The 43,306-nt window shown below is 56.8% G+C and carries 37 protein-coding genes and 2 pseudogenes; 20 read left to right on the top strand and 19 right to left on the bottom strand.

Going from position 1 to position 43,306, the window contains the following annotated elements; translation table 11 throughout:
- Positions 1-104 precede the first annotated feature (104 nt).
- The 5 genes and pseudogenes from FHC52_RS19495 to FHC52_RS19475 all read left to right on the top strand — a co-directional run.
- A pseudogene (locus tag FHC52_RS19495) lies at positions 105-659 on the top strand (glycosyl hydrolase family 8); the annotation flags it as partial.
- Positions 641-4,123, top strand: a complete 3,483-nt coding sequence (gene bcsC, locus FHC52_RS19490; RefSeq protein ID WP_044597502.1) for a cellulose synthase complex outer membrane protein BcsC — start codon at positions 641-643, stop codon at positions 4,121-4,123. The pseudogene FHC52_RS19495 and the gene bcsC, both read left to right, overlap by 19 nt.
- 119 nt (positions 4,124-4,242) lie before the next feature.
- Positions 4,243-6,249, top strand: a complete 2,007-nt coding sequence (gene hmsP / locus FHC52_RS19485) for a biofilm formation regulator HmsP (protein ID WP_023345069.1) — start codon at positions 4,243-4,245, stop codon at positions 6,247-6,249.
- A 159-nt stretch (positions 6,250-6,408) separates the two neighbouring features.
- Positions 6,409-7,695 (top strand): dicarboxylate/amino acid:cation symporter, encoded by a 1,287-nt coding sequence (locus FHC52_RS19480; RefSeq protein ID WP_021242141.1) that lies wholly within the window; start codon positions 6,409-6,411, stop codon positions 7,693-7,695.
- A gap of 227 nt (positions 7,696-7,922) precedes the next feature.
- On the top strand, positions 7,923-9,416 hold the full coding sequence (locus FHC52_RS19475; RefSeq protein WP_008503229.1) for a pitrilysin family protein: 1,494 nt from the start codon (positions 7,923-7,925) through the stop codon (positions 9,414-9,416).
- 63 nt (positions 9,417-9,479) lie between these two features.
- On the opposite strand, the gene FHC52_RS19470 is transcribed toward FHC52_RS19475, so the two are convergent.
- The gene (locus FHC52_RS19470) at positions 9,480-10,409 is read right to left on the bottom strand and encodes a sugar kinase (protein ID WP_049120453.1); all 930 of its coding nucleotides are present in this window, start codon (positions 10,407-10,409) and stop codon (positions 9,480-9,482) included.
- Positions 10,410-10,638: 229 nt separating this feature from the next.
- Between FHC52_RS19470 and pdeH the strand changes: the two genes are divergently transcribed.
- Together pdeH and FHC52_RS19460 are read left to right on the top strand one after the other, a co-directional pair.
- Positions 10,639-11,412 (top strand): cyclic-guanylate-specific phosphodiesterase, encoded by a 774-nt coding sequence (gene pdeH / locus FHC52_RS19465; RefSeq protein WP_021242143.1) that lies wholly within the window; start codon positions 10,639-10,641, stop codon positions 11,410-11,412.
- A gap of 65 nt (positions 11,413-11,477) precedes the next feature.
- Complete coding sequence (locus FHC52_RS19460) at positions 11,478-13,520, top strand: AsmA family protein (protein ID WP_008503226.1); 2,043 nt, start codon at positions 11,478-11,480, stop codon at positions 13,518-13,520.
- Between the two features lie 93 nt (positions 13,521-13,613).
- Here the strand turns inward: FHC52_RS19460 and FHC52_RS19455 are convergent, their stop codons facing one another.
- The 3 genes from FHC52_RS19455 to FHC52_RS19445 all read right to left on the bottom strand — a co-directional run bounded on the left by FHC52_RS19455 (position 13,614) and on the right by FHC52_RS19445 (position 17,172).
- Positions 13,614-14,936, bottom strand: coding sequence for an MFS transporter (locus tag FHC52_RS19455; RefSeq protein ID WP_008503129.1), 1,323 nt, complete (start codon positions 14,934-14,936; stop codon positions 13,614-13,616).
- Between the two features lie 260 nt (positions 14,937-15,196).
- Positions 15,197-16,222 carry an inner membrane protein YhjD gene (gene yhjD / locus FHC52_RS19450; RefSeq protein WP_046092609.1) on the bottom strand — a complete coding sequence of 342 codons (1,026 nt, stop codon included), beginning with the start codon at positions 16,220-16,222 and terminating at the stop codon, positions 15,197-15,199.
- A gap of 50 nt (positions 16,223-16,272) precedes the next feature.
- Positions 16,273-17,172, bottom strand: a complete 900-nt coding sequence (locus FHC52_RS19445; protein ID WP_008503127.1) for a LysR family transcriptional regulator — start codon at positions 17,170-17,172, stop codon at positions 16,273-16,275.
- Positions 17,173-17,291: 119 nt separating this feature from the next.
- Here FHC52_RS19445 and FHC52_RS19440 point away from each other — a divergent pair, with 119 nt between their 5' ends.
- Together FHC52_RS19440 and FHC52_RS19435 are read left to right on the top strand one after the other, a co-directional pair.
- Positions 17,292-18,050 carry an SDR family NAD(P)-dependent oxidoreductase gene (locus tag FHC52_RS19440; RefSeq protein ID WP_046092610.1) on the top strand — a complete coding sequence of 253 codons (759 nt, stop codon included), beginning with the start codon at positions 17,292-17,294 and terminating at the stop codon, positions 18,048-18,050.
- Positions 18,051-18,204: 154 nt separating this feature from the next.
- Complete coding sequence (locus tag FHC52_RS19435) at positions 18,205-18,807, top strand: helix-turn-helix transcriptional regulator (protein ID WP_126288600.1); 603 nt, start codon at positions 18,205-18,207, stop codon at positions 18,805-18,807.
- Here FHC52_RS19435 and FHC52_RS19430 read toward each other — a convergent pair.
- Positions 18,786-19,124 (bottom strand): lysozyme, encoded by a 339-nt coding sequence (locus FHC52_RS19430; RefSeq protein ID WP_008503124.1) that lies wholly within the window; start codon positions 19,122-19,124, stop codon positions 18,786-18,788. The two genes, FHC52_RS19435 and FHC52_RS19430, sit on opposite strands and share 22 nt — an antisense overlap.
- Before the next feature lie 71 nt (positions 19,125-19,195).
- A complete protein-coding gene (locus FHC52_RS19425; RefSeq protein ID WP_070531739.1) occupies positions 19,196-19,735 on the bottom strand; it encodes a GNAT family N-acetyltransferase in 540 nt (179 codons plus the stop codon).
- Between the two features lie 147 nt (positions 19,736-19,882).
- Here FHC52_RS19425 and FHC52_RS19420 point away from each other — a divergent pair, with 147 nt between their 5' ends.
- Entirely contained in the window at positions 19,883-21,472 is a 1,590-nt protein-coding gene (locus FHC52_RS19420) for an STY4199 family HEPN domain-containing protein (RefSeq protein ID WP_008503122.1), read from the top strand.
- A 59-nt stretch (positions 21,473-21,531) separates the two neighbouring features.
- On the opposite strand, the gene FHC52_RS19415 is transcribed toward FHC52_RS19420, so the two are convergent.
- From FHC52_RS19415 to FHC52_RS19405, 3 genes are all read right to left on the bottom strand, one after another.
- Positions 21,532-23,181, bottom strand: a complete 1,650-nt coding sequence (locus tag FHC52_RS19415) for an alpha,alpha-trehalase (protein WP_021242149.1) — start codon at positions 23,179-23,181, stop codon at positions 21,532-21,534.
- A gap of 183 nt (positions 23,182-23,364) precedes the next feature.
- On the bottom strand, positions 23,365-24,717 hold the full coding sequence (gene gorA, locus FHC52_RS19410; protein ID WP_023345065.1) for a glutathione-disulfide reductase: 1,353 nt from the start codon (positions 24,715-24,717) through the stop codon (positions 23,365-23,367).
- A gap of 71 nt (positions 24,718-24,788) precedes the next feature.
- Entirely contained in the window at positions 24,789-25,631 is an 843-nt protein-coding gene (locus FHC52_RS19405) for a 23S rRNA (adenine(2030)-N(6))-methyltransferase RlmJ (protein ID WP_008503119.1), read from the bottom strand.
- A gap of 207 nt (positions 25,632-25,838) precedes the next feature.
- Here FHC52_RS19405 and prlC point away from each other — a divergent pair, with 207 nt between their 5' ends.
- Both prlC and rsmJ read left to right on the top strand, forming a co-directional pair.
- The gene (prlC, locus tag FHC52_RS19400) at positions 25,839-27,881 is read left to right on the top strand and encodes an oligopeptidase A (RefSeq protein WP_126288606.1); all 2,043 of its coding nucleotides are present in this window, start codon (positions 25,839-25,841) and stop codon (positions 27,879-27,881) included.
- Between the two features lie 7 nt (positions 27,882-27,888).
- Positions 27,889-28,641, top strand: coding sequence for a 16S rRNA (guanine(1516)-N(2))-methyltransferase RsmJ (gene rsmJ / locus FHC52_RS19395; RefSeq protein ID WP_021242153.1), 753 nt, complete (start codon positions 27,889-27,891; stop codon positions 28,639-28,641).
- A 91-nt stretch (positions 28,642-28,732) separates the two neighbouring features.
- Here rsmJ and uspA read toward each other — a convergent pair whose 3' ends face one another.
- Positions 28,733-29,170: a universal stress protein UspA gene (gene uspA, locus FHC52_RS19390; RefSeq protein ID WP_003861223.1), complete on the bottom strand. Its 438-nt coding sequence runs from the start codon at positions 29,168-29,170 to the stop codon at positions 28,733-28,735.
- A 283-nt stretch (positions 29,171-29,453) separates the two neighbouring features.
- Here uspA and uspB point away from each other — a divergent pair, with 283 nt between their 5' ends.
- Positions 29,454-29,789 (top strand): universal stress protein UspB, encoded by a 336-nt coding sequence (gene uspB / locus FHC52_RS19385; protein ID WP_003861224.1) that lies wholly within the window; start codon positions 29,454-29,456, stop codon positions 29,787-29,789.
- 43 nt (positions 29,790-29,832) lie between these two features.
- Here uspB and FHC52_RS19380 read toward each other — a convergent pair whose 3' ends face one another.
- The 3 genes from FHC52_RS19380 to pitA all read right to left on the bottom strand — a co-directional run bounded on the left by FHC52_RS19380 (position 29,833) and on the right by pitA (position 32,281).
- Positions 29,833-30,240 (bottom strand): hypothetical protein, encoded by a 408-nt coding sequence (locus tag FHC52_RS19380; protein ID WP_126288608.1) that lies wholly within the window; start codon positions 30,238-30,240, stop codon positions 29,833-29,835.
- Positions 30,218-30,607 (bottom strand): polymorphic toxin type 44 domain-containing protein, encoded by a 390-nt coding sequence (locus FHC52_RS19375; RefSeq protein WP_206513386.1) that lies wholly within the window; start codon positions 30,605-30,607, stop codon positions 30,218-30,220. The genes FHC52_RS19380 and FHC52_RS19375 overlap by 23 nt, the downstream gene beginning before the upstream one ends.
- A gap of 174 nt (positions 30,608-30,781) precedes the next feature.
- Positions 30,782-32,281 carry an inorganic phosphate transporter PitA gene (pitA, locus tag FHC52_RS19370; protein WP_008503116.1) on the bottom strand — a complete coding sequence of 500 codons (1,500 nt, stop codon included), beginning with the start codon at positions 32,279-32,281 and terminating at the stop codon, positions 30,782-30,784.
- A gap of 228 nt (positions 32,282-32,509) precedes the next feature.
- Between pitA and FHC52_RS19365 the strand changes: the two genes are divergently transcribed.
- Positions 32,510-33,706 carry an NAD(P)/FAD-dependent oxidoreductase gene (locus FHC52_RS19365; protein WP_196353044.1) on the top strand — a complete coding sequence of 399 codons (1,197 nt, stop codon included), beginning with the start codon at positions 32,510-32,512 and terminating at the stop codon, positions 33,704-33,706.
- 32 nt (positions 33,707-33,738) lie between these two features.
- Here the strand turns inward: FHC52_RS19365 and FHC52_RS19360 are convergent, their stop codons facing one another.
- Both FHC52_RS19360 and FHC52_RS19355 read right to left on the bottom strand, forming a co-directional pair.
- A complete protein-coding gene (locus tag FHC52_RS19360) occupies positions 33,739-34,677 on the bottom strand; it encodes an NAD(P)-dependent oxidoreductase (protein ID WP_126288653.1) in 939 nt (312 codons plus the stop codon).
- Positions 34,677-35,369, bottom strand: a complete 693-nt coding sequence (locus tag FHC52_RS19355) for an RraA family protein (protein ID WP_023345059.1) — start codon at positions 35,367-35,369, stop codon at positions 34,677-34,679. Before FHC52_RS19355 ends, FHC52_RS19360 begins: the two co-directional genes overlap by 1 nt.
- A 169-nt stretch (positions 35,370-35,538) precedes the next feature.
- On the opposite strand from FHC52_RS19355, the gene FHC52_RS19350 reads away from it, so the two are divergent.
- The gene (locus tag FHC52_RS19350) at positions 35,539-36,276 is read left to right on the top strand and encodes an IclR family transcriptional regulator (RefSeq protein WP_126288655.1); all 738 of its coding nucleotides are present in this window, start codon (positions 35,539-35,541) and stop codon (positions 36,274-36,276) included.
- 34 nt (positions 36,277-36,310) lie between these two features.
- On the opposite strand, the gene FHC52_RS19345 is transcribed toward FHC52_RS19350, so the two are convergent.
- Positions 36,311-37,648 carry an MFS transporter gene (locus FHC52_RS19345; RefSeq protein ID WP_032653809.1) on the bottom strand — a complete coding sequence of 446 codons (1,338 nt, stop codon included), beginning with the start codon at positions 37,646-37,648 and terminating at the stop codon, positions 36,311-36,313.
- Positions 37,649-37,963: 315 nt separating this feature from the next.
- Here FHC52_RS19345 and FHC52_RS19340 point away from each other — a divergent pair, with 315 nt between their 5' ends.
- Entirely contained in the window at positions 37,964-38,362 is a 399-nt protein-coding gene (locus FHC52_RS19340) for a potassium channel family protein (protein ID WP_008503110.1), read from the top strand.
- 163 nt (positions 38,363-38,525) lie between these two features.
- Entirely contained in the window at positions 38,526-39,551 is a 1,026-nt protein-coding gene (locus tag FHC52_RS19335; protein ID WP_008503109.1) for a TerC/Alx family metal homeostasis membrane protein, read from the top strand.
- A gap of 84 nt (positions 39,552-39,635) precedes the next feature.
- On the opposite strand, the gene FHC52_RS19330 is transcribed toward FHC52_RS19335, so the two are convergent.
- Positions 39,636-40,295: an HAD family hydrolase gene (locus FHC52_RS19330; RefSeq protein ID WP_008503107.1), complete on the bottom strand. Its 660-nt coding sequence runs from the start codon at positions 40,293-40,295 to the stop codon at positions 39,636-39,638.
- Positions 40,296-40,615: 320 nt separating this feature from the next.
- Here FHC52_RS19330 and FHC52_RS19325 point away from each other — a divergent pair, with 320 nt between their 5' ends.
- Positions 40,616-41,062, top strand: a complete 447-nt coding sequence (locus FHC52_RS19325) for an NlpC/P60 family protein (protein WP_008503106.1) — start codon at positions 40,616-40,618, stop codon at positions 41,060-41,062.
- A gap of 5 nt (positions 41,063-41,067) precedes the next feature.
- Here FHC52_RS19325 and FHC52_RS19320 read toward each other — a convergent pair whose 3' ends face one another.
- Complete coding sequence (locus FHC52_RS19320) at positions 41,068-41,862, bottom strand: SDR family NAD(P)-dependent oxidoreductase (RefSeq protein WP_021242161.1); 795 nt, start codon at positions 41,860-41,862, stop codon at positions 41,068-41,070.
- Between the two features lie 32 nt (positions 41,863-41,894).
- Entirely contained in the window at positions 41,895-42,776 is an 882-nt protein-coding gene (locus FHC52_RS19315) for a LysR family transcriptional regulator (protein ID WP_063616688.1), read from the bottom strand.
- A gap of 99 nt (positions 42,777-42,875) precedes the next feature.
- Between FHC52_RS19315 and FHC52_RS19310 the strand changes: the two are divergent.
- Both FHC52_RS19310 and FHC52_RS23075 read left to right on the top strand, forming a co-directional pair.
- Positions 42,876-43,196, top strand: a pseudogene (locus tag FHC52_RS19310) (phenolic acid decarboxylase); the annotation flags it as partial.
- Positions 43,197-43,247: 51 nt separating this feature from the next.
- Positions 43,248-43,306 (top strand): IS1 family transposase (locus tag FHC52_RS23075; protein ID WP_136697432.1); only part of this gene is annotated, 59 nt, incomplete at its 3' end.

The following is a 43,306-nucleotide window of genomic DNA, read 5'->3' as shown; positions in this document are numbered from 1 at the left end:
ACTGCTGAATTCACTGTCGGCGAAGGTAAGTTGATGACTCATGATGAACCCTGTTCCATGGCTCCAGATGACAAACATGATCTCATATCAGGGACTTGTTCGCACCTTCCCTAGCGGCTTATTTCACGCGCTTTGGTTCCCCGTGGACTCAGCTTCGTGAAACTAACCTGCGCCTGCTGCTTGAGAGTGCGCCGAAAGGTTTTTCGCCGGACTGGGTGCAGTATCAGAAAAACAAAGGCTGGCGGTTACAGCAGGAGAAAGCGCTGGTGGGCGGCTACGACGCCATCCGCGTGTATCTCTGGGTGGGCATGATGAGTGATAAAGATCCTCAGAAAGCCCGGCTCCTGACGCGCTTCCAGCCGATGGCGGCAAAGACCATAAAACGGGGTGTGCCGCCGGAGAAAGTGGATGTGGCGACGGGGAAACGTACCGGTGACGGCCCGGTCGGGTTCTCTGCCGCTATGCTGCCTTTTTTACAACAACGTGATGCCCAGGCGGTTCAGCGCCAGCGCGTTGCAGACCATTTTCCCGATAACAATGCCTATTACAGCTATGTGCTGACGCTTTTTGGGCAAGGATGGGATCAGCATCGTTTTCGCTTCACCGCAAAAGGTGAATTAATACCGGATTGGGGCCAGGAATGCGCAAGTTCACAATAAATCTACTCAGTTTATCGCTTGGCCTGGCGCTTATGCCGTGGGCCCAGGCCGCTAACTCTCCGCAGCAAAAACAGCTGCTGGAGCAGGTGAGGCTGGGCGAATCGACACAGCGTGAGGATTTGGTTCGTCAGTCGCTCTATCGCCTTGAGCTGATTGACCCCAACAACCCTGACGTCATTGCCGCGCGCTTTCGCTACCTGCTGCGTCAGGGCGATAACGCCGGCGCGCAAAAAGAGCTGGATCGTCTGAAAGGGATCGCCCCGGGTTCGAGCGCTTACCAGTCCTCACGCAACACCATGCTGCTTTCTACTCCGGATGGCCGACAGCAGCTCCAGCAGGCGCGACTGCTCGCCACTACGGGGCACACGCAGGAAGCGATTGCCGCCTATGACAAGCTGTTTGACGGCAACCCGCCGGGTGGCGACGTGGCGACGGAATACTGGAACGTCGTGGCGAAAGATCCAGCTCGCCGCGGTGCGGCCATTAACCAGCTGAAAAAAATTAACAGCAGCAGCCCCGGGAATACGCAGCTGCAGACAACGCTGGCCCAGCTTCTGTTCCAGAGCGGACGACGTGATGAAGGCTTTGCGGTACTGCAGGAGATGGCTAAATCCACCAATGGCCGCAGCCAGGCGTCTGATATGTGGTATGACCAAATCAAAGACCAGCCTGCCAGCAGCGCCAGCGTCAGCGCGCTGCAAAAATATCTGAGCGTATTCAGCGACGGGGATAGCGTCGCTGCGGCGCGTGCCCAGCTTGAAGCGCAGCAAAAACAGCTCGCCGATCCGGCGTTCCGCGCGAAAGCGGAAGGGCTCGCGGCGGTGGATGCCGGGCAGGGCAGTAAGGCGGTGGCCGAGCTGCAAAAAGCCGTCAGCGCCAACCATGCCGACAGTGAAGCGGTGGGTGCCCTGGGGCAGGCGTATTCCCAGAAGGGCGACCGTGCCCGCGCGGTAGCGCAGTTTGAAAAGGCGATTGCCCTCGATCCGCAGAGCGATAACCGGGGTAAATGGGACAGTCTTCTGAAGGTTAACCGCTACTGGCTGCTGATCCAGCAGGGCGATGCGGCGCTGAAGGCGAATAACCCGGCGCAGGCAGAGCGTTACTATCAGCAGGCGCGTAACATCGACAATACCGACAGCTACGCGGTGCTGGGGCTGGGCGACGCCGCCGCGGCGCGTAAAGATAACGACGCGGCGGAGCGTTATTACCGTCAGGCGCTGCGAATGGACAGCGGCAACAGCAACGCGGTTCGCGGCCTGGCCAATATTTACCGCGCGCAGTCCCCGGAGAAAGCCTCGCAGTTTATCCAGTCGCTTTCCGCCAGCCAGCGTCGGAGCATTGATGATATCGAGCGTAGTCTGACCAACGAGCAGCTCTCCGCCCAGGCCGAACAGCTGGAAAATCAGGGGAAATACGCCCAGGCAGCAGAAATCCAGCGTCGTCGTCTGGCGCTCTCTCCTGGCGACGTGTGGATAACCTATCGTCTGTCGCGCGATCTCTACAGCGCGGGTCAGCGCAGCCAGGCGGACACCCTGATGCGTCAGCTTGCCCGCCAGAAACCGTCCGACCCGGATCAGGTCTATGCCAGCGGGCTCTATCTTTCCGGAAACGATCAGGACCGTGCCGCGCTGGCGCATCTGGACACGCTGCCGCGCAGCCAGTGGAACAGCAATATTCAGGAACTTGCCGACCGCCTGCAAAGCAATCAGGTGCTGGAAACCGCCAACCGCCTGCGGGACAGCGGTAAAGAGCAGGAGGCAGAGAATCTTCTTCGCCAGCAGCCAACCTCCACCCGCATCGACCTGACGCTGGCGGACTGGGCACAGCAGCGTGGCGATCTGAACTCCGCGAAAACGACGTACAACGCCGTCCTGCAGCGTGAGCCGCAGAACGAAGACGCGATCCTCGGCCTGACCGAGATTTACAGCGCCCAGGGTAACAAAGATGCCGCGCGCGCGGAGCTGGCGAAGCTGCCCGCCGCGCAGAACGGCCAGCCGCTGTCGCTCAATATGCAGCGCCGCATCGCGATGGCGCAGGCGGGGCTGGGTGATTCCGCCGCGGCAGAACAGACCTTCAGTAAAATCATTCCGCAGGCTAAATCGCAGCCCGGATCAATGGAAAACGCGCTGGTGCTGCGTGATGCCGCGCGTTTCCAGGCGCAGAACGGGCAGCCTCAGCAGGCGCTGGAAACCTATAAAGATGCGATGGTATCGACGGGTATCACCACGACGCGTCCGGCTGATAACGACAGTTTCACCCGTCTGACGCGTAACGATGAAAAAGACGACTGGCTGAAGCGCGGCGTGCGCAGTGATGCCGGTGAGTTGTACCGCCAGCAGGATGTTAACGTCACGCTGCAGCACGATTACTGGGGCTCCAGCGGCACGGGTGGCTATTCCGATCTGAAAGCGCATACCACCATGCTGCAGGTGGATGCGCCGCTCTCTGACGGGCGCATGTTCTTCAGAAGCGATCTGGTCAATATGGACGTCGGATCATTCGATACCAGGAACGGGACTTACGACCCTAAATGGGGAACCTGCTACGAAACGCCGTGTAGCGGTAACACCCATCAGTCAGACAATGGCGCAAGCGTCGCTGTCGGCTGGCAGAATAAAACCTGGGCGATGGATATTGGCACCACGCCGATGGGCTTTGACGTCGTCGACGTGGTGGGCGGCATCAGCTACAGCAGCGATCTGGGCCCTATCGGCTATACCGTTAACGCCCATCGTCGGCCAATCTCCAGCTCTCTGCTGGCCTTCGGCGGGCAAAAAGACACCAACACCGGCACCACCTGGGGCGGCGTACGCGCGACCGGTGGCGGCGTGAGCATCAGCTATGACAAAGGGGAAGCGAACGGCGTCTGGTCAAGCCTGAACGCGGAAACGCTGACGGGTAAAAATGTGGAGGATAACTGGCGCGTCCGCTGGATGACGGGTTACTACTACAAGCTCATTAATAAAAACAATGAGCGCCTGACGGTCGGCGTCTCCAACATGCTCTGGCACTACGACAAAGACCTGAGCGGTTATACCCTGGGTCAGGGCGGCTATTACAGCCCGCAGGAGTATGTCTCCTTCGCCTTGCCGGTGACCTGGCGTAAGCGCACGGAAAACTGGTCCTGGGAGCTGGGGGGCTCGGTCTCCTGGTCTCACTCCAAAACCAAAGACGAACTGCGCTACCCGATCCAGAATCTGATCCCGACCGATGAGCCAGACCGCTATACCGATCGGGGCGCGATGGAAACCGGCAGCAGCTCCTCAGGCACGGGTTATACCGCGCGGGCCATTATTGAGCGCCGGGTTACGTCCAACTGGTTTGTTGGCATGGGCGTGGACATTCAGGAAGCGAAAGACTATACCCCAAGCCATGCGCTGATCTATGTGCGCTACTCTGCTGCAGGCTGGCAGGGCGATATGGACTTACCGCCGCAACCGCTCATCCCTTACGCGGACTGGTAATCGGATTTTCCTTAATCCATTTGTAAGTCTCTCTTAACAGCGCAGCAATCGGGTATACTCAGGCGCGCCAGGTTTATACCCTGGCGCGCCCTGCGCTTCGAGTTTTGTGGAGAGTCATTTTGCGTGTCAGCCGTTCCTTAACAATCAAACAGATGGCGATGGTCTCTGCCGTCACCATGCTGTTTGTCCTGCTCTTCTGCGTAATTTTGCTGTTTCATTCCGTACAGCAGAATCGCTATAACACGGCTTCGCAATTAGAAAGTATCGCCCGCTCGGTACGCGGCCCGCTGTCTGCCTCTATCCTGAAAGGGGATATCCCCGAAGCGGAAACCATTCTAAAACGTATTCAGCCAGCCGGTGTTGTGAGCCGGGCGGACGTCGTGCTACCCAATCAGTTTCAGGCGCTGCGGATGAGCTTTATCCCGGAGCGTCCCGTCCCGATGATGGTGATGCGCCTGTTTGAGCTGCCGGTGCAAATTTCGCTTCCCGTTTATTCGCTTGAGCGCCCTGCGAATCCACAGCCTCTGGCCTACCTGGTGTTACAGGCAGACTCCTACCGCATGTATAAATTCGTCATGAGTTGGGTGGTTACGTTAGTGACCACTTGCTTACTTATGACGCTTATTCTCAGCGTGGCGCTGACCTGGTGCATTAACCGGCTGATTGTCCATCCCCTGCGCCGTATCGCCCGCGAGCTGAACACGCTTGCGCCGCAGGATCAGATGGGACACCAGCTTGAGCTGCCGCGTCTGCATCATGACGATGAGATCGGCATGCTGGTGCGCAGCTACAACCTCAACCAGCAGCGCATCCAGCGTCAGCAGGATGAGATGAACAGTAGCGCCACCCGTTTTCCGGTATCGGAGCTTCCCAATAAAGCGTTCCTGATGGCGATGCTGGAGCAAACCGTTGAGCGCCAGCAAACCACCGCGCTGATGGTCATTGCCTGTGAAACTCTGCAGGACACGGCTGGCGTGCTTCAGGAGAGCCAGCGCGAAATGCTGCTGCTCACCCTGGTGGAAAAGATCAAATCTGTCCTTGCCCCGCGCATGGTGCTGACCCAGGTCAGCGGTTACGACCTGGTGGTGATTGCCAACGGCGTAAAAGAACCCTGGCATGCGATCACGTTAGGTCAGCAAGTACTCACTGTCATTAATGAGCGGCTGCCGATTCAGGGTATCCAGCTTCGCCCGAGTGCCAGTATCGGGATTGCCATGTTCTATGGCGACCTGACCGCGGAACAGCTTTATCGCCGAGCCTTCTCGGCGGCCTTTACCGCCCGGCGCAAAGGGAAAAACCAAATCCAGTTCTTCGACCCGGCGCAGATGGAAAAGGCGCAGCAGCGCCTGACGGAAGAGAGCGACATCCTGACCGCGCTGGATAACCGCCAGTTTGCTCTCTGGCTGCAGCCGCAGGTGGATCTGCGGACGGGAGAGGTAAAAAGCGCCGAGGCCCTGCTGCGTCTGCAGCAGCCGGATGGCACATGGGAGCTGCCGGAAGGGCTGATTGAGCGCATCGAGTCCTGCGGCCTGATGGTCACCGTCGGCTACTGGGTGCTCGAAGAGTCCTGTCGTCAGCTTGCCGCCTGGCAGGAGCGCGGCATAACGCTGCCGCTGTCGGTCAATTTGTCTGCCATGCAGCTTATGCACCCGACCATGGTTTCTGAGATGCTGGAGCTGATCCATCGTTACCGCATCAAACCGGATACCTTGACCCTGGAAGTGACGGAGAGTCGACGCATTGACGACCCCAATGAGGCGGTCGCGATTCTTAAGCCGCTGCGTAATGCCGGCATTCGCATTGCCCTGGACGATTTTGGCATGGGGTACGCCGGGCTGCGCCAGCTTCAGCACATGAAGACGCTTCCGGTGGATGTACTAAAAATTGACAAAGCGTTTGTCGACGGTCTGCCGGACGACAGCAGCATGGTGCAGGCGATTATCCAGATGGCGCGCAGCCTCAACCTGCACCTTATTGCCGAGGGAATTGAAACCGACGCGCAACGCGCCTGGCTGGCAGAGGCGGGCGTGGAGAGCGGGCAGGGTTTCCTGTTTGCCCCCGCAGTGCCTTCGGATGTCTTTGAAGAACGATACCTTTCTGGTGCTGACAATAACGCAAAAGTGTAATTTTGTTGCTGGCTTGTGCGAGCCAGCTCAAATTTCTTAACATTTGTGTTTCAAATTTGAACTGAGTTTATTTCTGTCCTGTTATGCGGGTGTTATTTTAAAGCCGCAGGTTAACCATAACCTTACAAAGCCTGTGGTTTTTCTTCCCAAGGACACCCTATGAAAACCTCACTCTTCAAAAGTCTTTATTTCCAGGTCCTGACAGCCATCGCCATCGGTATTCTGCTGGGTCACTATTACCCTGAACTGGGCGCGCAAATGAAACCGCTTGGCGACGCGTTCGTTAAGCTCATCAAAATGGTCATCGCTCCGGTGATCTTCTGTACGGTCGTCACGGGCATCGCTGGCATGGAAAGCATGAAGGCGGTTGGCCGTACCGGTGCAGTGGCGCTTCTCTATTTTGAAGTGGTCAGTACCCTTGCGCTGATTATTGGTCTGGTCATCGTTAACGTGGTGCAGCCAGGTGCGGGGATGAACGTCGATCCCTCGACGCTGGATGCCAAAGCGGTTGCGGTCTATGCCGAACAGGCGAAGGATCAGGGCGTGGTGGCCTTCCTGCTGGACGTCATTCCTGGCAGCGTCATTGGCGCATTCGCCAGCGGAAACATCCTCCAGGTGCTGCTGTTCGCCGTGATGTTTGGCTTCGCCCTGCACCGTCTGGGCAGCAAAGGCCAGCTGATCTTTAACGTGATCGAAAGCTTCTCGCAGGTCATCTTCGGCATCATCAATATGATCATGCGCCTGGCGCCCATCGGTGCCTTCGGTGCGATGGCCTTCACTATCGGTAAGTATGGCGTCGGTACGCTGGTCCAGTTGGGTCAGCTGATTATCTGTTTCTATATCACCTGTATTCTTTTCGTGGTGGTGGTGCTGGGCTCCATCGCCCGCGCGACCGGTTTCAGCATCTTCAAATTTATCCGTTACATCCGCGAAGAGCTGCTGATTGTTCTGGGAACCTCCTCGTCAGAATCGGCGCTGCCGCGCATGCTCGATAAGATGGAGAAACTCGGGTGTCGTAAATCGGTGGTGGGGCTGGTGATCCCGACGGGCTACTCCTTCAACCTGGACGGCACCTCGATATACCTGACGATGGCGGCCGTGTTTATTGCACAGGCGACCAACAGCCATATGGATATTTTCCATCAGATCACCCTGTTGGTGGTGCTCCTGCTCTCCTCTAAAGGCGCGGCGGGCGTAACGGGCAGCGGCTTTATCGTGCTGGCTGCCACTATCTCTGCAGTGGGGCACCTGCCGGTGGCGGGCCTGGCGTTGATTCTCGGTATTGACCGCTTTATGTCAGAGGCGCGTGCGTTAACCAACCTGGTGGGTAACGGCGTGGCAACGGTAGTGGTCGCGAAATGGGTGAAAGAGTTGGATCATAAAAAGCTCGACGATACTCTGAATAATCGTTCAACTGACAGCAAAAATCCTGGCTTATCCTCTTAATCTTGTCACAAATGCCCGTATTCCCTTGTGGGGATGCGGGCTCCTGCGCATAATAACTGTTCATACCTGTCATAATTCGACAAGATTTTTTTTGGGTATATTTCACTTCGGACCGTGACGTTTTGCCGAACGCGCGGTCTAATCGACGTGTTTTCATCGTCATCTTTAAGAGTGAAGCGCGTCGCGAGGCACTCTTTTTTAACCAGGAATGTTGATCAGGGGTTCACATGCAGGGCACAAAAATTCGACTCTTAACCGGCGGTTTGCTGATGATGGCAGCAGCCAGTTATGTGCAGGCAGATGCGCTCCAGCCAGACCCGGCCTGGCAACAAGGGACACTAGCGAACGGTTTTCAGTGGCAGGTGTTAGCCACGCCGCAACGTCCCAGTGACCGTATTGAAATCCGTCTGTCTGTTAATACCGGTTCCCTCACGGAAAGCACCCAGCAAACCGGTTTCAGCCACTTTATTCCCCGGCTGGCGCTCACGCAGAGCGGCAGCCTGCAAGCGGTTCAGGTGCGTTCGCTCTGGCAACAGGCCATCGATCCGAAGCGCCCGCTTCCTCCGGCTGTGGTCTCGTATGACTACACCATGTTTAACCTGAGCCTGCCTAATAACCGCAACGATCTGCTTAAAGAAGCCCTGACGTATCTCTCCGATGCCTCCGGCAATCTGGCGATTACGCCGGACACCGTCAACTATGCGTTGAGCAACAGCGACATGGTGGCGACCTGGCCTGGTGATACCAAAGAGGGCTGGTGGCGTTACCGCCTGAAAGGCTCGACGTTGCTGGGACATGACCCTGCCGAGCCGCTAAAACAGCCGGTGGACGCCGAACAGGTGAAATCGTTCTACCAGAAGTGGTACACCCCGGACGCGATGACGCTGATCGTGGTGGGTAATGTGGACAGCCGCGCGGTGGTGGAGCAGATCAACAAAGCGTTTGGCGATCTGAAAGGCAAGCGTGAATCGCCTGCCCCTGTTCCGACACTCTCCCCGCTGCGTGCAGAGCCTGTCAGCATTATGACGGACACCGTGCGTCAGGACCGACTCTCCGTGATGTGGGATAACGCCTGGCAGCCCATCCGTGAGTCCGCGGCGCTGTTGCGCTACTGGCGTGCCGACCTGGCGCGTGAAGCGCTGTTCTGGCACGTTCAGCAGACGCTCAGTAAGAATAACGTGAAGAATATCGGTCTTGGCTTTGACTGCCGCGTGCTGTTCCAGCGTGCGCAATGCGCCATTAACGTTGAATCACCGGGCGATAAGCTGAATGCCAATCTGGGTGTCGTCGCGAAAGAGTTGGCAAAAGTGCGTAAAGAGGGGCTTTCCGAAGAGGAATTCAACGCGCTTGTGGCGCAGAAAAAACTCGAGCTGCAGAAGCTGTTTGCGACCTACGCGCGCGCCGATACCGATATTCTGATCAGCCAGCGTATTCGCTCTTTGCAGAATCAGGTGGTGGACATTGCGCCGGAACAGTACCAGAAGCTTCGTCAGGATTTCCTGAACGGTCTGACCGTCGAAATGCTCAACCAGGATCTCCGTCAGCAGCTGTCGCAGGAGATGGCGTTGATCCTTCTGCAGCCGAAGGGCGAACCGGAATATGACATGAAGGAACTTCAGAAGACCTGGGATTCCATCATGGCGACCGCGCCGCAGCCGACGCAGGCCGCGACGGCTGATGATTTACACCCGGACGCGACGGATATCCCGCAAGGGCAGTAAGACGTAGACATTCCCTCTCCCTGTGGGAGAGGGTTAGGGTGCGGGCATCAGCCCGCACCCTACTTAAACAGGCATTGCCTCACGCGGAATAATCGCCCCGCGATACTGAATCACCGTGCTGGCCGTCAGATGTCCACGCTGTGCCGCCGCTTCCGGCGTTCCGCCCGTCAGGCGTACTGCCAGATAGCCCGCGCTGAATGAATCACCCGCCGCCGTGGTATCAATCACTTTCTCTTTGGCAAGCTTCACCGCCGGGACCTCAATCGCCGCTTCACCCGTAATCGCGACCAGGCACGACTCCGCACCGCGCTTAATCACCACTTCGCTCACGCCAGCCGCTTGCGTGCGTGCAATCACGTCCTCTACCGGTTTCTCCCCCCAGAGGGCGTCTTCATCATCGAGCGTCAGGAAGGCGATGTCGGTGCATTGCAGCATCTGCTGATAGACCTGCTGCGTCTCTTCACGGCTGGCCCACAGGCGCGGGCGGTAGTTGTTATCGAAAATGACCTTGCCGCCGTTGGCACGGCATTCGCGCAGCAGCGAGAGCAGCTTTTCACGGCTGGTGGGGCTCAGGATCGCCAGGCTGATCCCGCTCAGATAGAGATAGTCGAAGGTCGACAGCGCTTCGCAGATGGCCGCGGCATCCTCGCTCTCCAGCCAGAATTTGGCCGCGGCTTCGTTACGCCAGTAATAAAACGTGCGTTCGCCGGTGTCGTCGGTCTCTATGTAATACAAACCCGGCAGGCGGTTTTCCATACGCTGGATCAGCGAGGTATCAATATGTTCACTTTGCCAGGCCTCAAGCATCTGCTGGCTGAAGCTGTCCGTCCCCAGAGCGGTAACGTAGTTCACGGTGAGCGCCTCAGGCGCAACCTGGCGGGCAATATAAACGGAGGTGTTTAACGTATCGCCACCAAATCCGCGGCTCACTTCCGCGCCTTTTTGTGACAGCTCAATCATGCATTCGCCAATCACGGCAATTTTTTTAGACATAATCGTGAACCTGAACAGAAGAATGATCAGCAGTGTGCGCTGAGTGAATTAACAGGTCAACTATATTAAAACAACGTTCCATTATTTTATTTGAGCCAGCGCGTGTTCATGCGCATTTCTGTCATCTTAATTTCATTTTCCCGGTGAATTGAACATAAAGTTCTCAATTGTCGCGCCGATAATCCTGTGACGAGTCCAGAAAGGCCATCCCAACAACAGGACATCTGAAATGAAGTCAGAGCAGGTTATCCAGCGGCTGAGCACCACGCCTGAGGCAAGTATTGAGAACTTGCAGGAGCATCGCTACTGGCTGCAATGTGAGCGTGCGTATACCTATCAGCCGATATACCGAACAGACGGTCGACTGATGGCCATTGAAATTTTGACCGTCGTGACGCATCCCTCAAACCCTTCCCAGCGTATCGCACCGGATCGCTATTTTGCCGAAGTGGCCGTTCGCCAGCGTCTTGACGTGCTGGAAGAGCAGCTCCGTATGCTGGCAACGAAGCAGCCCTTTTTCGAACAGCACGATATCCTCGCTTCAGTGAATGTCGATGGCCCCACTCTGCTGGCGCTGCGTCAGAACGCGAAATTGCAGGCGCTGATCGCCACTCTGCCGTGGGTGCGCTTTGAGCTGGTGGAGCATGTCCGCCTGCCGCAGGACTCCTCGTTCGCCTCCATATGCGAATACGGCCCGCTGTGGCTGGATGACTTTGGCACCGGCATGGCGAACTTTTCGGCTCTGAGTGAAGTGCGTTATGACTACATTAAAGTGGCCCGCGATCTGTTCATTATGCTGCGTCAGACCCCGGAAGGGCGGAACCTGTTTACGCTGTTATTACAGCTGATGAACCGCTATTGCCAGGGCGTGATTGTTGAAGGTGTGGAAACGCTGGAAGAGTGGCGCGATGTGCAAAGCTCGCCTGCCGCGGCGGCGCAAGGCTATTTCCTCTCCCGACCGGTACCCATGGATCGCCTCGATAGCGTGATAACTACCCTCTGATAAGCCCGCTTCCCTTTGTCTGGACTATAGTTTTACAGGACAGGTCATCAGGAAAGGGGATAAAAATGACAAGAACAACCAGGGTGATCTCCTGGACAGCAGGGATTTTCTTGTTGTTGATCGTGGTCGTCGCCATCATTATTGCGACGTTTGACTGGAACCGTCTTAAGCCGACCATCAACCAGAAAGTCTCAACCGAACTGAACCGCCCCTTCGCCATACGCGGTGATTTAGGGGTCGTGTGGGAGCGTCAGAAAGAGGAGCCCGGCTGGCGAAGCTGGATCCCCTGGCCGCACGTCCACGCCGACGACATCATTCTCGGTAACCCGCCGGACATCCCGGACGTCACCATGATCCACCTGCCGCGCGTTGAGGCCACGCTGGCCCCGCTCGCGCTGCTGACCAAAACGGTCTATCTGCCGTGGATCAAACTTCAACAGCCCGACGCGCGCCTGATCCGCCTCTCTGAAAAAAACAACAACTGGACGTTCAACCTTGCCAGCGATGGCGAAAAGGATCCGAATGCCCAGCCTTCCTCCTGGTCATTCCGTCTCGACAATATTCTCTTCGATCGCGGGCGGATCGCCATCGACGATAAGGTCAGCAAGGCCGACGTGGAGATCCTGGTCGATCCGCTGGGCAAGCCGCTGCCGTTTAGCGAGGTCACGGGGACGAAAGCCAAAGGTGACACGGCAAGCGTGGGCGACTATGTCTTCGGCCTGACGGCAAAAGGACGCTACAACGACCAGCCGCTCAGCGGCAAAGGAAAAATAGGCGGCATGCTGGCGCTCCGGAGCGAAGGCACGCCGTTCCCGGTGCAGGCCGACTTCCGCTCCGGTAACACCCGCGTGGCGTTCGTGGGAACGGTTAACGACCCGATGAACATGGGCGGCGTCGATCTTCAGCTTAAATTTGCCGGTGATTCGCTGGGCGAGCTGTATGAGCTGACCGGCGTGCTGCTGCCGGATACCCCGCCGTTCGAAACGGACGGGCATCTGGTCGCCAAAATCGACAGCGAAAAATCGTCGGTTTTTGACTACCGTGATTTTAACGGCCGCATCGGCGACAGCGATATCCACGGCTCGCTGACCTACACCACCGGAAAACCGAGACCGAAGCTGGAAGGGGACGTTGAGTCCCGCCAGCTGCGTCTGGCCGATCTCGGCCCGCTGATCGGCGTGGATTCCGGTAAAGGTACGAAGTCAAAAGAGGTGAAAAAGGACATTCAACCTGCGGGAAAAGTGCTGCCTTACGATCGCTTTGAAACCGATAAGTGGAACGTGATGGATGCGGATGTGCGCTTCAAAGGGCGTAAGATTGAGCATGGCAGCACGTTGCCGTTGAGCGATCTCTCGACGCATATCATCCTCAAAAACGCCGACCTGCGCCTGCAGCCGCTGAAGTTTGGCATGGCGGGCGGGACGATTTCCTCCAACATTCACCTGGAAGGCGATAAAAAGCCGATGCAGGGGCGCGCGGAGATTCAGGCGCGCAGGCTTAAGCTGAAAGCGCTGATGCCGAACGTCGAGCTGATGCAGAAGACCCTCGGCGAGATGAACGGCGATGCCGACATCCGCGGCGTGGGGAACTCCGTGGCGGCGCTGCTGGGCAGCGGTAATGGCAACCTGAAGCTGCTGATGAACGACGGGCTGGTGAGCCGCAACCTGATGGAAATCCTGGGCCTGAACGTCGGTAACTACATCATCGGGCAAATCTTCGGTGATGATGAGGTGCGGGTGAACTGCGCGGCGGCCAATCTGGATCTGGTTAACGGCGTGGCGCGTCCGCAGATTTTTGCCTTCGACACGGAAAATGCGGTGATTAACGTGACCGGTACCGCCAGCATGGCGTCCGAACAGCTGGATTTGACCATCGATCCGGAAAGTAAGGGGATCCGTATCATCACCCTGCGCTCGCCGCTGTACGTGCGCGGAACCTTCAAAAATCCGCAGGCGGGCGTGAAGCCCGGACCGCTGATTGCGCGTGGCGCGGTGGCCGCAGCCCTCGCGACGCTGGTTACCCCCGCCGCAGCGCTGCTGGCGTTGATTTCGCCGTCAGAAGGCGAGGCGAATCAGTGCCGGACCATTTTGTCGCAAATGAAGAAGTAAGGAGCGGCCTGTTTTTGACGGGTGGCGCTGCGCTTACCCGGCCTGCATTTGAATCGTAGGCCGGGTAAGGCGTAGCCGCCACCCGGCATTAGCTTACAGAGCCTGGTGTTTCGTCTCGTGCGTCAGCAGCAGCGCAATCAGCGTCAGCGCCGCCATGGCCGCCAGATAAACGCCTACATAGAACAGGCCGTAGTTTGCCTGCAGCCAGGTGGCGATATACGGCGCAACGGAGGCGCCCAGAATAGACGAGACGTTATAGGAGAACGACGCGCCGGTATAACGCACTTCCGTCGGGAACAGCTCTGGCAGCAGCGCACCCATCGGGCCGAAGGTCAGCCCCATCAGGCTCAGGCCAATCAGCAGGTAGGCCATCACCAGCGCCGGGCTGCCTGAACCCAGCAGCGGCGGGAAGACGAACAGAGCAAACAGAACGATCAGCGTGGTGATGGTGATCATGCTTGCGCGACGACCGAACTTATCCGCGAGCAGGCCCGCAATCGGCACCATCACGCCAAATCCGATCACCGCCATCATCAGCATCCACAGCACTTCGTTACGCGGCAGACCCAGCCCAACCGGCGCGGCGGCGGTACTGAATGTCATGGAGTAAACGGTCATGATGTAGAACAGCGTGTAGGTGGCCAGCATGATAAACGTGCCCAGTACGGTCACGCGGACGTGTTTGGTCAGCAGCGTGCCCAGCGGTACCTTCACCTGCTTGTTCGCCGCGGCCACTTTCGCGAAAACAGGGGTCTCATGCAGAGAAACACGCACGTACAGGCCAATCAGCACCAGCACGGCTGAGAAGACAAACGGGATACGCCAGCCCCAGCTCATGAACTGTTCATCCGTCAGCAGCCAGGAGAGCAGCAGGAACGTCCCGTTGGCGAAGAAGAAGCCAATCGGTGCGCCAAGCTGCGGGAAAGAACCATACAGCGCGCGCTTGCGCGCCGGGGCGTTCTCGGTGGCCAGCAGCGCCGCGCCACCCCATTCACCACCCAGGCCCAGACCCTGACCAAAACGCGCCAGCGCCAGCAGGACCGGTGCCAGAATGCCGATGGTCTCATACGTCGGCAGCAGGCCGATGGCCACGGTGGAGATCCCCATCGTCAGCAGCGAGGCCACCAGCGTCACTTTACGTCCGATGCGATCGCCAAAGTGTCCAAACAGCGCGGAGCCAATCGGACGCGCAACAAACGCGATAGCAAAGGTCGCCAGGGACTGCAGCGTGGCCGCCGTTGGATCGCCCTGCGGGAAGAAAATGTGCGGGAAGACGATGACCGCCGCGGTGGCGTAAATGTAAAAGTCGAAGAACTCGATGGCGGTGCCAATCAGCGAGGCGACGACAACTTTATTTCGCGAATTTACCGGAACGTTTTCCGTTTCTGAGTCGAGTGTGGTGGCGGTTGCTTGCATAATATTTTCTTATTTTTGTCGAACGAAAGGCCATATTACGCACAGCAAAAGCGACATTTCAATCTGTAACAAAGCCGCGACCTGGTGATAAAAGCAACAAAAAGCGGATAATTTTCAGGCCAGCCAAAACACGTCTATGAAATGCTTCACAGATTTTAAATATCAGTCAATAAAACTGGTTTTCGGTTAAATAAAAGTTACGGACTGGATTTATATGCTGAAATGATGAATCGGGCTGAAATTTCAGCCCGGGAGAGGGGTTAACGGTGCGTTTTGCCCGGCATTCGCGGGTCGTCTTTGTACTCGGCAGTGGCGATCCACGCGGCGCAGAACAGGGTTAAACGTGCGAAGAAGTAGAAGAACGCCATTAACCCCAGCACCGAGCCGAACGCCGCGCCGGAAGGGGATTTCACCAGCGACGGCAGGGTGTAGGTCATCACGATTTTAATCACCTCAAAGCCTATCGCCGCGATCAGTGTCCCTCTGATCAGCGCCTTCTTGCGCGGGCGATGGCGCGGCAAGCGCCAGAAGATCCAGAAGAACAGCAGGTAGTTGGCGAAGATGGAAATGGCCAGCCCAATGCTGCGCCAGGCGGGCTTCAGCCATTCGATGTAATCAAGGTAGAGCGCGGAGATGATCATCTGCTGCGCCGAGCCCGCCACGGAGGTAATGGACAGCGTCACGATGAGCGCGACGAGCAGGCCAATCAGCGAAACAAAGTCGCGGAGATACTTCACCCAAATTTTCTCCTGGTCCTGCGGCTTACGCTCCCAGACATCGCGCGACTGGGCGCGAATGGCCTCGCGCAGGTTGCCCATCCAGTTAACGCCGGAGTAAAGGGCAATCAGCAAACCGACGATACCGACGGTGGTGCGCTGCTGGACGGCGGTATTGATGGTGCTTTTGAGCGTGCTGGCAAGGGTTGGATCACTGACATTATTCAGGATTTTGTTAAAGATATCCTGCAACAGCGTCGGGTGCGAGGCGAGCACAAAACCGGCCGCCGCAAACGACACCATCAGGATCGGGATCATCGACAGGAACGAAAAATAGGTGATAGCGGCACCAAACTGGTTTCCCATGCGGTCATTAAAGCGTTCGGTCGCACGTATCAGATGCGCAATCATGGGAAACTGCTGAATTCTGGCGATAATGCCGGTGACGGTCCCCAGCGCTTTGCTGGCGGTACCTGGAGACCTGCTCTCTTCCGGCTCGGTCTCCATCTTCTTGATGGGTTCATACTCTAAATGTTGGGTGGGTCGTTGCGGGTTATTTTCCGGCGTCACGCGTCTTTTCCTTTTCGTTTGGCTGGATGTTACTGAATTATAGCTTGCGACTAGTCCACGTAAGCTTTTGTGAGTTCGGTCAGCCACTCCATGAACAGATGTACCCGGCGGGAGAGGTTGCGCCGGTGGGGATAAATCAGGGAGACAGGCATTGGTTCGGCCCGGTATTGCGGGAGAATTTCAATCAGTTTCTTCGCGCGCAGTAAATCTCGCACCCCAACCCGCGGAACCTGAATGATGCCCAGCCCGGCGAGGCAGGCAGCCTGGTAAGTTTCGGTGCTGTTAACAGTTAACACCCCTCCCGTTTTTATCCACTGCGTCGTACTGCCGTTATAAAACTCAAAGCCCTGTGGGCGAGTTCCCAGCGTAGCGGTGTAGTGAATGACGGCGTGGGAGCCTAAATCGTCCAGCGTTTCCGGGTAGCCAAAACGCGCCAGATAATCCGGGCTGGCGCAGTTAATCACCGACAGCTTGCCCAACGGTCGGGCAATAAGCCCTGAATCTTTCAGGGTGCCGACGCGTACCACGCAGTCAAACCCTTCGCGGATCACATCCACCAGACGATCGCTGCTGCTGAGCTCCAGCTCGATGCCCGGATAATGCTGCAGAAAAGCAGGGAGTTTGGGGATGACTAAATTTCGAGCTACGGCGACGGGCATATCCACGCGGAGCCGTCCGCTGATGCTGGAGGGATCGTGCAAAAACATACCGTCCAGCTCATCGAGGTTTGCCAGCAGATCTTTTGCCCGTTCGTAATAGACCATACCGTCCTGCGTCAGGCTGACGCGGCGGGTGGTGCGGTGCAATAGCTGGGTGCCAAGCCGGTTTTCGAGGGCCTGAATCTGTCGTGACACGCTGCCTTTCGGCAGCGTTAATGTTTCTGCCGCGCGGGAAAAACTCTCCAGTTCCGCGACGCGAACAAACAGCTGCATTGCGTGAATTTTATCCATAGATGTAGCTCATTGTTGTTTGTGCTGAAACAGTGAAGCGTTTTAACTCATCTTTATTGATTTTTTATCACCTAATAAGCTCTTACTCAATCTCCATAACAGCCAAAACGAGGTTTATGATGACTGAACGTATCGCATTAGTGACGGGTGGTAGCCGTGGTTTGGGTAAAAACGCTGCCTTAAAGCTGGCGGCAGACGGCACGGGAATTGTGCTGACCTACAACCGCAGCCAGCAGGAAGCGCTGGACGTTGTGCATGAAATTCAGGAAACAGGCGTCAACGCGGCGGCATTGCAGCTCAACGTCGGGGATATCACGAGTTTTGAGCATTTTGCCCAACAGCTTCAGGAAACCCTTAAGAGCGTCTGGCAGCGTGAAACGTTTGACTATTTATTGAACAATGCCGGGACGGGTTTATATGCGCCTTATACCGACACGACGGAAGCCCAGTTTGACGAGGCGCTGAACATTCATTTCAAAGGACCTTTCTTCCTGACGCAGCGCCTGCTGCCGCTGCTTAGCGACGGCGGACGGATCCTCAACGTCTCCAGCGGGCTGGCCCGTTTTACCCAGCCGGGGTCGGCGACCTACGCGGCGATGAAAGGAGCAATGGAAGTGTTGACGCGTTATCAGGCGAAAGAGCTGGGCGCGCGCGGCATCTCCGTCAATATCATTGCGCCTGGCGCGATAGAAACCGACTTTGGCGGCGGACACGTGCGCGACAACGCGGAGCTCAACCAGATGCTGGCGTCCCAGACGGCGCTGGGGCGGGTGGGGCTGCCTGACGATATCGGCGATGCCATTGCGGCACTGCTCAGCGACAAACTGGGCTGGATGAATGCGCAACGTATTGAAGTATCAGGCGGTATGTTCCTGTGAGGTATGCGCTTGAGTAAATCCTTAAGATAAATGTGTCTAAATACTGACAGATATAAAGAACCCCGGGGATTTGTAACGTATCCATTCGTTGAGTTTTTTCTTAAATAATGCCTCTGTAGAATCCCCCTTCGCTATTCTCAGAGGGGAAAAAACGATGCGAGTAATCATGTTTGACAGGCAGTCACTCTTTATTCACGGAGCGATACACAGTCTTCAGAGGTTGATTCCGGAAATAAATATAACTGGGACCTGTCAGGCAGAAGATTTATGGACTCAGATTTCTGCTTCACCGTCGGCTATCGTCATGATTGATGGGAATTTAATTCAGGACGAAGGGAGCACTTTGCTGGAAGCGATCCTGCATCGCTTTCCGGCGATACGTGTGATTCTGATTTTGGCGAAAAAAGAGGCCAAATTTGCTGAGCAGCTGCGGCAGCGAAACGTCATGGCCATTGTTCCCCGAAACGCCAATCCCGAACGGTTTTCCGCCGTACTGGATTCGGTATCCAGAGGGATGGTCTGTTTTCCCGGAGAGTGGGTCAGAGAGCCGACGTCGCCTCAGGCATTATTATCCTTGAGCGAGCGCCAGCGCGAAGTCTTGAAATTGCTGGCGGCGGGGGAGTCGAATAAAGAGATTGGCCGCAATCTGAACATCAGTGCGGCCACGGTAAAAGCGCACCTCGAGGCACTTTTCCGGCGGCTGGACGTGAAAAACAGAACGCAGGCAGCCATGTATTATACCCGGGCGACGGCCTGAAAAAGCGCGTTTGGGAGCGACGTTATCTCTCCGAAACTGAATATCATCATCACCAGCGCATCATGCTGCTGTTGGGTTAATGGACGTGTCATATTTTCCCGCAGCAGCGCTTCACACAACCGGATATCTTCGCGCAACAAAGTCTCAGCCTCCAGAGGTGTGACAGGGCCGTGAAAATGCTCCTGATCGCGGATAACGTGGCCATAGCCGATAACCCATAATCCTTTTTCGTCACGATATTTTTCCAGAGAAAGACCCTGATGTTTCTTTATTAACGCGATGGCGGCAGAAGATATTTTCAGCGCATGCTCTTTCATATTCATTTCCTCTTAATGGCGACACTGTAGAGGAAATGAGGTACGAGAAATATCCGCCAAATGGCTATTGATCAGGGATTGTTATTCAGATATTCCTGCCGCAATAAACCAAATAACCAGTCATTATGCCAACGTCCCGCAAGGTAATAGCTCTCGCGTAATTCGCCCTCCAGGCAAAAGCGGGCTTTTTCCAGCAGACGTCGTGAGGCGATATTCCCGGCGGTGACGGTGGCGGTAAGTCGACGTATACCGCCCTGATGAAAAGCGTAATCGCAAAGCGCTTTCAGGGATTCAAAGCCGTAACCTTTCCCCTGCGCCTCGGGAGCGAAAAGAAAACCGACCTCAGCGCAATCCTCCTCCCGATGAATATACCCGGTGACGCCCAACGGAGCCCTGGAAGCGGCGTCACGCACGACGAGGCACAGCCAGTGCGCGCTCCCTGGCGTCCAGGGCGTCAGGCGCGAATCAAACGCCTCGCGGATCGCCGCGACGGGGCGGTCTTCCGCCACAAAGCGCATGACGTCGGGATGCTGCTGTAGCGCCAGAAAAAAGGGCCAGTCTTCTTCTCGTAAAGGCGAGCAGTTCAGGCGAGGGGTAATTAAAACCGGCATTCAGATTCTCCTGAAACATTTTAAATGATTTTAGGGTTGTCACTTTATTTCAACAGAAAGTCAGGTATGGTTAACCGCGTATAAATAAAAAGAAAAAAGGCCGTTACGGGCCAATCCGGATGTCTTCGTTGTCGCTTAAGGAAAACAATGACTCTCAGCACATCACATCATATTCGCGAACAGTTCGAACACTGTCTGGCGGTCATTCGCCATGCGTCGGTGGAAATTTTGCTTCTTCTGAATGTACATGCTTCTGAGGGCAAAGATCCACGCTGGTTTCTGGAACAACTGGACAGCGCGCGATTAGCCCTGGGCGGCTGGGGAGCCGTGGCGAAAAAACTCAACCTGAATGATGCCGAGATGTCGGAATTTACGCTCCAGCTGCGCCTGCTGCAGCAGCGCGTGCCGCAGTATGAAAGCGGACAGGATGTGAGTGAAAACCAGCTGATTGCGGCGATGCGGTTTGTCACCGCGCTGGAGCACCTTCGCCTGCAGCAGCCGCTGTTGACCTACAGCACGGAGCTGGCTCCGGGCAGCGAACTCCAGCAGCAGCAGGCGCATAAGCAGGTGCGGGCGATAGAGCTCATGATAAAAGGGCTCATCCAGCAGGCCTGGCCCGATCAGGTAAGGCTGAATAACCATCTCAAGACTTTGTTTAACGCCGACCGCGTACGGCGCTGGCTGAAGTTGGGCGAGATCAACGATGTCCTGAGCGGCATGATGTTCAGCGAACTGGCGCAAATGCTGGTGGATAAAAAAGAGTTCAGCCGCTATTACGCTTCGCTGTTCAGCGACCCGTCCATGCTGACGCTGCTGGTTGAACCGCGTAAAACGCTGCAAACCTTCCTCGATGACATTCGGCAAATTCGCAACAACATCACCGTCCAGAAAACGTTAAGCTCGGCGCAAATCCAGCTGCTGGATAACTACTATGCGCAGATCGCGCGGCCCGTTCAACGCGCGTTTGAAGAGGGGAGAACGCGCGTCAATCCGGCGGGATTCATGGCGGTAGATGCCAGCGAACTGCATACCTTCTGGGAAAAGGCGCAGAAAATGGATCGGGTCACCGGTGGGGATCTGTTTGAAGTCCGTGACACCATTGAAAAGCCGACCCAGCGCGCGCCGCGCACCCCCGAACAGCGCGAGCAACTCATTTCCGGTGCGTTATGGGGGGCGGTTGGCGTTATGGTGATTGCCATCGTGGCGGGAGGCTTCTGGCTGGTGACCAGCAGTAAACCGCAGCCTGCGGCCGTCAGCGCGGCTGAAGCGGCGCCGCCACAGGAAATGCGTGAGACGCCTTCCTCGCGCGAAACGCTCACGCGCATGGGAGTGACCTGGGACGAGAATAATTTCCGCTCGGCCATTAACCGCAACGACACCCGCGTGACCCAGCTCTTTTTGCAGGGCGGTATGGACTGGAAGCTGTCCTGGACCGAAGAGGCGATGTCGGCAGGCTATGACGACGTGCTGGAGCTGATGCTACGCTACCGGCAAAACATGGTGGAGGAGAAGCCGTGTCGGCGCTTCATCAACACGCTCAGCCACGCGATGTCGAACGGCGAGTCTCTGACCTCGGTACGTAAAGAGTACCTCAAAGCTTTCTGCACCGTGCCAGCGGTGGTGAAACGCCAGCAGCACGATCTCGACATGGCCACACGCCGTGCGAAGTCACAGCCGGATGCCACCACCAAAAAATGGCAGTCTATTCAAAGCGCCATTTATGAGGTGATTCGCTGATCTCTCCTCCCTCTCCCCGTGGGAGAGGGCCGGGGTGAGGGCACCAGACCGCACCCTATTCAAGGCTCCCCATACAACCCAATCAGCCGCCGCACCACGCCGTTCGTCCAGCCGAAACCATCCTGCAGCGGATACTCACCCCCGCCCCCTTCGCGCGGCGTGCTGCTGGCGATGTGGTACTTCTCAATCAGCTTATGATGCGTCTGATAAAAATGGTTCACCGTATGCAGCCAGCTCCAGGCGATTTCATCCCCCAGCGAGTCGTTGCCGTACTGCTTGAACCCCTGGATCGCCATCCACTGCAGCGGCGCCCAGCCGTTGGGTTTATCCCACTGCTCGCCGGTTTCGTACTCGGTCGCCAGAATTCCGCCCGGCGTCAGCAGTCGCGCTTTGACCGCATCCGACAGGCGCTCGGCCTGCTCATGGGTCGCCATGCCGACATACAGCGGCACAATGCTGGCGGCAGAAAACAGCGCCAGCTCTTCGCGTCGCCAGTCGTAATCGCGGTAACAGCCACTCTCCTCGTCCCACAGATAGCGGTTCACCGCCTCGCGGCGATCGCTGGCTTTCTGGCGGAACAGGTCGGCCGTCTCTTTGTCCCCTTTCGACGCCGAGATGTTGGCAATGGCGCTTTCCAGCTTGAACAGGAAGGCGTTCAGGTCGATGGGGATAAACTGCGTCGTGCGGATGCTGGCGAGCCGCGACGGATCGCGCAGCCAGCGGGAGGAATAGTCCCAGCCGGACGCCGCCCCGGCGCGCAGGTCGCGATACACCTCGTTTGGCGGACGGCCCGAATGGCGGGCAGTTTCCACGTCCTCAATCCACGATTCATCGCGCGGGGTATCACGGTCATCCCAGTAGCGGTTGAGCAACGAGCCGTCCGGCATACGCACGGCGCTGCGGTAGGCCTGGTTAAGCAGGAGCGACTCCGCGCCGTCCATCCAGAAGGCGTACTCCATTTTGAGGTGTTCCAGATAGCGTTTCGCACCGCGAACGCCGTCCTCCTCAAACAGCTCCACCATCAGCGCAAAGACCGGCGGCTGGGAGCGACTGAGATAATAGGTACGGTTGCCGTTGGGAATATGCCCGTAGCGTTCAATCAGCCAGGCGAAGTTATCCGCCATACATTTCAGCAGATCGTTACGACCGCTCTCCGCCAGCCCCAGCATGGAGAAATAGGAATCCCAGTAGTAGGTCTCGCTGAATCGTCCGCCGGGAACGATATAGGCTTGGGGCAGCGCCAGCAGGGAAGACCAGGGAATATGATCCTGCGGCTCGCGCGTCAGCACCGGCCACAGGCTGTCAATGTGCTCTTTGAGGGACAGACCGGGGTCGGAGACATATTCCGTACTGTAGGTCTCCGGCAGCCAGAAGTGGTTTTCCACAAACTGGCGCAGGTCGAAATCCCGGTGGCGTCTGACCTTGCGGTAGCGGATCAGGATATCCAGCGGGTCCATCTTCGGCGCGCAGTCGGGAAAGGTTTTGCTGTCCGTGAACAGGCGCGAGGACTGCACGTGCTCAAACAGTTCAAGATAGCGGTCTGCGGGCGTCAGTGCATCGGAGGCGGGTAGCCCCTCGATCATCTCGGGTTCCGGCTCCGCCTCAATCATTTCATCCAGTTTCAACTCGCAGGGATCGGTCTCGTAGCGCAGCTCTTCTGCAATCTCGAATTCGATGTTCTCGGTAGCCTGTAGTTTCTGGTTGAACATGGTGATAGGGACCTCCGGTTGTGTGTTCAAAAGACAGGTTTATCCGGGCGTCTTATAAGCGTAGACATTCGCTTCGGTAGATGTGGAGGGATATGTGCGGTAGATCACTCTTTTCGGAGCATTCGTTTTGCAACGATTTATGAATGTGAATAAAAAAAGCCCCTCCGGAGAGGGGCTTATGCATTAACGCATGGTGACAAACTCTTCGGCGGCCGTTGGGTGGATCGCCACGGTGTTGTCGAAGTCTTTCTTGGTCGCGCCCATCTTCAGCGCTACCGCAAAGCCCTGCAGGATCTCATCCATGCCGAAGCCGATGCCGTGGATACCGACAATCTTCTCTTCCGGGCCCACGCAGACCAGCTTCATACGGCACGGCTGACGGTGGGAGGTAACGGCGGTATACATCGCGGTAAACGCCGATTTATACACTTTCACCTGGTCGTCGCCGTACTGCTCACGCGCCTGCGGCTCGGTTAAGCCGACGGTGCCGATTGGCGGGTGGCTGAAGACCACGGTCGGGATGTTGCTGTAGTCCAGATGCTCGTCCGGCTTGTTATTGAACAGGCGCTCGGAGAGACGGCGGCCCGCCGCAACGGCAACCGGGGTCAGCTCAACCGCACCGGTATTGTCGCCGACCGCGTAAATGCCCGGTACGCTGGTGTTCTGGAATTTATCGACGACGATGTACCCTTTTTCGTCGGTTTTCACGCCGGTCACGCCCAGGTTGAAGTTATCGTTCGCCGGTTCACGGCCAATGGCCCAGATCAGGCAATCGACGGTCTGGCTGCGGCCATCTTCCAGTTCCAGCGTCAGGCTGCCGTCTGCATTTTTCACCACCGCTTTTGGCACGGCGTTGGTGTGCAGGGTTGGACCTTCGGTGTTCATCACTTCAACCAGCGTATCAACGATCAGCGGATCGAAGCTGCGCAGCGGCGCGTGTTTACGCACGAACAGGTGCGCTTCGGCACCCAGACCGTTAATCACGCCAGCCAGCTCCACCGCGATGTAACCCGCGCCCACCACGGCAACGCGCTTAGGCAGGGCAGGCAGTTCGAAGAAACCGTCAGAGTCGATGCCGTATTCCACGCCCGGGATGTTCGGGTGGCTCGGACGGCCGCCGGTGGCGATCAGGATGTGATCGGCGGTGATCGTCTCACCGTTCACTTCGATCGTTTTCGCGTCCACAAAGCGGGCGAAACCGTGGATAACGTCGACGTTATTTTTGCCCAGCACGTTATCGTAGGAGGTGTGAATACGATCGATGTAGGCGGTACGGCTGGCGATCAGTTTGTCCCAGTCGAAGTGGTTGATGGTGGTGTCAAAGCCGTAGTCCGGGCCATACATATGGATAGCTTCACGGATTTGCGCCGCATGCCACATCACCTTTTTCGGTACACAACCCACGTTCACGCAGGTGCCGCCCAGCGCTTTGGCTTCAATCAGCGCACACTTCTGGCCGTACATGGCCGCGCGGTTGATGGAGGCGATGCCGCCGCTGCCACCGCCGATGGCGATGTAGTCATAATGCTTAGTCATAGCTTTTGTCCTTAATCGTGAATTGCCGCGATTGTATACCTGAAATCAATAGTTTCCACCGATGGCTGCGATTACTCCGGCACGATCCAACTGACGGAGGTATGACCCGTACCGGCTGGCACCAGCGTTTTGTGCAGCCACGGCAGCACGTTGTTCATCTGCGCTTCGAGCTTCCACGGCGGGTTAATGACGATCATGCCCGAGGCGGTCATGCCGCGCTGGTCGCTGTCCGGACGCACGGCCAGCTCGATCTGCAGGATTTTGCGGATGCCGGTGGCTTCCAGGTCTTTGATCATGCGCTTGATTTGCGCACGCAGCACCACCGGATACCACAGGGCGTATGTCCCGGTGGCGAAGCGTTTGTAGCCTTCGTGGATACCGGTCACCACCGCCTGATAGTCGGTTTTGATTTCGTACGGCGGGTCGATCAGTACCAGACCGCGACGGGAAACCGGCGGCAGCTTGGCTTTCAGCTGCTGATAGCCGTCGGCTTTTTCCACGCGGGCGCGGCTGTCTTTCTGGAATTCAGAACGCAGCAGCGGGAAGTCGCTCGGATGCAGCTCGGTCAGCTGGATGCTGTCCTGCTCGCGCAGCAGCTGGCGGGCAATCAGCGGGGATCCCGGGTAGTAACGCAGCTGGCCGTTGCGGTTGAAGTGGTTCACCACGCCGATGTACGGCTCCAGCTCGGCAGGCAGGTCGTCCTGCTGCCAGATGCGGGCGATCCCTTCCAGATATTCACCGGTACGCTCGGCATGCTCGCCGCTCAGCTGATAACGGCCCGCCCCCGCGTGCGTGTCCAGATAGAGAAACGGCTTTTCTTTCTCTTTGAGCGATTCGATGATCAGGCTCTGAACGGTGTGTTTAAGGACGTCGGCGTGGTTGCCTGCGTGGAAGCTGTGGCGATAACTGAGCATGGGTAATGATATTCCGCTGAATTGACGATTTGCCACAGTTTACAGCAGAACGGCGCAGATTACCCGTAGGCCCGGTAAGCGCAGCGCCACCGGGCTCTTTTCCGCCACGTCTGGCATTGAAATCCTCTACACTTAACCCCATTCTAGATCGCATATGCACAGCGCCGGATGCGCGCTTCATTCACCTCTTTCAACAGGACAGCGTTTATGACCAATCCATTACTGACGCCTTTTTCGTTGCCACCGTTTTCTAAAATCCTCCCCGAGCATGTGGTTCCAGCGGTTACGCAATCGCTGGACAACTGCCGCGCGGCGGTAGAAAGCGTGGTCGCGCAGGGCGGGCCGTACACCTGGGAAAATCTGTGTCAGCCGCTGGCCGAAGTGGACGACGTGCTGGGGCGTATCTTCTCCCCGGTGAGCCACCTGAACTCGGTAAAAAACAGCCCGGAGCTGCGTGAAGCCTACGAGCAAACCCTGCCGCTGCTCTCTGAGTACAGCACCTGGGGCGGCCAGCACGAAGGGCTCTACAAAGCCTACCGCGACCTGCGCGAAGGCGATCACTACGCCGAGCTGAACACCGCGCAGAAAAAATCGGTCGATAACGCCCTGCGTGATTTTGAGCTGTCCGGGATTGGCCTGCCAAAAGAGAAGCAGACCCGCTACGGTGAAATCGCCGCGCGCCTGTCCGAGCTGGGCAACCAGTACAGCAACAACGTGCTCGACGCCACCATGGGCTGGACGAAGCTGATTACCGACGAAACGGAGCTGACAGGCATGCCGGAAAGCGCCCTGGCGGCGGCAAAAGCGCAGGCCGAGGCGAAAGAACAGGACGGCTTCCTGCTAACCCTGGACATCCCGAGCTATCTGCCGGTGATGACCTACTGCGACAACCAGGCGCTTCGCGAAGAGATGTACCGCGCCTACAGCACCCGTGCTTCCGATCAGGGGCCGAATGCCGGTAAGTGGGACAACAGCCCGGTCATGGCGGAAATCCTCGCCCTGCGCCACGAGCTGGCCCAGCTGCTGGGCTTTGAAAACTACGCCGACAAATCTCTCGCCACCAAAATGGCGGAAAACCCGCAGCAGGTGCTCGACTTCCTGACCGATCTGGCGAAACGCGCCCGTCCGCAGGGTGAAAAAGAGCTGGCCCAGCTGCGCGCCTTCGCGAAAGCGGAGTTCGGCGTGGACGAGCTGCAGCCGTGGGACATCGCTTACTACAGCGAAAAACAGAAGCAGCACCTCTACAGCATCAGCGACGAGCAGCTGCGCCCGTACTTCCCGGAAAACAAAGCCGTTAACGGCCTGTTTGAAGTGGTGAAGCGCATCTATGGCATCACCGCCAAAGAGCGTACCGATATCGACGTCTGGCATCCGGACGTGCGCTTCTTCGAGCTGTATGACGAGAAAAACGAACTGCGCGGCAGCTTCTACCTCGATCTCTACGCGCGTGAGAACAAGCGCGGCGGGGCGTGGATGGACGACTGCGTGGGCCAGATGCGTAAAGCAGACGGTTCCCTGCAGAAGCCGGTCGCCTACCTGACCTGTAACTTCAACCGTCCGGTGAACGGCAAACCAGCGCTCTTTACCCACGACGAAGTGATCACCCTGTTCCACGAGTTCGGTCACGGCCTGCACCACATGCTGACCCGCATCGAAACCGCAGGCGTGGCAGGCATCAGCGGTGTGCCGTGGGATGCGGTCGAGCTGCCGAGCCAGTTTATGGAAAACTGGTGCTGGGAGCCGGACGCGCTGGCGTTTATCTCCGGCCACTACGAGACCGGTGAACCGCTGCCGAAAGAACTGCTGGATAAAATGCTGGCGGCGAAGAACTACCAGGCGGCGATGTTTATCCTGCGCCAGCTGGAGTTCGGCCTGTTCGACTTCCGCCTGCACGCCGAGTTCAGCCCGGAGCAGGGGGCGAAAATCCTTGAAACCCTGGCGGAGATTAAAAAGCAGGTCGCGGTGATCCCTGGGCCAACCTGGGGTCGTTTCCCGCACGCGTTCAGCCACATCTTCGCAGGCGGCTATGCGGCGGGGTACTACAGCTACCTGTGGGCCGACGTGCTGGCGGCGGATGCCTTCTCTCGTTTCGAAGAAGAGGGGATTTTCAACCGCGAAACCGGCCAGTCGTTCCTTGACAACATCCTGACCCGCGGCGGTTCCGAAGAGCCAATGGTGCTGTTCAAACGCTTCCGTGGGCGCGAGCCGCAGCTGGACGCGATGCTTGAGCATTACGGGATCAAAGGCTGATTGTTACGTGAAGATCTGCTTAGTGGATGAAACAGGCGCCGGAGACGGCGCCTTATCTGTCCTGGCCGCCCGCTGGGGGCTGGAGCACGATGAAGATAACCTGATGGCGCTGGTGATGACACCAGAACATCTCGAATTACGTAAGCGCGATGAACCGAAGCTCGGCGGGATTTTTGTCGATTTTGTCGGCGGAGCCATGGCGCACCGGCGCAAGTTCGGCGGCGGTCGCGGCGAAGCGGTGGCGAAAGCGGTTGGGATTAAAGGAAGCTATCTGCCGGACGTGGTGGATGCCACGGCGGGGCTGGGGCGCGATGCGTTTGTGCTGGCGTCTGTCGGCTGTCATGTGCGGATGCTGGAGCGTAATCCGGTGGTGGCCGCGTTGCTGGACGATGGTCTGACGCGTGGCTACGCGGACCCGGAAATCGGCCCGTGGTTGCAGGAGCGTTTGCAGCTGATCCATGCCTCGAGCCTGACGGCGCTGACCGATATCACCCCGCGCCCGCAGGTCGTCTATCTCGACCCGATGTTCCCGCACAAGCAGAAAAGCGCGCTGGTGAAGAAAGAGATGCGGGTGTTTCAGTCTCTGGTGGGGCCTGATCTGGATGCGGATGGCCTGCTGGAACCGGCTCGTCAACTGGCGACGAAGCGGGTGGTGGTGAAGCGCCCTGACTATGCGCCGCCGCTGGCGGACGTTGCCACGACCAATGCGGTGACCACCAAAGGGCACCGGTTTGATATTTATTCGGGAACACCGGAATAAAAAAGCCGGGTGGCGGCTTCGCCTTACCCGGCCTACATTTCGTGCCGCCTGTAGGCCCGGTAAGCGTTAGCGCCACCGGGCTTTTTTGCACTTACTCGTCTTCTTCGTCACGCAGCGGAACAATCAGCATATCTACGTGAACGGTATTAATCAGCTGGCGAGCGGAAGACATCAGCTTGCTCCAGAAGTCCTGATGGTGACCGCACACCACCAGATCCATGTCGTATTTCTTGATCGCATCAACCAATACCTGGCCCAGGTCGCCGCTGCCGCTCAGGGTTTCGGTAATCGGGTAGCCCGCGTTGGTGGACAGCTCGCTCAGGGCGTGGTGCGTCTCTTCAGAGATGCGTTTTTGCATGTCGCCGAGATTGACGTCGATCAGACCGGTGTAAAGGTCGGAGTAATTCACATCAACGTGAATCAGCGAAACTTTCGCGTTGTAGGGACGTGCCATGGATACCGCTTTATCAACCAGCACTTTGCTCTCCGGGGAGAGGTCTACCGCGATGAGAATGTGTTTGTAAGCCATAGTGTTACTCCTTCCTTAAGTTATCGATGACTAAATGGGAAAGCCGTCGTCTGATGCTTTCATTACGGCCCAGTTAAACATATTTTTCAAGCTTTGGTGTTGATAACGATTAACCTTGTGGCAAAAAAATTAACGGATCTCCTACACTATTAAATGAGCCGTTCGGATATTAAAACGCGAACCGGATCGACTTTTGGTCATTCTTTCACTGAACTGTCTGTCAGGGCATTGGGGTGCGGTAGCTCAGAAGCCTTGCTTCGTGGGCGGACGCCGGGGAGGATGTATGATTAGCACCGTCGCATTGTTTTGGGCGTTATGCGTAGTTTGCATAGTGAATATGGCGCGCTACTTCTCATCGTTACGTGCGCTGTTAGTGGTACTTCGTGGTTGCGATCCGTTGCTTTATCAGTATGTGGACGGTGGAGGGTTCTTCACCTCGCATGGACAGCCCAGCAAACAGATGCGTCTGGTGGGATATATCTACTACCAGCGCTACCGCGATCATCACGATGAAGAATTTATCCGTCGCTGCGAGCGCCTGCGTCGTCAGTTCATTTTGACCAGTGCCCTGTGCGGGCTGGTCGTCGTCAGCATGATTGCATTGATGATTTGGCACTGATTACCACAGAAGGCGGGGTCAGCCCCGCCTTCTTTCCTCTGGTTCAGGGCTTCACTGAGAACCGAAGATCGGAGATATTGGTCTCAATCGAAGTAACCTTCCCGCTATAGGCGATGTTAACGTCTCCGTTTGTATCAATGCTGGCCGCAGTAATTGTACCCGTACCTTCAATGACAGGATGCTTCTTAGCCAACTGATGGATAATGTCGGTGTCTTTCCCTGTTATCTTTTCCGAGAGATAGTAACGGTAGATTGTGGGTACGGTTGCGTCACCCTGATTGTTCACGGTCATATAGAGCCAGACGCTGTCAGATAATTTATAAACGTGTTGTAATTCATCGCTCCCTTGCCGGTTGGGCTGGTGGTTGAGCCACAAAAATCCAATGACCAGCGCCAGAAGCGAAACGGTAACAAGGCGATGAATCCATTTAGTAGCCGTTTTGAATGGCATACTCTATTCCTTCTCTGATATTGCGTTGGTCCGTTGGATCGTCCCCGTAAGGCGGCTTTTCGTGCCATTTTCCCCATTCAGGTTTTGACGTGCCAGCGCGGCCTTGAGCCCAGCCAGCGCCCATAAGCAGGATGTTTGCAGGAATTCCTGCTGCAGTCCCGGCGGCTCCGAAGTTGAAATTTCCAAATGCAGCAAAATAAGGGTCGAATTTCTTGTAATCCCAGGGACCACCATTTCGTACTTTTTGGTAGAACCAGTAATACTTTGAAGGCGTGGCCATATTACGCGACATGCCATGAAGGCGTGCTTCACGCATGTTGTTTGCTATAACCATTGAACCTGGTCCTGAAAGAGGGACAGAAGCCATACATTCTCCTTTGTCTGGTTTTTCTTCCGATCGCCATCATAGTATTACCTGCGCAATTTCGTTGGGCAAAAAATGTTCAGGAAATCCTGATGTTATACACTTTCCGATTGCAACTAACAGCCATAAAAAAAGCGGGTCAGTTTCCTGACCCGCTTTTTTGTCGCCTTTAACCGATTAAATGAGCTTCAGCGAAATCCAGTACAGCCCGCCAGACAGCAGGATGGACGCCGGAAGGGTGAACACCCAGGCCATCAGAATGTTGGTTACGGTTTTGCGCTGCAGGCCGCCACCGTCAACAATCATGGTACCTGCCACGGATGAGGAGAGTACGTGGGTGGTGGATACCGGCATACCGGTGTAGCTCGCCAGACCGATAGACACTGCCGCCGTCATCTGCGCGGACATACCCTGCGCATAGGTCATGCCTTTCTTACCGATCTTCTCGCCGATGGTGGTCGCCACGCGGCGCCAGCCAATCATCGTACCGATACCCAGTGCCAGCGCGACCGCCATGATGATCCAGATTGGCGCGTACTCGATGGTATTGAGCATATCGCCTTTCAGTTTCTTCAGGAGACGCTGGTCGTCAGCATTCACGTCTGGCAGCTTCGCCACTTTATCCGTCACATCAGAGATGCACAGCATAATGCGACGCAGTTGACCACGCTGCTCAACGGTCAGTTTGTCATAACTTTCGATATTGCCCAGCATGCCTTTGGCACGTTCCAGCGCGTTAATCGCGTTTGCCGGATGGCAGTGGAATTCGCCAGGCGCGGTGGTAGCACCGGCTTCCGGAGACGGGATCAACTGGTCAACGCCGGTCGCTTTTTTCAGCAGCTCAGGGTGCTGCTGGAAGTAGGTTTCAACGTTGTTGACCGCATCACGGGTCCGGGTGATTTCGTAGCCGGAGGCGTTCATGTTAACCACGAAGCCTGCCGGAGCAACGCCGATCAGTACCAGCATCACCAGACCAATGCCTTTCTGACCATCGTTCGCGCCGTGTGAGAAAGCCACACCGATAGCGGAAATGATCAGGGCAATACGCGTCCAGAATGGCGGCTTTTTCTTGCCGTCTTTCTTTTCACGCTCTGCTGGCGTCAGGTGAATACGGGAGCGTTTTTTGGTATTGCTCCAGTAACGACGCAGGATGAAGATCAGCCCGCCTGCCACCACCAGACCCACGATAGGGGAGACGATGAGAGAGGCAAAGATCCCCAGTACTTTCGGGATATTTAACGCATCAACAACCGATGTACCGGTCATGAGGGCGTTGGTTAACCCGATACCGATAATCGCGCCGATGAGGGTGTGAGAACTGGATGCAGGCAGGCCGAAATACCAGGTACCGAGGTTCCAGATAATTGCAGCAAGCAGCATTGAAAACACCATAGCGAGGCCATGGCCAGAACTTACGTTAAGCAGCAGATCTGTTGGCAGCATATGCACAATGGCATACGCAACGCTCAGTCCGCCCAGGAGGACACCAAAAAAGTTAAATACCGCCGCCATAACAACCGCAAGCTGCGATCGCATTGCGCGAGTGTAAATAACCGTCGCTACTGCGTTTGCAGTGTCGTGGAAGCCGTTGATCGCTTCGTAAAACAGTACAAAAACCAGAGCAAGCAAGAGTAAAAGCCCGGTATGTAAATCCAGGCCGGCAAACAAATGTAGCATAGGACGTTACGCCATTTTGAGGACATGAACGCGGCGCATTATCCAGGACAAATGCGCAACGGGCAAAGTGAAATATAGACTTTTTTTGACATACCACCTGAATTGAGAAAAGTGCTTGAAAGGATATTCTTTAAATTTCAATGGAATGGCTTTGTAATATCTTTTTACGCTGGTGTGACCACAGAGGAAACTTTACAATCCGCGGCAGTTAACAAAGAGGGTTTTGACGTGGAAAGGTTTGATGCCGTGGTAATTGGCGCCGGTGCGGCGGGTATGTTTTGTGCGGCAATGGCCGGACAGGCGGGTCGTCGCGTGCTGCTGCTGGATAACGGTAAAAAGCCAGGCCGTAAGATCCTGATGTCCGGCGGCGGGCGCTGCAACTTTACTAACCTGTATGTTGAACCCGCGGCCTATTTGAGCCAAAACCGTCATTTTTGTAAATCTGCGCTGGCGCGTTATACCCAGTGGGACTTTATCGACCTGGTGGGAAAGCACGGTATCGCATGGCATGAGAAGACGCTGGGCCAGCTATTCTGCGACGACTCCGCGCAGCAGATTGTCGATATGCTGGTGGCCGAGTGCGAGAAGGGCGGCGTGGTCATGCGCCTGCGCACCGAGGTGCTGGAGGTTTCCCGTGACGACCAGGGCTACACGCTGCAGCTCAACGGCGAAACCGTCAGTGCCGATAATCTGGTGATCGCCAGCGGCGGCCTCTCTATGCCGGGGCTGGGCGCTTCCCCGTTCGGCTATAAGATTGCCGAACAGTTTGGCCTGAACGTTTTGCCTACGCGCGCCGGGCTGGTGCCGTTCACGCTGCATAAACCGCTTCTGGAACAGCTTCAGACGCTGTCTGGCGTGTCTGTTCCCTCTGTTATCACCGCCGAAGACGGCACGGTGTTTCGCGAAAACCTGCTCTTTACCCATCGCGGCCTCTCCGGCCCGGCGGTCCTGCAAATCTCCAGCTACTGGCAGCCGGGGGAGTTTGTCACGGTTAACCTGCTCCCGGACTGCGATCTGGATTCCTTCCTCAACGAACAGCGTGCGGCGCACCCGAATCAAAGCCTGAAAAACACGCTGGCAATGCAGCTGCCGAAGCGTCTGGTGGAGTGTTTGCAGGTGCTGGGGCAGATCCCCGACGTGTCGCTTAAGCAGCTTAACAGCCGCGAGCAGGAGACGCTGGTGGAGACCCTGACAAACTGGCGCGTGCAGCCAAACGGCACGGAGGGCTACCGCACCGCGGAAGTCACGCTGGGCGGGGTTGATACGAATGAACTCTCTTCCCGCACCATGGAAGCGCGCAACGTACCGGGGCTCTATTTTATTGGCGAAGTGATGGATGTGACCGGCTGGCTCGGCGGATACAACTTCCAGTGGGCATGGGCAAGTGCCTGGGCATGTGCTCAGGCGCTGGCAGAAGACAAGTGACATCAGCGCGCTGCCACTCGTCACGCTTGGCTTTACGGGCTGACGGTGGTGGCGTCCGTCACGGCCAGAATATTGCTCGCGGCCACGGTCCCCATCTTGATGTATGACGCGGCGGTAACGCCGCCGATATGCGGTGAAATAACCACGTTTTCTACAGACTGCCAGAGGTGCGGCGCCGTCAGCGGCTCGTGGGTAAAGCTGTCCAGCGCTGCACTGTGCAGCGTGCCATCCCGGAGCGCCGCCAGTAACGATTCACTGTGGATCAGTCCACCGCGTGCCGTATTGACCAGAATGGCGTTCCGCTTGCAGTGTGCGAGCGTCTCGCTATTGATCATTCCCCGATTCACATCGGTTAGCGGACAGTGCAAAGAGATGACATCGGAACGGGAAAGAAGTCCGGTCAGCGTCTCTGCGCGTTCGCACAGGGCGGGCATGGACTTAGCATAGGGATCGTAAGCCAGCACCTTCATACCGAAGGCATGACCAATCGTTGCCACGCGCGAGCCGATAGCGCCCAATCCGATTAGCCCCAGGGTTAATCCCTCCAGCTCAATGGATTTATGCGTCGCCTTATCCCAGTGCCCGTCTCGTAACCGCTTGTCCAGAGGCACCACGGACTTTGCGCAGGCGAGGATCAGCGCCCAGGTATGTTCAGCCACTGCCGCCGCGTTTGCGCCTGGGGCCGCGCGGACGGCGATATTGCGCTCGGCCGCTGCCGTCTGGTCTATCACATCGATCCCGCTTCCGTGCTTGGAAATAACCTGCAGAGCCGGGGCGGCATCCATGACTTTCGCGGTGATCCGGCCGTAACGAACCAGAATCGCCACGGGATTGTGTCGTTCACACAGCGCGATCAGGTCATCTTCTGTCGGCTGGCGGCCCGCAAACACCACCTCAAAGCCCTGCAGCATCACCATGGCCTGCTCCGCCAGGTCGCTTCCGGTAACCAGAATTACGTCTTTGCCCCCCATCACAGCGTCTCCCCGTCAGCTAACATACCTGCCTTACGAAGCGCGTCATCAAGCCAGTGTGGACGCAAATCGCCTTCACGGATGGCGGCAAGACGCCGGGTCTCCATCTCCAGCTTTTCTTTTGCCAGCGCGATGACCTGCTGAACCTCATCGCGTGGGATGACGACCACGCCGTCGATATCCGCGACAACCAGATCTCCGGCCTGAACCGTCGCCCCGGCGACTGAAATGGGATGATTAACCCGGCCAGAAATTAACTTTGTCGGGCCGCAGGGGTTCAGACCGGCAGAAAAGACAGGGTAGTGACCTTTGCTCAGGGAATCGGCGTCACGTACAGCACCGTCAATAATGATGCCCGCAATGCCGCTCGCCTGAGCCTGAGTGGCCATGATTTCGCCCAGCAGCGCGCAGCTCAGGTCGCCTTTGCCATCGACGACCAGGACATCGCCGGGTTGCGCAACCGCCATCGCGGCATGAATCGCCAAATTATCACCCGGACGGACTTCCACGGTGATGGCCGGACCCGCAACGGACATATGAGGAGCCAGCGGTTTGATGCGGCCGTGAAGCGTACCGCGGCGACCGGCCACGTCGGCCAGAATGGCTGCCTGATACTCGGCAGCCCGACGAACGTCCTCGGCAGAAACGCGTTCGAACTGGCGATTAATCGGTTTTTTTTCAGAAACGGACATGAATGCCTCCATATTGTTTTACTTAGTACAACGCAGGTGTACAGAACAAAACAACTATAGCGGTGTTGCTTTCCTTTTAGCCAGACCCGAGGTGGCGTTTGTGATGTAAACACGAAGTGACTCACAAAATTTGAGGTACACTCACTGCCGGGCTAACAAGGAGATAATGATGGGGAATGAAGGCGTTGTAGCGGTTGAAAAAGCGCTGGCTTTACTGGATTGCTTCCGTCCCGGGGATGAGAGCCTGACGCTGACCGCGCTGGCACAGCTGTCGGGTTATCACAAAACCACGGTTTACCGCTTGATGAATTCTCTTGAACGGATGAATTACGTCGTCAGGCATGAAGACGGCAATTATGCGCTTGGCCCACGTCTGCTTTACCTCGGCAAGCTGTATGAACAATCTTTCCATCTTTCGCGGGTGGTTCAGCCAGAGCTTCAGGCGCTCTCCCTGGCGTCTCAGGAAAGTGCCAGCTGGTATGTGCTGGAGGGTGGGCAGCGCCTTTGCCTGTTTCGCGCGGAAGCGTCGCACGGCCTGCGACACAGCAATCTTCCCGGCAGCCAGTTCCCGCTCGATAATTCGGCCATCAGTAAGGTCTTGCGCCATTGGGGGCTCAATGAGAGCCTGCCGGAGGGAGACGCTGAACTCCCTTTCTACACGTCAGGCGCACGCGATCCCCACACCGCGGCGTTTGCGATGCCTGTCTTCGGCGTTCACGACAAGCTGGTTGCGACGTTAGCCCTGACCGGCCCCATCTCACGGCTGACGGAAAATCGTCGTGAGAAGGAGATAGGGCCTTTGATGAAGGTGGCGGCCAGCCGTCTGTCGCAGAAAATGGGAGCCAGTAAGCCCTTCTGTCAGCAGTTCTTTGGTGAAACGAGCGACGCGGCGGAAGAAAATCTTTAAACGCAGAAGCGGGACATGTGTCCCGCTTCTGTCATCACGAATGTGTGACCTGTTTTTCGTGTAGCTGAGCGTTGCGTGCCTGCCGTCCCATAATGAGTACCGCGATACCCCCGGCCAGGCACAGCACGGCCAGCGGAAGCATAGCCAGCGTGTAGCTGCCCGTTTGCTCGCTGATCATGCCGTAGGCATTTACCATGACCGCCCCGCCAATCAGGTTCGCGATGGCGCCAATTGCGGCCAGCCCTGCCGCCGCCGAGGAGCTGCTCATCCAGCCGGACGCCAGCGCCCAGAAAGGCCCTTTCATCGAATACGCGCCCGTCAGGATAATGCTCAGGATCACGATAGTGGCAAAGAGCGAGACGCTGACAAAGGCAGCGAACACGCCGGCGGCAATCATGAACAGCGTCAGCGCAGTATGCCAGCGGCGTTCATTGGTGCGATCGGAGTGTCGTCCCCAGACAATCATCAGAACCGATGCCAGACCGTAAGGAATGGCGTTAAACAGACCGGTTTGCAGATTATCAAGATGGAAGGATTTCAGCAGCTGAGGAGACCAGACGCTAATAGTGGTGCCCGCGGACGATGCGCCCGCGTAAATCAGCGCCATCAGCCAGATTTGACGATGCTTCAGCAGCTGCCACGTCGTCTGGTGTCCAATGTTCTTTTGCTGGCTACGCTCGGTCTCAAGGGTGGTTTCCAGCCACTTTTTCTGTTCATCGCTGAGCCATTTCGCCTGATGAGGGCGATCCCGGAGAATAAACCAGGCCGCAATACCCAGCAGCACCGCAGGTAAGCCTTCAATAATGAACAGCAGATGCCAGCCGCGAAGACCCAGCCAGCCATCCAGCGACAGTATCAATCCGGAAAGCGGGGAGCCGATGAAGTTAGCGAGCGGGATGGCGACCATAAAGGACGCAATAATGCGCGCGCGGTAGCGGGCAGGGATCCACCAGGTCAGATACAGCACGACGCCCGGGAAGAAGCCTGCTTCCGCTGCTCCGAGAAGAAAACGGACGATATAGAGCGACGTGGTGTTTTGAACCAGCGCCATGCCCATGGAGACGATGCCCCAGCTGATCATAATGCGCGGGATCCACAGCCGGGCGCCGACTTTCTGCATGGCCAGGTTGCTCGGCACCTCAAACAGGAAATAGGCCACGAAGTAGAGGCTGCTGGCGAAGCCAAACGCCGCTTTGCTGAGGCCAAGGTCCTCATTCATCTGCAGCGAAGCCATGCCGATATTCCCGCGATCGATAATCGAGACCAGGTAACTGACAATCAGAAACGGGAGAATACGCCAGATCACCTTCCGCATCGTCTCTCTTTCTATGTCCTCGGTGGCGGTCGCGCCGTTACGTAAATGTTCTGTCATTGTATCCTCGCAGGGTGTGTTCTTTGTTTTATTAGGTACAACTTAGTTTTATTAAACAAAACCACTATAGCGACGGTGCGTTCTTTTTATCCAGTTAATGGAAGGTTTAAATGATGTAAATAAGAGGTGACTCACAGATAGTGCGCTGCGGATATCGCTCAAGGCTGCTGACCAGCCGCAAGCATGACGTGCTGGCAGAGAAATAATCACGTAACGCAATTATTGCACCAACTTTTCCTCTCCCTTCGACTAAGCTTCGACCAGATGCCCCGCCGCGCTCGCGGGGCCATATCCCTTTTGGTCAGAGCACGTACCATGCAGCTACTCAGCATTATTATTTTGCTTACCCTAACCGTGGTCATTCATTCGCTGTGGATGTTTGGCGTTTTAAAATTCATCACGTTGGACGTCGATTCTGCGGTACGCATTGTTTTACGCAATGTCGGTATCGTGATCTCTATGATTTTCGCCCATCTCCTGGAGGCCGGGCTGTTTGCTGCCTTTTATTTTGTCATCGACGCGTTTAATGACTGGAACACCAGCTTCTACTTTTCGCTGGTGAGCTATGCGACGGTAGGGTACGGCGACGTCACGTTACCCCAGCACTGGCGGCTCATCGGCGGGGTGGAAGGACTGGTGGGCGCGTTGATGGTAGGCTGGTCTGTGGCGGTTCTGGTCGCAGTACTGCAGCGTTTGCGTGGCATGAGCGCCTAAACGGTAGATGTGCAATCCCCATCTGGTAAGGTAAAGTACACCCCTTACGCGGCCGTCGCGCTGCGGTTTTGAGGGTGGATGTGATAAACAGCCCACCCTTTTTCTCTGCTGGTTTACGCCAGCCTGCATGGTGCTGTGCTTTGCCTCTATAAAAGGGTTATGTATGTCTGCTGCTCATCTCGGTTTCCCGACGGAAACCGTTGTTGTCTTTGTGGTGATGGCCGTTGGGGCGATGTTTATCGACCTCTTTATGCACCGTCACGATAAACCGATCTCGCTGAAAAGCGCCGCAATGTGGTCCCTCTTCTGGGTCATGATGGCGATGGCCTTCGCCGGGTTCCTGTACGTTCACCACGGCGCCGAGATGGCGAGCCTGTTCCTCACCGGTTATGCGCTGGAGGAGGTGCTCTCCGTCGATAACCTGTTTGTGATGATGGCGATCTTCGCCTGGTTCGGCGTGCCGGATAAGTACCGTCACCGCGTGCTCTACTGGGGCGTGCTGGGGGCGATTGTCTTCCGCGGTATTTTCGTGGCTATCGGCACCAGCCTGTTAAGTCTGGGGCCTTACGTCGAGGTGATTTTCGCGCTGGTCGTCGGCTGGACGGCGGTAATGATGCTCCGACGCAATGAAGAGAGTGACGAAGTGGAAGATTACTCGGGTCATCTCGCCTATCGCCTGGTGAAACGCTTCTATCCGGTCTGGCCGAAAATCAGCAGCAACGCCTTTATTCTGACGCAGAAAGAGGTGGATGCGGAGCTTGAAAAGCCGGAAAACCAGGACGTGATGGTTGGGCGCGTGAAGAAGGCGAAGCGCTATGCGACCCCGCTGCTGCTCTGCGTGGCGGTGGTGGAACTCTCAGACGTGATGTTCGCGTTTGACTCCGTGCCGGCCATTATCGCCGTCAGCCGCGAGCCGCTGATTATCTACAGCGCCATGATGTTCGCTATCCTCGGCCTGCGTACTCTTTACTTCGTGCTGGAAGCGCTGAAGCAGTATCTGGTGCACCTCGAGAAAGCGGTGGTGCTGCTGCTGTTCTTCGTGGCGTTCAAGCTGGGGTTAAATGCCACCGATCACTTCTGGCATCACGGTTACAGCATTGGCGCGACCGCCAGCCTGTTTGTGGTATTGGGCGTGCTGGCGCTGGGAATTATTGCGAGCGTGATGTTCCCGGGGAAACGAGAAGCCTGATGTACCGCCCGGTGGCGCTTCGCTTACCGGGCCTACAGTTCGAATGTAGGCCGGGTAAGGCGCAGCCGCCACCCGGCAAAAAAGCTACTTGATGGGTGAATTGCGGCGCTTGCGCGGCGGGTGGAAGTGCCGCCAGTGCGGATCCTGCGCCGCCGCCAGCAGCTCGTGGTCGCCGCGGGTGTCTCCCCAGGCGCGCAGGTGATAGGCGTTCAGATCGCCATACACTTTTTCCAGCCTGGCCACCTTCTGGGCGCAGCGGCAGTTATGGCCCGTGATGCGCCCCGTCAGCTTGCCGTCTTTCACTTCCAGCTGCGTGCCAATCAGCTTAATGCCCAGTTTGTCAGCCCACGGCTGGAGCACCAGCGCCGGAGACGCGGAACAGATGGTCACCTCCGCACCGGAATTCACCTCGGCCGCCACGGCCAGAACCCCTTCGGGGCGCATCAGCTTGCTCCAGTATTTTTCGCAAAACGCTTCCGCCTGCTGGCGCAACCAGTGTTCATCCACGCCCGTCAGGAACGTTTTGATCAGCACTTCCTTTAGCTCATCGCGCGTCAGCTTGCGACGCACGCAGTGGAGCGTAGGCAGCGCCATACGCACCAGACGGCCCGCGAAGTAGCGTTTCCCGAAGGCAAAGCGCAGGAAAGGAATAAAGCTGTCGTGGTGTGTTAACGTCCCATCAAAGTCAAAGACAGAGAGCACGCTGGATTTCGCCACCGTCTCGTCGGCAATCATATTGGTCATAAATACGTCTTAGCTGAAATACACATTCTGTGGATCAGTTTACCTGCTTTACCAGGACAGTCCTTACATCACCACCATTTTTTTCTCGATCTTGCGATCTCAAAGTGAGTCCATTTTTGGCCTCGATAAGAATTGGTGAAAAAACGATCTGTCTATATTATCGCCACATCGCACGATATTCAGGGGAACCCTTTGGCCCCACAGGTAAGGAAAAACTCACTCACTACTGCTTTCTTGATATGACTCTTAGATCGTTTATTTCAATCCTGACGTTAAGTTTTGCTTCGTTTTCTGCATTCAGTTTTCAACTCCCCGCGTCGATGCTATCGATGAACAGTGACCTGGCCGTCTCGCCAGCGAAATCTGCACTGATGCAACAGGATACGGGCCCGCTGCGCGCGCGCATCCTTGATCAATACCAAAAGTGGAAGGGGACCCAGTATCAGTGGGGCGGAACCACGCGCCGCGGGGTGGATTGCTCCGCGCTGATGCAGCACCTGTTCAGCGATGTGGCGCATCTTAACTTACCGCGCACGACCGGCGAGCAGATCCACCGCGGGGTGCAGGTGACGCAATACCGCCTGAGGCCCGGAGATCTGGTGTTCTTCCAGACGGGTCCGAACCGCAGGCATGTCGGCGTGTATATTGGCAATAGCCAGTTTATTCATGCCTCAAGCAGCCAGGGCGTCACGGTCTCAACCCTGACGGATGCTTACTGGCAGGCGCACTACATTACTGCCCGTCGGGTTGCAGGCAGTGCGGCCTGACAGCCTCAGATGATGTCATCCACGACGCCGCCATCCACGCGCAGCGCCGCGCCCGAGGTGGCGGAAGCCTGGGGCGAACAGACATAAATCACCATATTGGCCACCTCTTCTACCGTGGCCGCGCGCTGGATCACCGAGCTGGGGCGGTTGGCCATCACAAACTCTTTCGCCAGCTGCTCCAGCGATTTACCGGTTTTTTCGATTTCATCCTTCATCATCTCTGCGAAACCGTCCGACATCGTTGGCCCCGGCAAGACGCTGTTGACCGTCACGCCGCTTCCCGCCACGAACTTCGCCAGCCCGCGCGCCAGGGAGAGCTGCGCCGTTTTGGTCACGCCGTAGTGGATCATATCCGCCGGGATATTGCAGGCCGACTCGGAGGAGATAAACACCACCCGCCCCCAGCCCTTTTGCACCATGCCCGGCAGCAGGGCGCGGGAAAGACGCACGCCGGACATCACGTTGGTCTGCCAGTAACGCTCCCAGGTCTCATCGTCGGTGGCATAGAAATCCTGCGGGCCGTAAATCCCGGCGTTGTTAACCAGAATATCGACGTTATTCGCTACCTTGAGCAGCGACTCGACCCCTTCCGCCGTGCTGAGATCGGCAATCGCGGCGCGCACCTGCACGCCCGGCACTACCTGCTGCAGCTGCTGAATGCCTTTATTCACCGATTCCGTGCTGCGGCCATTAACGATCACCTCGGCACCGCTTTCTGCCAGCCCTCTGGCAATGGCGAACCCGATCCCGCCGGTTGAGGCGGTCACCAGCGCCACTTTCCCCGTAAAGTCGATTTTCATCATCCGCTCCTTATCGTTTTAACGTTCGGACCTTAAAGCGTAGCAGGTGAGGATGACGGCTCCTGGCTAAAAAGGCGCAGCAGCGTCTCCACCTGCTCGTCAAGCGGGGCGAGTGAGCGCTTAACAATCAGGTGAAGCGGCGTCGCTCTGCGTGCACCGTGGCTCAGCGGCAGGCGTTTCAGGATGCCTTGATCCAGCTGGGTCTGGATGCGTTCCTCTGGCAGCCAGCCGTAGCCGACCTGAGAGAGGACGGCCTCAATGGCGGCATCGATGGTGGAGAAGGTCCATGCCTCACCGGCCGCGCGCGCGGCGGGCTGGCTGTCCGCAATCTGAATGAGCGGCCACGGGCGTAGCATGTCGTCGTTAAGCGGCGCGTCGAGGTGAAAGAGAGGATGCTGATGGTGGGCCACGGCAACAAAGTCGATATTCATCAGCCATTCGCCGAGCCCGGTCATGTCCTGGCGGCGGGTGAGAACCATCACATCGGCTTCGTCGTTAATGGCATCGTTCCGGGTGTTTTCCAGCACCTCGGTGAGGCGTACCTGGGTTTGCGGATAGAGCTGCTGGAACTGACGCAGAATGGCAAACAGGCGGCGGCGAGGGAAAATGGAATCCACCACCAGATCCAGCCGCGTGCGCATTCCGTTGCGAAGGGTCGCTGCGCGCGTCTCAACGTACGAAAAGGCTTTCAGCAGCGGTTTAACCTGGTTGAGCAGCAGTTCTCCTGCCGGCGTTAACACCGCCCGTCGTCCTTCCGGCACCAGGAGGGCCACGCCCAGCCGCTCCTGCAGCAGCGACAGGTTATAGCTCACCGAGGACTGGCTGCGGTGGGTTTCTTCTGCGGCTTTGGCAAAGCTGCCCGCCTCGACCACTCTTTCCAGTAAAGACCATTGTTCCAGCGTCGTCTTATGCATAATTTATCTAAAATTTGGATGAATTTGATTAAAACATAGCGTTATTCATTCATTTTTTGAAGGTGTACGATCGTCTCATCAAAACAAAGGAGACATCTTATGAACACCTTCGACAAACACGACTTAAGCGGCTTCGTTGGCAAACACCTTGTTTACACCTACGACAACGGCTGGAACTACGAGATTTACGTCAAAAACGAGACGACCCTGGATTACCGTATTCATAGCGGTCTGGTGGCAAACCGTTGGGTGAAAGATCAGCAGGCTTACATCGTGCGGGTAGGGGAGAGCATCTATAAAATTTCCTGGACCGAGCCAACCGGTACCGACGTCAGCCTGATTGTGAACCTGGGCGACAAACTGTTCCACGGCACCATCTTCTTCCCGCGCTGGGTCATGAACAACCCGGAAAAAACGGTAATGGTGCCAACTTACTGATTTAGTGTATGATGGTGTTTTTGAGGTGCTCCAGTGGCTTCTGTTTCTATCAGCTGTCCCTCCTGTTCAGCTACTGAAGGCGTGGTGCGTAA

Source organism: Enterobacter sp. EC_64, assembly GCF_019584165.1.
Lineage (GTDB): Bacteria > Pseudomonadota > Gammaproteobacteria > Enterobacterales > Enterobacteriaceae > Enterobacter > Enterobacter roggenkampii.
Note: the sequence above shows the minus strand (reverse complement) of the source record. Positions and strands in the feature narration are given on the sequence as shown.

What these genes read in the sequence shown, in the direction of transcription:
- FHC52_RS19480 (WP_021242141.1), top strand. Translation starts at nt 6,409, where the DNA reads ATGAAAACCTCACTCTTCAAAAGTCTTTATTTCCAGGTCCTGACAGCC.
- uspB (WP_003861224.1), top strand. Translation starts at nt 29,454, where the DNA reads ATGATTAGCACCGTCGCATTGTTTTGGGCGTTATGCGTAGTTTGCATA.
- FHC52_RS19405 (WP_008503119.1), bottom strand. Translation starts at nt 25,631, where the DNA reads ATGCTCAGTTATCGCCACAGCTTCCACGCAGGCAACCACGCCGACGTC.
- FHC52_RS19340 (WP_008503110.1), top strand. Translation starts at nt 37,964, where the DNA reads ATGCAGCTACTCAGCATTATTATTTTGCTTACCCTAACCGTGGTCATT.
- FHC52_RS19430 (WP_008503124.1), bottom strand. Translation starts at nt 19,124, where the DNA reads ATGAAAGAGCATGCGCTGAAAATATCTTCTGCCGCCATCGCGTTAATA.
- FHC52_RS19425 (WP_070531739.1), bottom strand. Translation starts at nt 19,735, where the DNA reads ATGCCGGTTTTAATTACCCCTCGCCTGAACTGCTCGCCTTTACGAGAA.
- FHC52_RS19475 (WP_008503229.1), top strand. Translation starts at nt 7,923, where the DNA reads ATGCAGGGCACAAAAATTCGACTCTTAACCGGCGGTTTGCTGATGATG.
- FHC52_RS19375 (WP_206513386.1), bottom strand. Translation starts at nt 30,607, where the DNA reads ATGGCTTCTGTCCCTCTTTCAGGACCAGGTTCAATGGTTATAGCAAAC.
- FHC52_RS19345 (WP_032653809.1), bottom strand. Translation starts at nt 37,648, where the DNA reads ATGACAGAACATTTACGTAACGGCGCGACCGCCACCGAGGACATAGAA.
- uspA (WP_003861223.1), bottom strand. Translation starts at nt 29,170, where the DNA reads ATGGCTTACAAACACATTCTCATCGCGGTAGACCTCTCCCCGGAGAGC.
- FHC52_RS19440 (WP_046092610.1), top strand. Translation starts at nt 17,292, where the DNA reads ATGACTGAACGTATCGCATTAGTGACGGGTGGTAGCCGTGGTTTGGGT.
- FHC52_RS19420 (WP_008503122.1), top strand. Translation starts at nt 19,883, where the DNA reads ATGACTCTCAGCACATCACATCATATTCGCGAACAGTTCGAACACTGT.
- FHC52_RS19355 (WP_023345059.1), bottom strand. Translation starts at nt 35,369, where the DNA reads ATGTCCGTTTCTGAAAAAAAACCGATTAATCGCCAGTTCGAACGCGTT.
- FHC52_RS19320 (WP_021242161.1), bottom strand. Translation starts at nt 41,862, where the DNA reads ATGAAAATCGACTTTACGGGGAAAGTGGCGCTGGTGACCGCCTCAACC.
- bcsC (WP_044597502.1), top strand. Translation starts at nt 641, where the DNA reads ATGCGCAAGTTCACAATAAATCTACTCAGTTTATCGCTTGGCCTGGCG.
- FHC52_RS19435 (WP_126288600.1), top strand. Translation starts at nt 18,205, where the DNA reads ATGCGAGTAATCATGTTTGACAGGCAGTCACTCTTTATTCACGGAGCG.
- pdeH (WP_021242143.1), top strand. Translation starts at nt 10,639, where the DNA reads ATGAAGTCAGAGCAGGTTATCCAGCGGCTGAGCACCACGCCTGAGGCA.
- FHC52_RS19470 (WP_049120453.1), bottom strand. Translation starts at nt 10,409, where the DNA reads ATGTCTAAAAAAATTGCCGTGATTGGCGAATGCATGATTGAGCTGTCA.
- FHC52_RS19445 (WP_008503127.1), bottom strand. Translation starts at nt 17,172, where the DNA reads ATGGATAAAATTCACGCAATGCAGCTGTTTGTTCGCGTCGCGGAACTG.
- FHC52_RS19330 (WP_008503107.1), bottom strand. Translation starts at nt 40,295, where the DNA reads ATGACCAATATGATTGCCGACGAGACGGTGGCGAAATCCAGCGTGCTC.
- pitA (WP_008503116.1), bottom strand. Translation starts at nt 32,281, where the DNA reads ATGCTACATTTGTTTGCCGGCCTGGATTTACATACCGGGCTTTTACTC.
- FHC52_RS19360 (WP_126288653.1), bottom strand. Translation starts at nt 34,677, where the DNA reads ATGGGGGGCAAAGACGTAATTCTGGTTACCGGAAGCGACCTGGCGGAG.
- gorA (WP_023345065.1), bottom strand. Translation starts at nt 24,717, where the DNA reads ATGACTAAGCATTATGACTACATCGCCATCGGCGGTGGCAGCGGCGGC.
- FHC52_RS19380 (WP_126288608.1), bottom strand. Translation starts at nt 30,240, where the DNA reads ATGCCATTCAAAACGGCTACTAAATGGATTCATCGCCTTGTTACCGTT.
- FHC52_RS19315 (WP_063616688.1), bottom strand. Translation starts at nt 42,776, where the DNA reads ATGCATAAGACGACGCTGGAACAATGGTCTTTACTGGAAAGAGTGGTC.
- FHC52_RS19325 (WP_008503106.1), top strand. Translation starts at nt 40,616, where the DNA reads ATGCTATCGATGAACAGTGACCTGGCCGTCTCGCCAGCGAAATCTGCA.
- FHC52_RS19415 (WP_021242149.1), bottom strand. Translation starts at nt 23,181, where the DNA reads ATGTTCAACCAGAAACTACAGGCTACCGAGAACATCGAATTCGAGATT.
- prlC (WP_126288606.1), top strand. Translation starts at nt 25,839, where the DNA reads ATGACCAATCCATTACTGACGCCTTTTTCGTTGCCACCGTTTTCTAAA.
- FHC52_RS19350 (WP_126288655.1), top strand. Translation starts at nt 35,539, where the DNA reads ATGGGGAATGAAGGCGTTGTAGCGGTTGAAAAAGCGCTGGCTTTACTG.
- FHC52_RS19455 (WP_008503129.1), bottom strand. Translation starts at nt 14,936, where the DNA reads ATGCAAGCAACCGCCACCACACTCGACTCAGAAACGGAAAACGTTCCG.
- FHC52_RS19460 (WP_008503226.1), top strand. Translation starts at nt 11,478, where the DNA reads ATGACAAGAACAACCAGGGTGATCTCCTGGACAGCAGGGATTTTCTTG.
- FHC52_RS19335 (WP_008503109.1), top strand. Translation starts at nt 38,526, where the DNA reads ATGTCTGCTGCTCATCTCGGTTTCCCGACGGAAACCGTTGTTGTCTTT.